Source organism: Vogesella oryzae, from assembly GCF_902829295.1.
GTDB classification, from domain to species: Bacteria; Pseudomonadota; Gammaproteobacteria; order Burkholderiales; family Chromobacteriaceae; genus Vogesella; species Vogesella oryzae.
In genome coordinates, this window is sequence record NZ_CADEPL010000019.1 from 1 (window position 1) to 57,409 (window position 57,409).

47 protein-coding genes, 9 tRNA genes and 1 riboswitch (1 of these 57 cut by a window edge) are annotated in these 57,409 nt (G+C 64.3%); of the genes, 27 read left to right on the forward strand and 29 right to left on the reverse strand.

Annotated elements, in window-relative coordinates; genetic code table 11:
* From HU218_RS17120 to HU218_RS07625, 4 genes are all read right to left on the reverse strand, one after another.
* Window positions 1-136: ATP-binding cassette domain-containing protein (locus tag HU218_RS17120; protein WP_174874351.1), on the reverse strand; the 136-nt coding region annotated here is incomplete at its 3' end.
* The gene (locus HU218_RS07615) at window positions 123-1,655 is read right to left on the reverse strand and encodes an ABC transporter permease (RefSeq protein WP_174874352.1); all 1,533 of its coding nucleotides are present in this window, start codon (window positions 1,653-1,655) and stop codon (window positions 123-125) included. The genes HU218_RS17120 and HU218_RS07615, both read right to left, overlap by 14 nt.
* A complete protein-coding gene (locus HU218_RS07620) occupies window positions 1,652-2,233 on the reverse strand; it encodes a GNAT family N-acetyltransferase (RefSeq protein WP_174874353.1) in 582 nt (193 codons plus the stop codon). The genes HU218_RS07615 and HU218_RS07620 overlap by 4 nt, the downstream gene beginning before the upstream one ends.
* 10 nt (window positions 2,234-2,243) lie before the next feature.
* A complete protein-coding gene (locus HU218_RS07625) occupies window positions 2,244-3,260 on the reverse strand; it encodes a thiamine ABC transporter substrate-binding protein (protein ID WP_174874354.1) in 1,017 nt (338 codons plus the stop codon).
* A 54-nt stretch (window positions 3,261-3,314) separates the two neighbouring features.
* A riboswitch (TPP riboswitch) is annotated at window positions 3,315-3,411 on the reverse strand.
* A 364-nt stretch (window positions 3,412-3,775) separates the two neighbouring features.
* Here HU218_RS07625 and katG point away from each other — a divergent pair.
* The 3 genes from katG (at window position 3,776) to HU218_RS07640 (ending at window position 7,898) form a co-directional block, all read left to right on the forward strand.
* Window positions 3,776-5,983, forward strand: a complete 2,208-nt coding sequence (gene katG / locus HU218_RS07630) for a catalase/peroxidase HPI (protein ID WP_174874355.1) — start codon at window positions 3,776-3,778, stop codon at window positions 5,981-5,983.
* A 202-nt stretch (window positions 5,984-6,185) separates the two neighbouring features.
* Window positions 6,186-7,478 carry a PAS domain-containing sensor histidine kinase gene (locus HU218_RS07635; protein WP_174874356.1) on the forward strand — a complete coding sequence of 431 codons (1,293 nt, stop codon included), beginning with the start codon at window positions 6,186-6,188 and terminating at the stop codon, window positions 7,476-7,478.
* A gap of 99 nt (window positions 7,479-7,577) precedes the next feature.
* A complete protein-coding gene (locus HU218_RS07640; RefSeq protein WP_174874357.1) occupies window positions 7,578-7,898 on the forward strand; it encodes a site-specific integrase in 321 nt (106 codons plus the stop codon).
* A gap of 260 nt (window positions 7,899-8,158) precedes the next feature.
* On the opposite strand, the gene HU218_RS07645 is transcribed toward HU218_RS07640, so the two are convergent.
* The 5 genes from HU218_RS07645 to HU218_RS07665 form a co-directional block, all read right to left on the reverse strand.
* A tRNA-Thr gene (locus HU218_RS07645) sits at window positions 8,159-8,234 on the reverse strand.
* Window positions 8,235-8,414: 180 nt separating this feature from the next.
* Window positions 8,415-9,425, reverse strand: a complete 1,011-nt coding sequence (locus HU218_RS07650) for a nucleoid-associated protein (RefSeq protein ID WP_174874358.1) — start codon at window positions 9,423-9,425, stop codon at window positions 8,415-8,417.
* An 8-nt stretch (window positions 9,426-9,433) separates the two neighbouring features.
* Window positions 9,434-11,254: an ABC transporter transmembrane domain-containing protein gene (locus tag HU218_RS07655; protein ID WP_246210820.1), complete on the reverse strand. Its 1,821-nt coding sequence runs from the start codon at window positions 11,252-11,254 to the stop codon at window positions 9,434-9,436.
* Window positions 11,255-11,323: 69 nt separating this feature from the next.
* Entirely contained in the window at window positions 11,324-12,412 is a 1,089-nt protein-coding gene (locus HU218_RS07660; RefSeq protein ID WP_174874359.1) for a M14 family metallopeptidase, read from the reverse strand.
* 104 nt (window positions 12,413-12,516) lie between these two features.
* On the reverse strand, window positions 12,517-13,281 hold the full coding sequence (locus tag HU218_RS07665) for a transporter substrate-binding domain-containing protein (protein WP_174874360.1): 765 nt from the start codon (window positions 13,279-13,281) through the stop codon (window positions 12,517-12,519).
* Between the two features lie 127 nt (window positions 13,282-13,408).
* Here HU218_RS07665 and HU218_RS07670 point away from each other — a divergent pair, with 127 nt between their 5' ends.
* Together HU218_RS07670 and corA are read left to right on the forward strand one after the other, a co-directional pair.
* Window positions 13,409-14,800 (forward strand): aminotransferase-like domain-containing protein, encoded by a 1,392-nt coding sequence (locus tag HU218_RS07670; protein ID WP_174874361.1) that lies wholly within the window; start codon window positions 13,409-13,411, stop codon window positions 14,798-14,800.
* Window positions 14,801-14,931: 131 nt separating this feature from the next.
* The gene (gene corA / locus HU218_RS07675) at window positions 14,932-15,903 is read left to right on the forward strand and encodes a magnesium/cobalt transporter CorA (protein WP_174874362.1); all 972 of its coding nucleotides are present in this window, start codon (window positions 14,932-14,934) and stop codon (window positions 15,901-15,903) included.
* 61 nt (window positions 15,904-15,964) lie between these two features.
* Here the strand turns inward: corA and HU218_RS07680 are convergent.
* The 6 genes from HU218_RS07680 to HU218_RS07705 form a co-directional block, all read right to left on the reverse strand.
* Window positions 15,965-16,049, reverse strand: a tRNA-Tyr gene (locus HU218_RS07680).
* 119 nt (window positions 16,050-16,168) lie between these two features.
* Window positions 16,169-17,569, reverse strand: a complete 1,401-nt coding sequence (locus tag HU218_RS07685; RefSeq protein ID WP_174874363.1) for a 4Fe-4S binding protein — start codon at window positions 17,567-17,569, stop codon at window positions 16,169-16,171.
* Window positions 17,566-18,393, reverse strand: coding sequence for an FTR1 family iron permease (locus HU218_RS07690; RefSeq protein ID WP_174874364.1), 828 nt, complete (start codon window positions 18,391-18,393; stop codon window positions 17,566-17,568). The genes HU218_RS07685 and HU218_RS07690 overlap by 4 nt, the downstream gene beginning before the upstream one ends.
* A gap of 10 nt (window positions 18,394-18,403) precedes the next feature.
* The gene (locus tag HU218_RS07695) at window positions 18,404-18,730 is read right to left on the reverse strand and encodes a cupredoxin domain-containing protein (RefSeq protein ID WP_174874365.1); all 327 of its coding nucleotides are present in this window, start codon (window positions 18,728-18,730) and stop codon (window positions 18,404-18,406) included.
* Window positions 18,731-18,815: 85 nt separating this feature from the next.
* Window positions 18,816-19,358: an iron transporter gene (locus HU218_RS07700; RefSeq protein WP_174874366.1), complete on the reverse strand. Its 543-nt coding sequence runs from the start codon at window positions 19,356-19,358 to the stop codon at window positions 18,816-18,818.
* A 221-nt stretch (window positions 19,359-19,579) separates the two neighbouring features.
* Window positions 19,580-20,476: a LysR family transcriptional regulator gene (locus HU218_RS07705; RefSeq protein WP_174874367.1), complete on the reverse strand. Its 897-nt coding sequence runs from the start codon at window positions 20,474-20,476 to the stop codon at window positions 19,580-19,582.
* A gap of 132 nt (window positions 20,477-20,608) precedes the next feature.
* On the opposite strand from HU218_RS07705, the gene HU218_RS07710 reads away from it, so the two are divergent.
* The 4 genes from HU218_RS07710 to HU218_RS07725 all read left to right on the forward strand — a co-directional run bounded on the left by HU218_RS07710 (window position 20,609) and on the right by HU218_RS07725 (window position 28,720).
* Window positions 20,609-22,774, forward strand: coding sequence for a malate synthase G (locus HU218_RS07710; RefSeq protein WP_174874368.1), 2,166 nt, complete (start codon window positions 20,609-20,611; stop codon window positions 22,772-22,774).
* A 206-nt stretch (window positions 22,775-22,980) separates the two neighbouring features.
* Complete coding sequence (locus HU218_RS07715; protein WP_174874369.1) at window positions 22,981-25,767, forward strand: hybrid sensor histidine kinase/response regulator; 2,787 nt, start codon at window positions 22,981-22,983, stop codon at window positions 25,765-25,767.
* Between the two features lie 71 nt (window positions 25,768-25,838).
* A complete protein-coding gene (locus HU218_RS07720; RefSeq protein ID WP_174874370.1) occupies window positions 25,839-26,921 on the forward strand; it encodes a hypothetical protein in 1,083 nt (360 codons plus the stop codon).
* A gap of 218 nt (window positions 26,922-27,139) precedes the next feature.
* Complete coding sequence (locus tag HU218_RS07725; RefSeq protein WP_174874371.1) at window positions 27,140-28,720, forward strand: sensor domain-containing diguanylate cyclase; 1,581 nt, start codon at window positions 27,140-27,142, stop codon at window positions 28,718-28,720.
* Window positions 28,721-28,724: 4 nt separating this feature from the next.
* On the opposite strand, the gene HU218_RS07730 is transcribed toward HU218_RS07725, so the two are convergent.
* Both HU218_RS07730 and HU218_RS07735 read right to left on the reverse strand, forming a co-directional pair.
* Complete coding sequence (locus HU218_RS07730; protein WP_174874372.1) at window positions 28,725-29,198, reverse strand: Lrp/AsnC family transcriptional regulator; 474 nt, start codon at window positions 29,196-29,198, stop codon at window positions 28,725-28,727.
* Window positions 29,199-29,549: 351 nt separating this feature from the next.
* On the reverse strand, window positions 29,550-31,469 hold the full coding sequence (locus HU218_RS07735) for a B12-binding domain-containing radical SAM protein (protein WP_174874373.1): 1,920 nt from the start codon (window positions 31,467-31,469) through the stop codon (window positions 29,550-29,552).
* A gap of 180 nt (window positions 31,470-31,649) precedes the next feature.
* Here HU218_RS07735 and HU218_RS07740 point away from each other — a divergent pair, with 180 nt between their 5' ends.
* Both HU218_RS07740 and HU218_RS07745 read left to right on the forward strand, forming a co-directional pair.
* On the forward strand, window positions 31,650-32,033 hold the full coding sequence (locus HU218_RS07740; protein ID WP_174874374.1) for a lysozyme inhibitor LprI family protein: 384 nt from the start codon (window positions 31,650-31,652) through the stop codon (window positions 32,031-32,033).
* A gap of 126 nt (window positions 32,034-32,159) precedes the next feature.
* A complete protein-coding gene (locus tag HU218_RS07745) occupies window positions 32,160-32,594 on the forward strand; it encodes a globin domain-containing protein (RefSeq protein ID WP_174874375.1) in 435 nt (144 codons plus the stop codon).
* Between the two features lie 10 nt (window positions 32,595-32,604).
* Here HU218_RS07745 and HU218_RS07750 read toward each other — a convergent pair whose 3' ends face one another.
* On the reverse strand, window positions 32,605-33,300 hold the full coding sequence (locus tag HU218_RS07750; RefSeq protein WP_174874376.1) for a pirin family protein: 696 nt from the start codon (window positions 33,298-33,300) through the stop codon (window positions 32,605-32,607).
* A gap of 269 nt (window positions 33,301-33,569) precedes the next feature.
* On the opposite strand from HU218_RS07750, the gene arsA reads away from it, so the two are divergent.
* From arsA to HU218_RS07770, 4 genes are all read left to right on the forward strand, one after another.
* Entirely contained in the window at window positions 33,570-35,333 is a 1,764-nt protein-coding gene (gene arsA / locus HU218_RS07755) for an arsenical pump-driving ATPase (protein ID WP_174874377.1), read from the forward strand.
* A gap of 210 nt (window positions 35,334-35,543) precedes the next feature.
* Window positions 35,544-36,179 (forward strand): arylformamidase, encoded by a 636-nt coding sequence (gene kynB, locus HU218_RS07760; protein ID WP_174874378.1) that lies wholly within the window; start codon window positions 35,544-35,546, stop codon window positions 36,177-36,179.
* A 54-nt stretch (window positions 36,180-36,233) separates the two neighbouring features.
* Window positions 36,234-37,100: a tryptophan 2,3-dioxygenase gene (gene kynA, locus HU218_RS07765; RefSeq protein WP_246210834.1), complete on the forward strand. Its 867-nt coding sequence runs from the start codon at window positions 36,234-36,236 to the stop codon at window positions 37,098-37,100.
* Between the two features lie 190 nt (window positions 37,101-37,290).
* Complete coding sequence (locus tag HU218_RS07770; RefSeq protein WP_174874379.1) at window positions 37,291-37,866, forward strand: NADPH-dependent F420 reductase; 576 nt, start codon at window positions 37,291-37,293, stop codon at window positions 37,864-37,866.
* 18 nt (window positions 37,867-37,884) lie between these two features.
* Here the strand turns inward: HU218_RS07770 and HU218_RS07775 are convergent, their stop codons facing one another.
* Window positions 37,885-38,490 carry a TetR/AcrR family transcriptional regulator gene (locus HU218_RS07775; RefSeq protein WP_174874380.1) on the reverse strand — a complete coding sequence of 202 codons (606 nt, stop codon included), beginning with the start codon at window positions 38,488-38,490 and terminating at the stop codon, window positions 37,885-37,887.
* 110 nt (window positions 38,491-38,600) lie between these two features.
* Here HU218_RS07775 and HU218_RS07780 point away from each other — a divergent pair, with 110 nt between their 5' ends.
* The 4 genes from HU218_RS07780 (at window position 38,601) to HU218_RS07795 (ending at window position 42,998) form a co-directional block, all read left to right on the forward strand.
* Entirely contained in the window at window positions 38,601-40,028 is a 1,428-nt protein-coding gene (locus HU218_RS07780) for an efflux transporter outer membrane subunit (protein ID WP_174874381.1), read from the forward strand.
* Between the two features lie 69 nt (window positions 40,029-40,097).
* Complete coding sequence (locus HU218_RS07785; RefSeq protein ID WP_174874382.1) at window positions 40,098-41,240, forward strand: HlyD family efflux transporter periplasmic adaptor subunit; 1,143 nt, start codon at window positions 40,098-40,100, stop codon at window positions 41,238-41,240.
* A gap of 10 nt (window positions 41,241-41,250) precedes the next feature.
* Complete coding sequence (locus tag HU218_RS07790; protein ID WP_174874383.1) at window positions 41,251-42,783, forward strand: DHA2 family efflux MFS transporter permease subunit; 1,533 nt, start codon at window positions 41,251-41,253, stop codon at window positions 42,781-42,783.
* 130 nt (window positions 42,784-42,913) lie between these two features.
* A tRNA-Leu gene (locus HU218_RS07795) sits at window positions 42,914-42,998 on the forward strand.
* Window positions 42,999-43,401: 403 nt separating this feature from the next.
* On the opposite strand, the gene HU218_RS07800 is transcribed toward HU218_RS07795, so the two are convergent.
* From HU218_RS07800 to HU218_RS07840, 9 genes are all read right to left on the reverse strand, one after another.
* Window positions 43,402-43,475 (reverse strand) — tRNA-Cys (locus tag HU218_RS07800).
* Between the two features lie 49 nt (window positions 43,476-43,524).
* Window positions 43,525-43,600: transfer RNA gene (locus HU218_RS07805), tRNA-Gly, on the reverse strand.
* 24 nt (window positions 43,601-43,624) lie between these two features.
* Window positions 43,625-43,700 (reverse strand) — tRNA-Gly (locus HU218_RS07810).
* Between the two features lie 25 nt (window positions 43,701-43,725).
* Window positions 43,726-43,801, reverse strand: a tRNA-Gly gene (locus HU218_RS07815).
* Between the two features lie 24 nt (window positions 43,802-43,825).
* Window positions 43,826-43,901 (reverse strand) — tRNA-Gly (locus HU218_RS07820).
* Between the two features lie 26 nt (window positions 43,902-43,927).
* Window positions 43,928-44,003, reverse strand: a tRNA-Gly gene (locus HU218_RS07825).
* Window positions 44,004-44,095: 92 nt separating this feature from the next.
* A complete protein-coding gene (pgsA, locus tag HU218_RS07830) occupies window positions 44,096-44,677 on the reverse strand; it encodes a CDP-diacylglycerol--glycerol-3-phosphate 3-phosphatidyltransferase (protein WP_174874384.1) in 582 nt (193 codons plus the stop codon).
* Window positions 44,678-44,693: 16 nt separating this feature from the next.
* Complete coding sequence (uvrC, locus tag HU218_RS07835; RefSeq protein ID WP_174874385.1) at window positions 44,694-46,493, reverse strand: excinuclease ABC subunit UvrC; 1,800 nt, start codon at window positions 46,491-46,493, stop codon at window positions 44,694-44,696.
* Complete coding sequence (locus HU218_RS07840; protein ID WP_174874386.1) at window positions 46,493-46,900, reverse strand: DUF4124 domain-containing protein; 408 nt, start codon at window positions 46,898-46,900, stop codon at window positions 46,493-46,495. The genes uvrC and HU218_RS07840 overlap by 1 nt, the downstream gene beginning before the upstream one ends.
* Window positions 46,901-47,034: 134 nt before the next feature.
* Between HU218_RS07840 and guaB the strand changes: the two genes are divergently transcribed.
* The 4 genes from guaB (at window position 47,035) to HU218_RS07860 (ending at window position 51,642) form a co-directional block, all read left to right on the forward strand.
* The gene (gene guaB / locus HU218_RS07845) at window positions 47,035-48,498 is read left to right on the forward strand and encodes an IMP dehydrogenase (protein ID WP_174874387.1); all 1,464 of its coding nucleotides are present in this window, start codon (window positions 47,035-47,037) and stop codon (window positions 48,496-48,498) included.
* A 159-nt stretch (window positions 48,499-48,657) separates the two neighbouring features.
* Window positions 48,658-49,554, forward strand: coding sequence for an alpha/beta fold hydrolase (locus HU218_RS07850; RefSeq protein WP_174874388.1), 897 nt, complete (start codon window positions 48,658-48,660; stop codon window positions 49,552-49,554).
* Window positions 49,555-49,634: 80 nt separating this feature from the next.
* Complete coding sequence (locus HU218_RS07855) at window positions 49,635-50,720, forward strand: aminotransferase class I/II-fold pyridoxal phosphate-dependent enzyme (protein WP_174874389.1); 1,086 nt, start codon at window positions 49,635-49,637, stop codon at window positions 50,718-50,720.
* 58 nt (window positions 50,721-50,778) lie between these two features.
* Window positions 50,779-51,642 (forward strand): HDOD domain-containing protein, encoded by an 864-nt coding sequence (locus HU218_RS07860; RefSeq protein ID WP_174874390.1) that lies wholly within the window; start codon window positions 50,779-50,781, stop codon window positions 51,640-51,642.
* A gap of 121 nt (window positions 51,643-51,763) precedes the next feature.
* On the opposite strand, the gene HU218_RS07865 is transcribed toward HU218_RS07860, so the two are convergent.
* A complete protein-coding gene (locus HU218_RS07865) occupies window positions 51,764-52,621 on the reverse strand; it encodes a MurR/RpiR family transcriptional regulator (protein WP_281357134.1) in 858 nt (285 codons plus the stop codon).
* A 176-nt stretch (window positions 52,622-52,797) separates the two neighbouring features.
* Between HU218_RS07865 and HU218_RS07870 the strand changes: the two genes are divergently transcribed.
* The 4 genes in view from HU218_RS07870 to HU218_RS07885 are tightly spaced (at most 56 nt apart) and all read left to right on the forward strand, a layout consistent with a single transcriptional unit that may run on beyond the window.
* The gene (locus tag HU218_RS07870) at window positions 52,798-54,165 is read left to right on the forward strand and encodes a glutamine synthetase family protein (RefSeq protein WP_174874392.1); all 1,368 of its coding nucleotides are present in this window, start codon (window positions 52,798-52,800) and stop codon (window positions 54,163-54,165) included.
* Window position 54,166: 1 nt separating this feature from the next.
* The gene (locus HU218_RS07875; protein WP_174874393.1) at window positions 54,167-55,552 is read left to right on the forward strand and encodes an aldehyde dehydrogenase family protein; all 1,386 of its coding nucleotides are present in this window, start codon (window positions 54,167-54,169) and stop codon (window positions 55,550-55,552) included.
* 56 nt (window positions 55,553-55,608) lie between these two features.
* Window positions 55,609-56,775 carry an iron-containing alcohol dehydrogenase gene (locus tag HU218_RS07880; RefSeq protein ID WP_174874394.1) on the forward strand — a complete coding sequence of 389 codons (1,167 nt, stop codon included), beginning with the start codon at window positions 55,609-55,611 and terminating at the stop codon, window positions 56,773-56,775.
* Window positions 56,768-57,409: the 5' portion of a gamma-glutamyl-gamma-aminobutyrate hydrolase family protein gene (locus tag HU218_RS07885; protein WP_174874395.1), read on the forward strand. Its footprint extends 63 nt past the window's final position; 642 of the gene's 705 nt are visible here — the first part of the coding sequence; the start codon lies at window positions 56,768-56,770; its stop codon lies off the right edge, out of view. Before HU218_RS07880 ends, HU218_RS07885 begins: the two co-directional genes overlap by 8 nt.

A 57,409-nucleotide genomic window follows, 5' to 3' on the forward strand; every position in this document is an offset into this window, starting at 1 on the left:
CCGCCAGCAGACTGGACTTGCCGGCCCCCGACGGCCCCAGCAGCGCCAGCGTCTCCCCTGCCGCTACCTGCAGCGACACATTCTCCAGCACCCGGCGCTGGCGAAAGGCCAGATTCAGCCCGTCAATCTGCAGCACGATTCTTCTCCGGCCATTCGATGATCAAAAATGCCAGCAGCGCAAATGCCAGCAACAGGCAGGTCAGCAACAGCGCCTGCTCCAGGTTGGCCGCACCCGGCCGGCCAAGACGCTGGTAGATCAGCGTGGTCAGCGTGGTCCACTCCGGGCGCGACAGAAACAGCGTCACCGCGAACTCGCCCACCGCGGTGGCGGCGGCAAACGCCAGCCCGCGGCGCAAGGCCGGGCGGATCAGCGGCAGGCTGACGCGATGGAATGCCCGCCAGCGGCTGGCACCCAGCGTGCGCGCGGCCGCCGGCAGGGTGGGCGGCAGACTGGCCAGCGCGCCGGCCACCGCCTTGGCGACAAACGGATAGGCCAGCAAGGCATAGGCCGACTCCAGCAACCACAGGCTGGCACCGTACTGCGGATACAGCAGCAACAGGCCGAAGGCCAGCATCACCGGCGACACCATGAACGGCAGGAAGCCCAGCGCGCGCAGCCACCACCAGCGCGCGGCGGCAATGCCATGCGCCAGTCCCAGCGCCAGCGCCAGCAGCACTGCGGCACCGGAAAAACGCACGGTATTGCCGATGGCGGCCAGCACCTCGCCATCCCATAGCGCCTGCCAGTTGGCCGCATCGGCCTGCAGCGCGCGCATGGCAATTGCCAGCAACGGCGCGGCGGCAAACAGCGCCAACAGCAGCAAGGCGCCCGCCAGCTGCAACCATTGCGGCCAACCTTGCGGCCGCCGGCACAGCGTCGGGCCGGCGCGGCTATCCTTGACCAGCCGGCGCTCGATCAGCGCGTAGCCGCCAGCCGCCAGCGCGCCCACCGCCAGTGCCAGCAAGGCCAGCGCGCCGGCATCGGCCAGGTTCAGCTCGTAGGCCACCAGCGAATAGATTTCCACTTCCACCGTGGCATAGCGCTGCCCGCCCAGCAGCAACGCCAGGCCGAAGCCGGCAAAGCAGTACAGAAAGATCAGACACAGCGCTGACGCCAGCCACGGCCGTACCACCGGCCACTCCACGCGCCAGAAAGTGCGCCACGGCGTGGCGCCCAAGGTGCGCGCCACCAGCAGCCGGCTGGCCGGCACCTGCGACAGGCCGTCCACGCCGGCGCGCACCAACAGCGGCAGGTTGTAGAACAGATTGCCGTACAGCAGCAGCCACGGCGTGTCTTGCAGATTGATGCCCAGCACGCCGTTCGGACCGAGCAATGCCAGCACGCCAAGGCCGGCCACCAGCGTCGGCATCACGAACGGCAATAACAGCAGCCGCAACAGCAGGCCGCGAGCGGGAAAGTCATAACGCGCCAGCACCCAGGCCAGCGGCAGCCCCAGCGCCAGACACAGCAGACAACTGATCAATGCCTGCGCCAGCGACCACAGCAGCCGCCATTGCAGATAGCCATCCTGCAACAGCGCCGGATTGAAGGCGCTGCCGCCCTCCCACAGCAGCCGGGTCAGCGGTGCCGCCACCATGGCGGCCAGAAACAGCAGCGGCAGCAAGGCCAGGCTGCCGCGTAGCGGCCAACTCATGCCCCGCACTCCAGCAGGTGTACCAGCTCGTCGCCTTCCTGCGGATCATGCCAGCGGCCAACCCGGGTAAAACCGAAGCGTTGCGCCAGCGCCAGCGAGGCCTCGTTGTGCGGGGCGATCGACAGCACGAAGCGTCGCTGGCCGTGGACGCGCTGCGCCCAGTGCAGCATGGCGGCCAGCGCCTCGGCGGCATAGCCCTGGCGGCGATGCTCGGCATACACGGTGTAGCCCAGCTCTACCGCCCCCGGCGCCAGCGCTTGCAGGTAATCCGGCGCCGGCAGGCTGTGAAAGCCGATATGGCCGAGCATGCGGCCGCTGTGGCGGCACAGCATGGCGCGCAGCGACCACGGCGCGTAGGCGCTATCGGCCAGCATGTCAGCCAGCCGCAGCGCCATCAGCGCCTGCTCGCCAAGCCAGTCTGGCGGCAAGGTGGCGCCCAGCCGCGCCCCCGCCTCGCCATGGCGGCCATTGCTGCCCAGCCGCAACACCTCGGCATCCAGATGGCGCAGGATCAGGCGCGGCGCCAGAATGTCGGGGCAGCGCTGCTGGCAATCCGCCACAAGGTTGGCCGCAGACATGGCAACAGGCTCAGTTACCGGACTTCAGCACAACACGCACCCAGCGGCTGACCCAGCCGGCCGTGTGCTGCTGCATGGCGTCCAGCGTCGGGGTCGTGGCGGACTTGGGCAGCTCGGCATGCTTATATACCGGGTCCAGGCCGATGCCGGCCACCGCCGGATACATCCACATTTCGGTCGGAATCGCCTGCTGCGCCGCATTGCCGCGCATGAAGTCGACAAACGCCTGTGCTGCCTGCGGCTCCTTGCCGCCCTTCACCCTGGCAACGCCTTCAATCTGCTGGAACACGCCGCCCTGCAGCAGCAGGTTGGCCGTCGGCGCCGCTGCCAGTTTTTCCTTGCTGTAGAACACTTCGGCCGCCGGGCTGGTGGCATAGCTCACCACGATCGGGCGCGCGCCGCCATTGCGGCTGAAGTCGGTGTAGTAGGCCTCGCTCCAGCCCTTGGCGACCTTGACGCCGTTATCGCGCAGCTTGGCCCACCACTGGAATGCCGCCGCCTCGCCCTTGCCGGCGATGGTCGCCAGCAGGAAGGCCAGACCCGGGCTGGACGTTGCCGGGTTTTCCACCACCAGCAGGTCCTTGTAGGCCGGGCGGGCCAGATCGTCGAGGCTAGCCGGCACAGCCAGCTTGTGCTTGGCGAACCAGTCCTTGTCGATGTTGAGGTTCACATAGCCATAGTCCACCGCCACCGCGCCCGGCAGGCTGATGCCGGCCACGTTGCGGCCAACCTTGCTGCTGGTCGGCTCCAGCACGCCGGCGGCATTGGCTTTGCCGATCAGGGTGTTGTCGATGCCGTACACCACATCGGCGATCGGGTTGGCGCGGGTCAGGATCAGCTTGTTGAGCATCTCGCCTGCATCACCGGCCTTGATGATGGACAGCTTCACGCCGGCCTGTTTTTCGAATTCGGCCAGCTGTTCTTTGGGCAGGCTGAAGGAGCTGTGCGTCAGCACGCGCAGCTCGCCAGCCAGCGTGGACAGGGAGGCGCCGGCCACTGCCAGCAACAATACGGTTTTCTTGAACATCGTAGACATCCTCTTTTGGTAATGGCGCGCACCAAAAAAAGAAGCGGGACGCGGCCGGGCCGCGCATCACGCTCCCTCCGCTGGTATGACCCAGATCAGGTTCTGGGGTATGTCTCAGCCCGCCGTCTGGCAGGCACCCCCGGTGATCGAGCCGCGAGTATAGCGCCTGCACCGTAATGCTCAAAGTTGGCCGCAACGGCCATTACCCGCCACTGCTTTTGCCTTTGGCCGTGGCATGAACTATCACACAAGCACCCATAGCCACAGACAAACAATCAATTAACAACAATCAATTTAACAAATCAATAAGCCATCGCCATACTGCAGTCATCAGCACGGAGCACATGCCATGAAACGTTTCTTGTCTAGCCGCAGCCAGCTCGACGAAATCTGGGCCAACCTGGTCTGGATGCAATAAGCCGCGCCGCACACCATCAGCCGTACAGACAGCCACACCACCATTTATCGCCTGCCGCCACGCGGCAGCCAGGTAGCGACAACAACAGGAGATTCCCATGTCCACAGCAGCCAAATGCCCCTTCGCCGGTAGCACCGCCCCGCACACACTGGCCGGCGGCCAATCCAATGCCGACTGGTGGCCCAACCAGCTCAAGCTCGGCATCCTGCACCAGCACGGCGCCGAATCCGACCCGATGGGCGCCGGCTTCGACTACGCCGCCGAATTCAAGACCCTGGACCTGGATGCCGTGGTGCAGGACCTGCATGCGCTGATGACCGACTCGCAGGACTGGTGGCCGGCCGACTGGGGCCATTACGGCGGGCTGATGATCCGCATGGCCTGGCACGCGGCCGGCACCTACCGCATCGCGGATGGTCGCGGTGGCGCCGGCACCGGTAACCAGCGCTTTGCCCCGCTGAACAGCTGGCCGGATAACGGCAACCTCGACAAGGCCCGTCGCCTGCTGTGGCCGATCAAGCAGAAATACGGCCGCAAGCTGTCGTGGGCCGACCTGTTCATTCTGGCCGGCAACGTGGCACTGGAATCGATGGGCTTCAAGACCTTCGGTTTTGCCGGCGGCCGTCCGGACATCTGGGCGCCGGAAGAAGACATCTACTGGGGCATGGAGAAATCCTGGCTGGCCACCAGCGACAAACCAGGCAGCCGCTACTCCGGCGATCGCCAGCTGGAAAACCCGTTGGCCGCAGTACAGATGGGCCTGATCTACGTGAATCCGGAAGGCCCGGACGGCAACCCGGACCCGGTCGCCTCCGGCCGTGACGTGCGCGAAACCTTCGCCCGCATGGCGATGAACGACGAAGAGACCGTGGCGCTGGTGGCCGGCGGCCATACCTTCGGCAAGGCGCACGGTGCCGGCGATCCGGCGCTGGTCGGCCCGGAGCCGGAAGCGGCACCGATCGAGGCAATGGGCCTCGGCTGGATCAACCGATTCGGCAGCGGCAAGGGCGTGCATACCACCACCAGCGGCATCGAGGGCGCGTGGAAACCGAACCCGACCACCTGGGACAACGGCTATTTCGACATGCTGTTCGGCTACGAATGGCAACTGACCAAGAGCCCGGCCGGTGCGCAGCAGTGGGTGGCCAAGGACGTGAAGCCGGAACACATGATTCCGGATGCGCATGACCCGAGCAAGAAGCATCCGCCGATGATGACCACCGCCGACCTGTCGCTGCGCTTCGACCCGGCCTACGAAAAAATCGCCCGCCGCTTCCACCAGGACCCGGCCGCGTTTGCCGACGCCTTCGCCCGCGCCTGGTTCAAGCTCACCCACCGCGACATGGGCCCGCGCGCCCGCTACCTGGGCAAGCTGGTGCCGCAGGAAGAACTGATCTGGCAAGATCCGATCCCGGCCGTCGATCATCCGCTGGTCGATGCACAAGACATCGCGGCGCTGAAAGCCAAGGTACTGGCCTGTGGCCTCTCCATTGCGCAGCTGGTGAACACTGCCTGGGCCTCCGCCGCCACCTTCCGTGGCAGCGACAAGCGCGGCGGCGCCAACGGTGCCCGCATCCGCCTCGCGCCGCAGAAAGACTGGGCCGTCAACCAGCCGGCGCAACTGGCCAAAGTGCTGCAGACGTTGGCCGCCATCCAGCAGGACTTCAACGCCGGCGCCGCCGGCGGCAAGAAGATCTCGCTGGCTGATCTGATCGTACTGGCCGGTGGCGCCGCCATCGAAGCCGCTGCCGCCAAGGCCGGCCAGCACATCAACGTACCGTTTGCACCGGGCCGCATGGACGCCAGCGCCGAGCAGACCGATGTGGAATCGTTCCAGGTGCTGGAACCCAAGGCCGACGGCTTCCGCAACTACGCGACACCAGGGCTGGAAGGCGTCATGGGCGAACTGCTGCTCGACAAGGCGCAACTGCTGACGCTGAGCGCACCGGAGATGACGGTATTGATTGGCGGCCTGCGCGCACTGAACGCCAACAGCGGCCAGACCCCGCATGGCGTGCTGACCAAGCGGCCGGAAACGCTGAGCAACGACTTCTTCGTCAACCTGCTCGACATGGGTACCAAGTGGCAGCCGAGCAGCACCGCCGGTGTACTGGAAGGACGCGACCGCCACAGCGGCGAGCTGAAGTGGACGGCGACGGTGGTGGACCTGCTGTTCGGCTCGAACTCGCAACTGCGCGCACTGGCCGAGGTGTATGCCTGCAGCGATGCCGAGCAGAAATTTGTCAGCGACTTTGTCGCCGCCTGGAACAAGGTCATGAACCTGGATCGCTTCGATCTGACATAAACCACGTGGCTTGCGGCCAACCCGAAGGCAAACCGTAACGGTTTGCCTTTTTTGGTTTTTAACTGCCCAAAAAGGACGACATAACGCGCTTTCAGCAACATTAAGTTATTCAGGTTGCCCGGCAAAGCAAAGCGGACGAAACTTGAATGTCAACTTGTCACTTGCGCTCAACTGCGGATGGCCTGCCGCCGCACAGGAAACCATGACTCAACGCCAATCGATCAAAACGACTGAACGCAATCTTAGAAACGCCCTGATGTTCCTGCCGATGCCGATAGGCATTACCAGTACAGAAGGCGAAATTCTGATGCTAAACGAGGCATTTGCTATGGCCTTCGGTTACACCTGCGACGAGTTGTCCGATGTTGATGCCTGGATGGAACGAGCCTACCCGGATCCGAGTTATAGAGCCTGGGTGATAGATACCTGGAAGGCCGACATTACCCAATCGGTAAAGACTGGCCGCCCGACACCCCGCCGCGAGTACTTCGTGACCACCCGGCATGGCGAGGTGCGGCGGGTAATGATCATGATGCGCAAAGTCGAAAACCTGTTTTTCACGACGTTTGAAGACATCACCCAAAGCAAACAGAACGAAGAAGAACTGGACCGCTATCGTAGCCACCTTGAGATTCTGGTCGCCGAAAGAACCCGGGAGCTCGCCAGCAAAAACAAAGAACTGGAAGACACCCTGCAGCAGTTGCGCCAGGCGCAAGACCAGCTTGTTCAGGAGTCCAAGTTATCAAGTCTGGGCGCGCTGGTTGCCGGCATTGCCCATGAACTGAATACGCCAATCGGCAATGCGCGCATGGTTTCCACCACCCTGGTGGAAACCAGCCAGAACTTCGGCCAACGTCTGGATGACGCCGCGGGTATTCGCAAATCAGAGCTGAAAGAGTTTCTCAGCCATGTTTCCGACGGCGCGCAACTGCTCGAACGCAATATCGTGCGCGCCTCCGACCTGATTCAATCGTTCAAACAGGTCGCCGTCGACCGTGCCAGCTCGCAACGCCGACGCTTCAACTTGCAGCAAGTAGCCGATGAAGTTGTCATGACGCTGCACCCCATCCTGAATAAAACACCCTACCAGGTTAAAACAGCCATTGATCCGGCCATCGAAATCGACGGCTATCCTGGTCCTCTTGGCCAGATTCTGGTCAATCTGATTGAAAACGCACTCAAGCACGGCCTCGAAGGGCGCAAGCACGGCAGCATCGTGATTTCCGGTCAGCAGCATAAAAACGTAGCCGAGCTGACCGTGGTTGATGATGGCTGCGGCATTCCCAAGGAACACCTCCCCCGCATTTTCGACCCGTTCTTTACCTCGCGCCTTGGGCAAGGAAGCAGCGGACTGGGTCTGCACATTGTTTTCAACATCGTCAGTGGCTTACTTGGCGGCGCGATTAGCGTAGACAGCACGCAGGGCGAAGGGACACGCTTCAAGATGATCTTGCCGCTACAGGCCCCCATTACACCGCAAGACCAGGACGGCTGATTCCCACCACCTTTCCTTCCGCAAAGTGAATCCGGCATACCGGCCTGGCAAGATCGCGCCCATTCGTTCTACGGCGCACGGTGAAGCTTTCTTCAGTCAGTGAGACAACTGCCGCGACAGCGCTGGATCCGCCAACGCAAAACCGGGACCGCGTTACGCATCGAGATTACCGGCCAACTGTTCAATGTCCTGAACCGCATCACCACCGAGCAATCGCTGGCCAACCATGGAAAGGTACGCTCGCTGCAGCTGGTGCAGAACGGGCAGGGCCAGCCGCTGGGCAAATCCGCCCTGCACTACCGCTTCAACCGCGCCTGCAAAGCTGGCGGCATTGAGGACTTCGGTTTCGTGACCGGCGAGGCAAGGCGGCGACGGATAGCGAAGAAGTGCCGGGCCTCGGCCACCCACGGCGTCGGTTAGGTCATGCGAGTGAAAAGATGACCGAGCACCATGTAAAGGCCGCGGAGGCTACCGCACCACTCCTAACTCCGCACGGACTGACTGACAAAGAAAAAGAGATACTGACAGACGGGTGTAAAGGCGCCCGCCAGATTTTTTGTAGAAGCATCTGATTTTTTGTAGAAACCCAACTTCCTGATCGCAGGCTCACTCGGCCTCGCAAGACAATCAAAAATTCAAATGAAAACAGCCCCTTGCATTGCTGCAAGGGGCTGTAAATCTGGTGCCGGCGGCAGGAATCGAACTCGCGACCCCCTGATTACAAGTCAGGTGCTCTACCAACTGAGCTACACCGGCGTTAGGCGACGAATAATATGCAATACCTTTGGCTTTGGCAAGCTTTTTTTAATCTTTTATCGTAATTTGCTGTTTTTACAAATCAGCGGATCGTGGCGATGGCCAGAGTCTGCCTGCCAGCAACGACAAGGCCGCTGTCTCGCGGCAGCGGCCTTGGCTCCTGGCAATCAAGTAACGGGCTTATTCTTCGCGCTGCAACAGGTGCAAGGTCAGCGTCAGCTCGCCGTTGTCACCTTTCACGCTCTGCACGTTCTGCAGGCTCAGGTCGGACGGCAGCAGCAGACTGACGCCATGCCCTACCCCTACCTTGCTCCAGAACTTCTCCAGCCGCTTGGCCACGCCCTGTGCCGGCAGCGGCGCCTCGCTCTGCAGCGAGAAGCCGTAGCTTTCCGCCGCACTGTCGAACAACCGGTTTACCTCGTTGGCCGGCACATAGCGCTCGGCCATGTCGGCCATATCGCGTGGCGATACTTCCGGCTCGGCCTTGCAATGGGTCAGCACTTCTTCGCGGAAGCGCAGCTGCTCGGCCGGGTCGGCAATCTCCTCCGCCACCTGCTCGATCACCTCGGCCACCAGCTTGCTGGTAGAGCTGCTGTCCGGCACGCGCAGCGCGCGCAGGAAATCGTCCAGCCAGAACTTGGCCTCGTGGCCGAGACGGTCCACCGCGTACAGCGTGGGGCCGCTTTCCAGCACCAGTGCGCCCTTGTCGATCAGGCGCGGGTTGATGCCGGAGGCGTGACTGATGTCGAACACCTCGCCGCTTTCGATGATGGTGAGGAAGTCTTCCTGGATCTCGGCCTTGAAAATGCCCAGCGCGCGCTGCGGCGCGTCGGCTTCGCCCAGGCCGGAGAACAGGATGATCAGCAGGTCGCCGGCGGCGATATTGGGATGCTGGGAGCGGGCGTACAGGTGCTTGGCGATCTGCCCCGACACCTCCAGCAGGTCCACCTCGCCACGGAAGAAGCGGCGGCTGTAGTGATACAGCTCGTTGAGGTTGAGATCGGTCTCGTGCACGAACTGGAACTTCTTCTTGTCCGAGACGATGCCCTTCAGGTAACCGTCGAGAATCAGCGCCGACACCGCCTCGTCCACGCCGATGGCCTTGCCGGACAGCTGCAGGGGTTCGCCACGGCTGGGGTTGCCCACGCGGTGGATCACCAGTCGTTCTACTCGGGCTTCGCTGATCTGCATGCTGTGTGTTACTCCGTTTCAGTTGAGGCGCGATTATCGCCGCCCGCCGCCGCCGCAACAAGGTTGGCCGCATGCCCGCCCGCCACGCCAAACTGCAATGCGGCCAACCTGGCATACAGCGGCGAGCGTTGCAGCAGCTCGTCGTGACGGCCCTCGGCGACGATACGGCCACCGTCCAGCACCACGATGCGGTCCGCCTGCTTCACCGTGGCCAGACGGTGGGCGATCACCAGCGTGGTGCGGTTGGCCGCAGCGCGTTCCAGCGCCGCCTGCACCAGTTGCTCGGATTCGGCATCCAGTGCGCTGGTGGCCTCGTCCAGCAGCAGGATCGGCGGGTTCTTCAGAATGGCGCGCGCGATGGCGATGCGCTGGCGCTGACCACCGGACAGCCGCACGCCGCGCTCGCCAAGAAAGCTGTGGTAGCCCTCCGGCAGTTTGACGATGAAATCGTGCGCCGCCGCTGCCCGTGCCGCCGCCATCACTTCCTCGTCGCTCGCTTCCGGCCGGCCGTAACGGATGTTCTCCAGCGCGCTGGCGGCAAAGATCACCGTATCCTGCAGCACGATGCCGATATGGCGGCGCAGCACCGCCGGGTCCAGCGTGGCGATGTCGGCGCCATTCAGGGTGATGCGGCCAACTTGCGGATCGTAAAAGCGCAGCAGCAGCTGGAACAGCGTGGTCTTGCCGGCACCGGACGGCCCGACCAGCGCCACCTGCTCGCCCGGTTTCACCCACAAATCGATGCCATCCAGCGACGGCTGCGCCGGGCGTGACGGGTAGGCAAAGCGCACGCCCTGCAGGCGGATGCCCTCGCCCGTGGCCGGCAGCGGCTGCGGCCGGGCCGGCGGCGTCACCGGCGAGCGCTGCGACAGCAAGGCCAGCAGCCGCTCGGTGGCGCCGGCGGCGCGCTGCAGGTCGCCCCACACCTCGGCCACCGCGCCGATCGCCCCGGCAGTGACCACCGCATACAGAATGAACTGCGCCAGCTGGCCGCTGCTCATCTGGCCGGCCAGTACCGCATGCGCCCCCAGCCACAGCACGAACACGATGGCACCGAACACCAGCAGGATGACGATGGCGGTGAGCTGGCTGCGGGCACGGATACGCGCCAGTGCGGTGGCAAAGCTGGTTTCTACCGAATCCGAGAAGCGCGACACTTCGCGCGCCTCTTGCGCAAAGGCCTGCACCGTCTGCACCGCGTTCAGCGTTTCGCCGGCCATGGCACTGGAGTCGGCAATCCGGTCCTGGCTGGCACGCGACAACGCCCGCACCCGCCGGCCGTAGATCAGGATCGGCAGCACCACCACCGCCAGTGTGATCAGGATATAGCCGGTCAGGCTGGGGCTGGTCACCGCCAGCATCACCAGCCCGCCGAGCATCAGCAGCATATTGCGCAGCCCCAGCGACAGGCTGGTACCCACCACGGTCTGCACCAGCGTAGTGTCGGTAGTGAGCCGCGACAGCACCTCGCCGGTCTGCAGCGTCTCGAAGTATTCCGGGCTCATGGCGATGACGTGGCGGTACACCGCGCTGCGCAGGTCGGCGGTGACCCGTTCGCCCAGCCACGACACCAGATAGAAGCGCAAGGCGGTAAACACCGCCAGTACCGCCGCCACCGCGAACAGGGCCAGAAAATAGCCGTCCACCGCCTCGCGGCGGGCAAAGGCATGATCGATCAGATAGCGGAATGCCACCGGCAGCAGCAGCGTGGCGCCGGCGGCCACCAGCAGTGCGCAGCCCGCCAGCACGAAGCGGCCACGATACGGCCGCATGAATGGCAGCAGGCCGGACAGCGGCGTCAGCCGCTGCAACAGGGGAATGGGTCGCACCTTGCCTCCACGGCAGCATAAAACCAGTACATGGTAGCAGCCATGGCACAACACAAGCGCCCGCCCCGCTCAGGCCGATAACAGCATGCCGCTGCGCAGCGCTGCCTCGCCCGCCAGATAGGCCACCTCGGTGCCGGCATTCACCAGCCGGCCGGCGACGCGGGCAAAGTAGTAACCGGCGTGCCGATTGAGCAGCGGTGTGTGGGCACCGCTGTGCGGGTCAAGTACATACCCCAGCTGGCTGCCGGCCGGCAGCCATTGCCCGTAGTCGGCCTGGTACACCAGCACGCCGCCCTGCGGCGCGGTCACGCACTCCACGGCGGCCAGCGGCGTCGCCGCCCGCGGCGGTGCCGGTGCGTTACCGGCCGCACCGCTGATGACGCCGATGCCGGTCAACCAGCCCAGCAGCCCGGCTTCATCGCCTGCGGCCAACGTGTCGCTGACATCGGCCACGCCACGCAACTCCACGGTGGCGGCAAACGGGATCGCCAGCGACAGGCCAAGGCCGGCTTCCAGCCGGCGCCAGTTCTGCACGATGGCATCGTCGAACGACATGCCACCGGCCTCGTCACACAACAGGCTGGCCTCGGCCTGCAGCCAGCCGGCCAGCCCGGCCACGGCGTCGGCATGGCGGTGATTGGCGTACAGGTGCAGCACAGCCTCGCTGTCGCAGTGCACATCCAGCACATAGTCGGCCGGCAAGGCCAGGGTAAACAGGCTGTGACGCAGCCGCTGTAGCAGGGTGTCGCCCGGCAGCGCCGCCAGCGCCGTCAACAGTGCCTGTTTTACTGTCATCTCCTCCCGCTGCAGCAGTTGGGCGGCATGCGCGCTCAGGTCCGGGTAATGGCGGTTGAAGTTCTCGCCGCTGCCTGCCGCAAAGCGGCCATGGTGCTGCCCCTGCCAGTGCTGTGCCATGCCGACCGGATTGGCCATCGGCACCAGGGTGACGCGGCCGCGCACCCGGCCAGCCTCTTCCAGCGCGGCCAGGCGCTGGCGCAGGCGGTGCAACAGCAACACGCCGGGCAATTCGTCGGCATGCAGCCCGGCTTGCAGATAGACATGCGGCCCGCCGGCATCCGGCGCACCAAAGTGATAGCTGTAAAACTGGTAGTGATGACCGGGCATGTCGCCCGGCAACTGGTGTTCGATTCGGATCATGCTGACTTCCAGAACCCGGCTACGGCGAGCTGTCGCCGCCGTGCCGGGGCGGTTCGATGGCAAGCCCGGCGCGCCGGACAGCGGCACACCGGGTCTGTGGGCGATCAGTCGTACTGGTTGTAGTCGAAGTACTTGTCGTTGATCTGCTTGTAGGTGCCGTTGGCCAGAATGGTCTTCAGCGCGGTATTGATCTTGCCCAGCAAGACTTTGTCATCCTTGCGCACCGCGATACCGGAGCCGGTGCCGAAGTAGCGCGGATCGTTCATCTTCGGGCCGAAGGTTTCCACCAGCTTGCCCTTGGGCGTTTTTTTCAGCTCGTAGGCACTGCCGATTTCCACCATCAGCGCATCCACCCGGCCACTGGTCACATCCAGCAGCGCGTTTTCCACCGTGCTGTACATGCGCAGCGTGGCGCCGGCCGGCGCGTATACCGCGCGGGCATAGTTGGCCTGGATGGTGCCGGTCTGCACGGCGATGCTCTTGCCCTTCATGCTGGCCGGCGAACCATCCAGCTTCTGGCCGGTGCGGCCAACAAACGTCGAATAGCCGCCCTGGTATTTGTCGCTGAACGCCACCGCCTTTTGCCGCTCCGGAGTAATCGCCATCGATGCCACCGCCACGTCGAACTTCCTGGCAATCAGCCCCGGAATCATGCCGTCGAATTCATTGGCCACGATCTGGCACTTGACCTTCATTTCGGCACATAGCGCATTGGCAATATCGACGTCGAAACCGGTCAGGCTGCCGTCGGATCTGGTCATGCTGTAGGGCGGGAAGGTGCCCTCGGTAACCACACGCAACGGCTCCTGGGCACAGGCCAGGTTGGCCGCAGCGGCCAGCACAACAGCAGCGAGCAAACGTTTACGCATCGGGATCTCCTTGTTCGATGTCTGGGGAAATCCCACTCTACTCAGCCGCCACGCGCGCTAACATATACGGCCATGCCCCGCCGACGCCTGACTGTACAGGCCGTCGAACCTGTACAGAGGAGACCCCATGCAATTGCCGCTGGCGCAGTACACCGGCACCCTGACCGAGCGCATCGTCAGCGCCATCCGCGCAGCGGTGCAGGCCCGCCAGCTGGCGGCCGGCAGCAAATTGCCATCGATCCGCCAGTTCGCCAGCCTGCATGGCGTCAGCACCTTTACCGTGGTGGAAGCCTACGACCGGCTGGTGGCCGAGGGCATTCTGCTGGCCCGCCGTGGCGATGGCTTTTTCATCAGCCCGCGGCAGGGGCAGCGCCAGCCGGTGGCACCGCGCCAGCCGCAGAAATCCATCGACGCCTTCTGGCTGATCGACAACCGCTTCAACCCGGCAGATGGTGACAGCCAGCCCGGCTGCGGCTGGCTACCGGCCGACTGGTACGATGCCGACGGGTTGCAACGCAGCCTGCGCAGTCTGGCGCGCAGCGGCGCCCCGACCGGCTATGGCGACTCCATGGGCTGGCTGCCGCTGCGGCAATGGCTGGCGCAGTGGCTGCAGGAATGCGGCCAACCAGCGCGCCCGGACAACACCCTGCTGACCGAAGGGGCCAGCCAGGCCTTGCAGCTCATCATCCGGGTGCTGGTGCGGCCGGGCGACACCGTGCTGGTGGATGACCCGGGTTACTGCAATCTGATTACCCTGCTGGACATGGCCGGCGCCCGCGTGATCGGCGTGCCGTGGACGGCGCAGGGCCCGGATTGCCAGCAGCTTGCGCGGCTGATGGCGACCCACCGCCCCGGCGCCTTCTTCACCAATCCGCGCCTGCACAACCCCAGCGGCGCCAGTTACGACCACGCCACCACCCACCGCGTGCTGCAACTGGCAGAGCAGCACGCCTGCTGGATCGTGGAGGACGATGTCTCGGCGGCACTGGCCAGCGGCGGCCCCGGCCCGCTGCAGGCGCTGGGCGGCACCGAGCGGGTGATTCACGTCGGCAGCCTGTCCAAGACGCTGGCGCCGACGCTGCGCGTCGGTTATGTCGTTGCCGCCGACACCGTGATCGACGCCCTGCTCAATCACAAGATGGTCAGCGGGCTGAGTTCGTCGCAATTGAGCGAGCAACTGGCGCTGGGCATGCTGACCGACAGCGGCTACCGCCGGCGGCTGCAGAAACTGCAACAGCGCCTGCTAGCGGCCAACCTTGCCACCCGCGAACGGCTGGAGCACCTGGGCTGGCAGCTGTTTGCCGCCCCCGCCCCCAGCCTGTTCCTGTGGGCCAGGCCACCACGCGAGCTTGACCCGCTGGCCCTTACCGAACAGGCACTGGCGCAGGACATCCTGCTGGCGCCCGGCATCCTGTTCCGGCCGCAACGCGAAAGCACGCCCTGGTTACGGCTGAATGTCGCCTACCTCAGCGAGGCGGTGTTCGACTTTCTGGCAACGGCCAGCCAGCCATTGCCCTGACCGGCCGGCACGCGACTTGCCACGCCATGCCCTTGCCGGCAGCATAACGGGCAAACGGCAATCGCCAAGCATGGCGGTCATCCGCCAAAAAACACCGTCCGCCCGCGCGGCACAGCAACGGGGAGACAAGCATGCTGATCAACTGCGCTGCCTACCAGAACGGCAGGAAACTGGCCGACCTGGCGCAGGAAGAAATCCATGACTACCTGCAGCATCTGGACTGCTTTGTATGGGTAGCGCTGCGCGACCCCAGCCCCGAGGACCTGGATGCGATGGCCCGCCAGTTTGACCTGCATGAACTGGCGGTGGAGGACGCCCGCAACGGCCACCAGCGCCCGAAGCTGGAAGAGTACGACGATGTGCTGTTTTGCGTGGTACGAACCCTGGAGCACGACGAACAGGGCGCGCTGATCGTGGGCGAGCTGGACCTGTTTGTCGGCCCCAATTTCGTGCTGTCGATCCGCAATGGCACCCGCAAGGGCTTCCAGAGTGTGCGCGAGCGCTGCGAGCACGAGCCGGAACTGCTGCAGCACGGCGCCGGCTTCGTGTTCTACGCGCTGATCGATGCGGCGGTGGACCGCTACTTTGCCATCATGCACCGCCTGGAAGACGAGCTGGACGAACTGGAGGAGCGCTTGTTCGGCAGCAAAAGCTCGGCGCGGCAAAATATCGAAGACCTGTACGCCCTCAAGCGCAAGCTGGTCACCGTCAGCCATGCGGTAGTGCCGTTGCACGAGGCGGTCGGCCGGCTGCATGGCGGTCGCGTCCCGCGCGTCTGCTTTGAACTGCAAAACTACTACCGCGATGTGGACGACCACCTGGCACGCATCATCCGCAGCCTGGAAACCCAGCGCGACATGCTGTCCACCGCCATCCAGGTCAATCTGGCGATGATCTCGCTGGACGACTCCAGCGTCAGCAAACAGCTGGCCGCCTGGGCCGCCCTGTTCGCCATTCCCACCATGATTGCCGGCCTGTATGGCATGAACTTCAACAATATGCCGGGCCTGAGCGCCCGCGACGGCTTCCAGGTCACCCTGCTGGTGATGCTGCTGCTGGACGTGCTGATGTGGTGGCGCTTCCGCAAGGCAGGATGGCTGTAACCCGCGAGCGGCAGCACAATGCAAAAACCCCGTGTCGCAAGACACGGGGTTTTCTTTATTCTGGTGGCGGGAGAAGGATTCGAACCTTCGAAGGCAGAGCCGTCAGATTTACAGTCTGATCCCTTTGACCGCTCGGGAATCCCGCCAGAAGAGGAGGCGAATAATAGCTACCGCCCCCCTGCCCGTCAACCATTTATTGCCATTTTTCTGCAATTCTTTTTTTAAATAAAGAAAATCGCCGAAAAATCATAACCATGCCAAATGGTTACCACCACCAGAACAGCCAGCCCCAGGCGCTATCCACCCACGCCAGCCCGGCAGCAAAGGCCAGCAGCGGCAGCAGCAGGCGCCAGCCGGTGCACCATTGCCGCACGATGCCCTGCGCCAGCCACAGCGACCACAGATTGGCCGCCAGCAGCAGTGCTAGACGCAGGTCGTTGATCCAGAACCAGTACACGCCCTCGCCGCGCAACAGCGCCAGCGTCACCGCGGTCAAGCCGAGGAACACGCCGCAACCGGCCAGCGGAATCAGCGCCTGCGCCAGATGATGCAGCCGCTGCCATTGCCAGCGCCCAGCGCTGCGTACCGCCAGCGCCAGCGACAGCATGCCACCCAGCCCCAGCACCAGCGCGGTAGCGGCGATGTAGGCCAGCAGCAGCCCGCCATCCAGCCAGCTGAATACGTCGTTCTTTTCCGGATAGTGGGTAAACAGCCACCACGGCGCATTGCTGTCCAGCGGCCAGAACCATTCATGGTCGATCAGCCACTCCGCCAGCGCCTGCTTGATGGCGACGAACCACGGACTGGCGCTCCAGTGGAAGGCACCGATCGCCACCCCCTGCAAGCCGAACACGATCAGCAGCGTCTGCCAGCCATCCGCCTCGCTGGCGCCCAGCCGCACCACCTCGTCCGACGGCGAGCGCCACGACAGCGCCACCGCATCACGGTGACTGCTGCAGCGCCCGCACATATGACAGCCGCTGCCGCCCTGCATCTGGCGGATCGGCTGCAGTGGCGCACAGTCCACCGCCTTGATCGGGATGCTGCGCTTGTTGGCCACCGAGGCCTGCCATGCAGCCTCGTTGACGCGGAAATGCACCGGCGCCAGCTTGGACAGCAGCGAGAACACGCCGTTGACCGGACACAGGTAACGACACCAGGCGCGCTTGCCGCGGGTATACCAGTAGCCCACCGCCATGGCGGCTACCGTGGAGCCGCCCAGCACCAGCAAGGCGGCTTTCGGATACTGGTAGACACTGACCATCTGGCCATACACCGTGGTACAGACGAAAGCGACAAACGGCCAGCCGCCCCAGCGCATCCAGCGCGGAATCGGCCGCCCCTTGCCGTGGCGCGCCGCCCACTCTGCCAGCGCACCCTCCGGGCACAGCACACCGCACCACAGCCGGCCGAACAGCAGCATCGACAGCAGCACGAACGGCCACCAGATGCCCCAGAACGCAAACTCGGCCAGCAGCGTGATGTGGTTCCACACGTGCGCGGTTTCATCCGGCAACGGCAGCACCGCCGGCACGATCAGCAATACCGCATACACCAGCACCACCAGCCATTGCAGCAGGCGGATCAAACCGGCGTGCTCGCGCAGCCAGTCGCCGACCTTGGCCAGACGCCCTGCCGGACGCGGGCCGGATACGCTGCAACTCATGCGGCCAACCTTTGCGGCCGCGGATTACGCCAGCGCAGCAACAACAGGATGCCCGCCCAGTAGCCGGCATAGGCCAGCAGGCTGGTCAGCGACGGTTGTGCGCGATAGCCGGTCAGCGCCGCCAGCACGCCGCCGGCCGGACTCATGTCATCCACCAGCGCCGAGCTGTCCCACAGCCGGTCAACCAGCGTCGGCAGCAGCTCCATCGACTGCAGCTTGTCCACTCCGCTGATGAACAGCGCGGCGGCCAGCAGCAGCAGCATGATTTCGGTCACGCGGAAGAACAGCCGCCACGACAGATAACGCCCGCCCAGTTGCAGCAGCCAGAAGGTAAGCAGTGCCAGCACGAAGCCGATCACGCCGCCGCCGGCCATCCAGCCCAGCTCCGCCCCCTCGGCGCTGGCCAGCATGCCATACAGGAACACCACCGCCTCGCTGCCTTCGCGCGCGACGGCAATTGCCACCAGCACCAGCACGCCCCACCAGTTATTGCGGGCGGCGCGCGCCGCCATGCCGGACTCCAGGTCTTTCTTCAGCGTGCGGCCGTGCTCGCGCATCCACAGCACCATGTGAACGATCAGCGCCGCCGCCACGAATACCATGCCGGCCTGGAACGCATCCTGATGCGGCCCCAGCAGTTCGGCGGCGGCAAACAGACCGAAAGCCAGCAGTGCGGCCAACGCCAGACCGAGCGCCACCCCGCCCCACAGCCAGCGCTTGCCGCCGCTATCGGCGGCGTTGTGCGACAACCAGGCGTGCAGGATGCCGATCACCAGCATCGCTTCCACGCTCTCGCGCCAGACAATAAACAGTACCTGACCCATGACCGGCTCCTTACTTGACGACGATCACGCCCTGCGTGGTCGCCATATGGAATTCGTCATAAAACTTGTATTCGCCCGGCGACAGCGGCCCCAGCGTCACGAAGCTCTCCGCCCCCGGTGCCAGCACTTTTTCCTTGCGCAGCGACAGGCTTTCGAACTCGGCCGCAGTCTTGCCCTTGTTGATGAACTCGATCTTGAAACGCTTGCCGGCCGGCGCGTTGATCTGGCGGGTGTTGAGCTTGCCGTCGTTAAGCTCCAGTTTGAAAGTCGGCAGATCGTCGGCATGGGCCGCAAACGGCAACAGCAAGGCGGCAATCAGCAACAGGCGGGTAGGCATGACATTCCTTAGGCAAATACAACGCAGAACAGCGCCACGGCATAGCCGGCGGCGCTGACACAGACATTAGCGGGGCAAGGCCGGCTTAGTAGCCGCCCTTCTTGCCGATGCCGGCGTAGGTGAATTCGTAGTTGAGATCAAACGGCTTGAACCACGGACCCACGCCGGTTTCCTTGTCCACATGGCGACCAAAGTGGGCGTGCTGGTTCATGCTCGGCGGCATGATGGTGAACTTCAGCTTGTACTTGCCCGGGCCCATCAGCTTGACGTTGTCGCCGTAGTGCGGGCCATCGGATGCCACCATCGGCATGAAGTCGCCCTTGATCACTTCGCTGCTGCCCACTTTCTGCAACTCGTACTTGATCATCAGGTACGGCACCCAGTCGCCTTCGCCAAAGCCGTTCGGATTGCCCTTGGCGGCGTGGATGTCGGCTTCCAGATGCACGTCGGAGGCTTCCGCCTTGGTCATCATGCCGTCCGGCTCCATTTTCACCGGCTGCAGATAGACGGCGGCCACTTCCAGACCGGCCTTGATCTGCGGTTTGCCGATCGGGTATTCGGCGGCTTGCGCCAGCACGGGCAGGGTAAACAGACTGGCGGCCAACAGGGCACTGTAACGAAGACGCATGCTTGGGTTCCCTTTGCAATAAACGATGCGGCCAGACGCAATGACTACTGGCCAGAAATCAAATCAGAACCACATTAAGAACCATTATCATTAATATGTCCACAATTATCGTTGTATCCGGCATGTGTTTTCTGCCCGGAAATTACATGAAAATAATTAAACGGCTGTTTTTAAAATAAAAATGCCGGGCACCGGCAGCGCATCAGAAACCACACCGTCCGTCAGTCCCAGTAACCGGGCGCGGCATACACCTCGCGCAGATGTTCGATGAACAGCCGTACCCTGCCCGGCAGATAGCGGCGCTGCGCCACCACTGCGTACACCGGGTAGTCCGGCGAGGAGAACTTGTCGAGTACCGTCACCAGCCTGCCCTCGCCGATGTCATCCTTCACTTCCCACATCGAGCGCCAGGTCAGACCCAGCCCCTGCAACGCCCAGTCGTGCAGCACCGCGCCGTCGTTGCACTCCAGCGCACCGCGCACCTTGAGGTTCACCAGCTCGCCGCCCACCTTGAAGGTCCAGCCGCGGCTCTGGCTTTCGCCCAGCGACAGGCAGTCGTGGCGCTCCAGATCGTCCAGGGTCTTGGGCATGCCGCGCTGCGCCAGATAAGCCGGCGACGCCACCACCACGCGGCGGTTTTCCGCCAGCCGCACCGCGATCAGGCTGGAATCGGCCAGATCGGAAATGCGGATCGCGCAATCGATACGGTCGCGCGCCAGATCTACCAGCCGGTCCGACAGATCCAGCGCGATGCGCAGGTCCGGATGCTTGCGCAGGAAGCTGGCGACATGCGGCGCCACGTGCTGGCGGCCGAAACCGGCCGGCGCCGATACCCGCAACAGCCCGCGCGCGCGGCCACTGCCGCTGGCAACCGCCGACTCGGCCTCATCCAGCTCGGCCAGGATGCGCAGACAGTCCTCGTAGAAGGCGCTGCCCTCCTGCGTCAGCGCGATGCTGCGGGTGGTGCGCACCAGCAGCTTGACGCCCAGCCGGTGCTCCAGCGCATCCAGCCGGCGACCAATGATGGCCGGCACTACCTGTTCCTGCCGCGCGGCGGCAGAAAGACTGCCCAGATTCACCACCGAAACAAAGGTTTCAAGCTGCTTGAATACGTCCATTAGCACACCAAAAGTAAAAGATGTTGTGGCATTTTAGCGCTTTGCGCAGCGCAGCAACATGGCTACACTGGCCGTCATAACGTCGAAAAACCCCGCGCTCCGGCGCCATATATATCTACAGAGAGAGCATCCATGACTGCACGCATCCAGAAACAGCGCCTGGCCGTTGCGGCCAACCTTTACGACTTCATCGAGCAGGAAGCCCTGCCGGGCACCGGCATCGATAGCGCCGCCTTCTGGCAAGGTTTCGATGCCATTGTGCATGAACTCGGCCCGAAGAACCGCGCCCTGCTGGCCGAACGTGACCGCCTGCAAAGCGAGATCGACCAGTGGCACCGCACCCATCCGGGCCCGATTGCCGACATGGCCGCTTACAAGGCATTCCTTACCGGCCTGGGCTATCTGCAGCCGGTTCCGGCCGACAGCCGCATCGACACCAGCAACATCGACACCGAACTGGCCGAACAGGCCGGTCCGCAGCTGGTGGTACCGGTGATGAACGCCCGCTATGCGCTGAATGCGGCCAACGCCCGCTGGGGCAGCTTGTACGACGCGCTGTATGGCACCGATGCCATCAGCGAAGCCGACGGCGCCGGCAAGGCCGGTGGCTACAACCCGGTGCGTGGCGGCAAGGTTATCGCCTTCGGCCGCGAGTTTCTGGATCAGGCGGCGCCGCTGGAAGGCGGCTCGCACCAGGACGCCGCCGCCTACCGCGTGGCAGGCGGCCAGTTGCAGGTAGCGCTACAGAACGGCAGCGTTACCGGCCTGAAGCAGCCGGCACAGTTCATCGGCTTCAATGGCGATGCCGCCGCGCCTACCAGCGTGCTGCTGAAAAACAACGGCCTGCACTTCGAGATCCAGATCGACAAATCCAGCGCCATTGGCGCGCAGGACGGCGCTGGCGTGAAGGATATCGTGATGGAGGCTGCCATCAGCACCATCATGGACTGCGAAGACTCGGTAGCCGCAGTGGATGCGGACGACAAGGTAGTGGTGTACCGCAACTGGCTGGGCCTGATGCTGGGCACGCTGGTGGAGGAAGTGGAAAAAGGCGGCAAGACCTTTACCCGCCGCCTGAACGCCGACCGCCGCTACAGTGCGGCCAACGGTGGCGAGCTGACCCTGCACGGCCGCAGCCTGCTGTTCATCCGCAACGTCGGTCACCTGATGAGCAACCCGGCGATCCTGGACGGTGAAGGCCGCGAAATCCAGGAAGGCATCCTGGATGCGGTGGTGACCACCCTGATCGCGCTGCACGACCAGCAGCGCAAGGGCAACTCGCGCACCGGCTCCATCTACATCGTGAAACCGAAGATGCACGGCCCGGCCGAAGTAGCCTTCGCCGACGAGCTGTTCGGCCGCGTGGAGCAACTGCTGGGCCTGCCGCAGTACAGCGTGAAGCTGGGCATCATGGATGAAGAGCGCCGCACCAGCGTGAACCTGGCCGCCTGCATTGCGGCAGCGCGACGCCGCGTGGCATTCATCAACACCGGTTTCCTCGATCGCACCGGCGACGAGATGCACACCGCAATGGAAGCCGGCCCGATGATCCGCAAGGGCGACATGAAGACCTCAAGCTGGATCACCGCCTACGAGCGCAACAACGTGCAAGTGGGCCTGGCCAGCGGCCTGCGTGGCCGCGCGCAAATCGGCAAGGGCATGTGGGCGATGCCGGACCTGATGGCCGAGATGCTGAAGCAGAAGATCGGCCACCCGAAAGCCGGTGCCAACACCGCCTGGGTACCCTCGCCCACCGCCGCCGTGCTGCACGCGCTGCACTACCACCAGGTAAACGTGCAACAGGTACAGCAGCAGCTGGAAGCCCAGCCGGCCGTCGATCTGCTGGACGATCTGCTGACCATCCCGGTTGCGGCCAACCCGCAGTGGAGCACGGAAGAGATTCAGCAGGAGCTGGACAACAACGCACAGGGCATCCTCGGCTACGTGGTGCGCTGGGTGGACCAGGGCGTGGGCTGCTCCAAGGTACCGGACATCCACAACATCGGCCTGATGGAAGACCGTGCCACGCTGCGCATCTCCAGCCAGCACATTGCCAACTGGCTGCGCCACGGCATCGTCACCGAGGCGCAGGTGATGGAGACGCTGCAGCGCATGGCCGCGGTGGTGGACCAGCAGAATGCCGGCGACCCGCTGTATCGCAATATGGCCGGCAACTTCAACCACTCGGTTGCCTTCAAGGCCGCTTGCGATCTGGTGTTCAAGGGCTGCGCCCAGCCGTCCGGTTATACCGAACCGCTGCTGCACGCCTGGCGCCAGGTCGCCAAGGCCGAGGCCTGATCGTCGCGACTTAGAGCACAAGCGCCCTGCGGGGCGCTTTTTTCATGCTGGCAGGCAACGCCAGCACCCAAAGTTGGCCGCAAACCACCGGTTTTTAACCTCGACCAACATCGGGACGGGCGGTTTATGCCAGAATTCTGTATTAGCGAGCCGGCATTGTTGTCCGTACTGCAGCCGCCTTCAGTCATCGATCCGTGGAGCTTCCAATGGAAACCTTGCTAGCCAACACTGCTGAACCTGCCTGCTACCGCCCGCTGTCGCCACGGCGCCTGCAGCAGGCGCCAGTGCCGGCGCGCAGCCTGTTGCTGGGCAGCTGGCTGCTATCACTGTTTGCTTCCATCGGACTGGGGCTGGGCGCAGTCATCTGGCAGTGGTCCGGCATCGGCATGCAGTTTGGCGGCGTGTCGTTTTATGTGTCGGTGTATCCGCCGCTGACGCTGTGCCTGCTGTGGTGCCTGCTGTTCGGGCTGGGCTGGGGTGCCATTCCGGCCTACCTGGCCACGTTCTGCCTGTCGCTGTATGCCGGGCTGCCGCTACCGTGGGCGGCACTGTTCGCACTGTCCAATCCGCTTGGGCTGGCGGTGTTCACCATCGCCTACCGCGCGCTGCCGGTGCCATTGAGCCTGCGCAGCGCGGATTCGCTGTTCTTTTTCGCGCTGATCGCCTTTTTCAGCAGCGTGTTCAGCGCCAGCGGCGCCTTTATCTGGATCTACACCAACCGCATCGGCTCCAGCGATGCCTTCGGCTTGTGGCAGGGCTGGTGGCTGGGCAACTTCCTGCAGCTGCTGCTGATCTGTGGTCCGCTGCTGTACCTGCTGGCACCGGCCCTGACCCGCTGGCGCGACCGCGAACTGTTCGATACCCCGCGGCAAGCGCACACCAGCCTGCGCTGGGTGCTGCCGGCCGCCGGAATGGTGGTCAGCGGGGTGTACCTGTATATCGCGCTGTCGTTCTGGCTGAGCCGCAATGCGGTACAGGCCAGCGAGCAGCTGGCCACCCCGGCCGGCTGGCAACGGGCGGTGGCGCTGATTTCCGCCTCCTCGTCCGCGGTCTACATGGTGGTGGCCATCATGTTCCTGGCGATGGGTTTTCTCGGCTACCGTTTTGTCCGCAGCTGGACGCGCCAACTGCAGCAAGCCGTTACCGATGCCGAGGAAGCCAACCGCGCCAAATCGGGCTTCCTGGCGCGCATGAGCCATGAAATCCGCACCCCGATGAATGCCATCACCGGCCTGACCAGCCTGGCACTGCAACAACCGCTGGCCCCGCGCGAGCGCGACTACCTGCTGAAAATACGCAGCGCCGCCGACTCGCTGCTGGTCATCATCAACGACGTGCTGGATTTCTCGCGCGCCGAAATCGGCACCCTGAAGCTGGAGCAGCGTCCGTTCCAGCTGGAACAGTTACTGCAGACCCAGGTGGATCAACTGCGTCAGCAACTGGACGCCAAGCAGCTGCAGCTGCTGGTGCACATCGCGGCCGATGTGCCGCTGACGCTGCACGGCGATACCGTGCGGCTGGGGCAGGTACTGCTGAACCTGCTCAGCAACGCGATCAAGTTCACCGAGGCCGGCGAGATCCGCCTGGAGGTGGATTGCCTGCAGCGCGACGCCGCCGCTGTCACGCTGCAATTCAGTGTCCGCGATAGTGGCATCGGTATCGATGCGGCCACCCTTGGCCGGCTGTTCCAGCCGTTTGCCCAGGCCGACGAATCCATCACCCGCCGCTTTGGCGGCACCGGTCTGGGACTGGCAATCTGTCGTCAGCTGCTGGCGGCGATGGGCGGCGAAATCCATGCCGACAGCCAGCCGGGCCAGGGCAGCTGCTTCCGCTTCCGGCTGGCCCTGCCCTATGTTGCGGCCAGCGAACTGGCGCCACTGCCGGCCGCGCTGACGGTGTTGCTGATCGAGCGCAACGACAGCAGCCGCGAGCACAACCGCCAGCTGCTGCAACAACTGGGCGCCAACGTCAGCGCTTGCAGCAGCATCGGCGCGGCCCGCGTCATGCTGCAGGACGGCATGCGCACACCGCAACGGGTCATTGCCGACCTGCCGGAGCAGGGCGACTGCCACCTGTACCTGGCGCAGCTGCAGCAACTGCTTGCCGATGGCTGCCCCATCCTGTTGCTGGCACCGGCCTACAACTCGCGGCTGGATGCCAGTTGCCAGCCGGTCCGCATCCTCGATCGCCCGTTACTGCCCGCCACGCTGCGTGCCGCCCTGCTCTCCCCGCTGCCAGCGGCAATCCCGCAGCAGCCGCAGGCGACGCCCATGGACCCGCGCTTGCAGGGTCGCCGCATCCTGCTGGCCGAGGACAACCCGATCAACCAGCAGATTGCCAGCGAATTGCTGGAAGCTGCCGGCGCCAGGGTCAGCTGTGCCGAAAACGGCCAGCAGGCGGTAGACATGGCCTTGCAGCACGGCTTCGACGCCATCCTGATGGATGTCCACATGCCGCAACTGGATGGTCTGGCGGCTGCCCGCCTCATCCGCGAGCACGGTCTGCAACTACCGATCATCGCCGTCACCGCCCACGCTTTCGACGAGGCCCGCGAGCAGGCGCTGGCGGCCGGCATGGACGACCATCTGGCCAAGCCGTTTACCCAGGAACAGCTGTACCACGCGGTCGCCCGCCAGCTGGAAAACGTCCCCCCTGCCACCCCGCCTGCCGGCTGCGTGCTGCAACCGGCCAGTGGGCAGAGCGAGGCACAGCACCAGTCGCTACTGCATAAATTCCGCAAGCACCACAGCGGCGATGGCGACATCCTGCGCCGGGCGTTGCAGGAGCAGCGGCTGGAGGACATCCAGCGCATCGCCCACAACCTGAAAACCGTGGCGTTCTACATCAATGCCCGGCAGCTGCAGCAGCTGGCACAGGCCCTGGACGACAGCGCCAAGGACGGCACCATCGTGGCGGAACAGGTCATGGCGCTAGCCGCAGAGCTGGACCATATCCAGCTGGCACTGGCGCAACAGTTGCCGGCGCCGGACTAGCGCCGGCGGCTGGCAGGATTCAGCAACCAGACCGGTCGGCCTTGTCCGGTCGGCCATCACAGGAAGCACTTATGCAGAAAACACTGTTGGCCGCAGTACTGGGCTGTCTGTCGCTTACCGCCTTCGCCAGCGATGTCGAGGTCGATCTGGGACACCGCGCCGACGTGGCCGCGCTGTTCTCCTACCCCAACTGCCAGCAACACTGCCCGGCACCCGCCCCCTCGCTGGAAATGACCGTCAGCCACTGGCTGATGCAGAACGTGCTGCGCGATGCCAGCGGCAGCAAATTGCAGCCGGCGGTCAGCGTGCGCAACGAGGATGACCTCATCAAGGCCCGCATCAGCGATGCGCCGTCCGATGATTACGGCCAACTGCTGCAAGCCTACCTGGCCATCGGCCAGCAGGGTTACCTTGGCGCACAGGCCATCAAGCAAGCCGGCGGCTGGCAAGACGACTGGCGCTTTTTCCTGACCCTGGGCATGGCCATGCGCAACCACCGCACGGTGCAACTGCTGCACTTCCCGCCGGATACGGTACTGAACGACAGCCAGGACTACCTGACTGCGGCCACTACCCTGCGCTGGGCACAGGTGCTGGGTTTTAACGGCATGAATACCCGTGACAACGCGCTGTACCAGACCATTGCCGATATCGCCCCGATCGCCGCACCGGCCAGTGCCGGCGCGGAGCTGACCCAGGTTTACAGCTATTTCACCCCGTACAGTACCGCGCTGCTGCAAAGCTGGACCGCGCCGCAGCCCGGCAGCAGCAGCGTGCGCCCGATGGTGGCGCTGGGCGGGCCGGCACGCGACTGGTTTGCCCAGCAATACCTGCCGGCCGGCAGCAAATTTGATGTACTGCAGCTGGCCAAGGTCAATATCGGCAATAACCAGCAGGTGCCGGTGCTGGGTGGCAACCACCCAAGCTACATCTGGTACGCCAAAACCGATGCTGAAGGCATCAACATCATGCAGCAGGACCTCACTGTCGCATGCTGGCAGAACGCCATGGGCCAGAAGCCGGATAGCGATGCGCAAACCGTACTCGATAGCTGTAGCAGTAGCTGGCAGCAGGACAGCAATATGGTTTGCCGGTTGTATTACACCTCGGTCAAGAATCTGGATGCCGCCAGCGCCAAGGCCAAGTGCCAGTAAGCTGATCATGCCGTGGCGCATGCCGCCACGGCTTCCCTTCCCCACTGTCTATCGGTTGGTAAAGCGTGTTCCGCTTGCCTAGTATGCAGTACGACGCCCTGCCACCCAGCTTGCCGGCGTGCCCGCCGCGTGGCACAGCCAGCGGGCGGTGACTGTCGCTGCCAGGCCCAATGTCACTGGTGCGCCGTGCCCCGTCTCCATCACCGACTGCCACCGACATGCCGCGTCAACTCCGCCTACGGTCCATCTCCCCGCTGATGCGCCAGCTGATTCCGCTGGCCGGCTTTACCGCCATCGTGGTCGCGCTGCTGCTGGCGTGGAGTGCCTACGAGGATGCGGCCAAGCGTGGCCGGCAGGAGTTGCTGGCGGCGGGTGAGCGGCTGGCCTCCAACGTCGATCACGAACTGACGATCCGCCTCAACACCCTGAACAGCATGCAGGTACTGGCGGAGCAGTATCTGGCCGAACGCAGTCCGCTGGACTGGAGTGTGCATCCGTTCCTGGTGCCGGAGCCGCAGCATCACGGCTATTCGCTACGCTTGCCTGCCGGCTTTAGCAACCAGAGCCTGGGCAATATCACCGGCCTTGGGCCGATACCGGCGGAAGACTCGCCGGCGGTGCGCGAGATGCAGATGGCGCTGGCGCTTACCCCGATGTTCCGTGCCCTGATCGGACGCGACCCGGACACACCGTGGGTGTACTACACCTCGGCCAGGCAGTTCATGTACCTGTACCCGCGGGTGGGGGTGGCCGATTACTTTGTCACCCCGCAGACCTTCGGCATGGATTTCTACATGCGCGCGCATCCGGCCAAGAATCCGGCCGGCGAACTGGTGTGGACGCCTGCCTACCAGGACGATGCCGGCCGCGGCTGGATGGTGAGCATGTCCGCCCCGGTGCATAACCGCGGTGTGTTCTGCGGCGTCATCAGTGTCGACATCACCACCAGCCGTCTGGCCTGGCTGCTGGAACGCATTCCGATCGCCAACGCCAGCCGCCACCTGCTGCAGGCCGACGGCAAGAAACTGGCCAGCGCCGGCGGCCCGGCTCCGCAACTGCAGCCGGCCAACTGGCCGCAACACACCCTGCAACCGCGCGGCCAACGTTTGCTGGCGGTGTTCCCGCTGGAGGCAAACGACTGGTATCTGGTGCTGGATGGCGATGCCAAGGCGCTGCAATGGGAGGCCATCCGCCAGTCGCTGCCGTTCTGGCTGCTGGTACTGTTTCTCAGTGGCAGCCTGGGACTGCTGCTGGTTCTGCTGCGCAGCTGGGCGCGGGTGGAGCACCTGTCCAGCCATGACTGGCTCACCGGGCTGTGGAACCGACGCGCCTTCGACGAGCAGCTGCAGGATGCCCTTGGCCACCTCAAGCGCGGCGGCAGCTCGCTGGCGCTGATCCTGTTCGATGTCGATGACTTCAAGCACTACAACGACACCCTGGGCCACCCGGCCGGCGACAAGGCCTTGCAGGACATCGCGCGGGTGGTGCAGCAGGTGGCACAGCGCCAGGACGACCGCGTCTACCGCCTCGGTGGCGAGGAGTTCGCCATTGTCACCAGCCTGCCGGACCAGACGCGGCTGCAAGCCTTCATGGACCGCGTCGCCGCCGCGGTGTACGAGTACAACATCCAGCACCCGGGCAGCAGCTACGGCGTACTGACCATCTCGCTGGGCGGCGTGCTGATGCTGCAAGGGGCGCAGCCGGATGCCGCCGAAGTCTACCGCCAGGCCGACCAGGCGCTGTACCGCGCCAAGGCCCGCGGCAAGAACTGCAGCCACCGTCACGACGGCAGCGACTGAGCCGCTATACCTGTACCGACGGCACCGACTTCATGCAGCGCAGGGTGAAATGCGAACGGGTGTGGCGGATGCCCTGGATCTTGTACAGCTTCTCACGCAGAAAGCGCTCGTAGCCGGCGGTGCCATCCACCGCCACCTTGATCATGTAGTCGTACTCACCGCTCAAGAGGTGCGCTTCCAGCACCTCCGGCAGTGCCGCCAGTTCCTCGCCGAAACGCGCCAAGGTGTCTTCCTCGTGCGCGTTCAGCGTCACCTCGATCATCACCGTGTCGCGCAGCCCCATCTTCTTCTGGTCGATCAGCGCCACATAGCCCTGGATATAACCGGCCTGCTCCAGCTGGCGGGTGTGCTTCCAGCACGCCGACGGCGACATGCCCACCCGTTCCGCCAGCTCGGCGTTGGACAGCCGCGCATTGCGCTGCAGCTCGCGCAGGATGTTTCTGTCCTGTGCGCTTAATGTGAAATCGGTTTCCTGCATGGCATCACCAGGAAATTTTTAGCGTTGTTTTTGGCAAAACAGGAAACATTCTAGACCAATCAACGCCATGACGCAGTCAGTTCGAAAGCCTTTTCGCGGCGGCGGGTCGTAAACTTTTCCCACGTTCTCCTGGCAGACAGGCCGCTACCCGCCGCCTGCCCACCGGCGGCCACCATGCCGCCGGACTGCCGCTGACGGTTGCCGCGCCCACCAGGCTGGCAGGCCACAGCAGACGGATAAAGAAGCAGGTCGGCAACGGCCGGGACAAAGTACCAAGACGCCCGCAGGGCGCACAAAAGCATGCGGCCAACCTGGCACCAGGTTGGCCGCATCGTTTTTGCACTCGCCGGATCAGTTCTGCTGCTGCAGCGCGCGGGCGATGAAGTGGCGCGGCACGCGCGGCTTGGGTACCCGCACGTCGAACCACTGCTGCACGTTCATGTCGAGGCCGATGCCGTGCATGAAGTTGTACAGCGCCTTGTTCAGCGCACGCCCCATTGCCTCGTGGTCGGTGCCGGTCGGATCGATGAAGCCGACATCGTTACGGGCAAAGGTGATCTCCGGCTGCGGGATCAGCTTGACGCCGTATTCGTCCGGGTTCTGCCCCACCGGCGAATGTACGGTACAGGCAAAGCGGTGGAAGAAGCCGCTTTGGATGCAGCCGTTGTCGAACAGCTGGCGCACATACTCCAGCGCGTCCACGGTGTCCTGCACCGTCTGGGTGGGGAAGCCGTACATCAGGTAGGCGTGCACCAGGATGCCGGCCTCGGTAAAGCCCTGCGTCACCCGCGCCACCTGCTCCACCGACACGCCCTTCTTCATCAGCTTCAGCAGCCTATCCGACGCCACCTCCAGCCCGCCGGAAATGGCGATGCAGCCGGAATCGGCCAGCAGCTGGCACAGCTCGGGAGTGAAGGATTTTTCGAAGCGGATATTGCCCCACCACGAGATGCTGACATTGCGGCGCAACAGCTCCTCGGCCAGCGCGCGCAGCATCTTGGGCGGCGCAGCCTCGTCGACAAAGTGGAAGCCAGTCTGCCCGGTCTCGGCGACGATGGCTTCGATGCGGTCCACCAGCACCTCGGCCGAGGCGGTTTCGTAGCGCGAGATGTAGTCCAGCGTCACGTCGCAGAAGCTGCACTTCTTCCAGTAGCAGCCATGCGCCACCGTCAGCTTGTTCCAGCGCCCGTCGCTCCATAGCCGGTGCATCGGGTTGAGCATGTCCAAGAGCGACAGGTAGCGGTCGATCGGCAGGCCGTCCCAGGTTGGAGTGCCGACTTCGCTGAACGGGATGTCGGCTTCCATCATGTTCACGTAACGTACCGCGCCGTCTTCCCGCAGATAGGTGCGCACCAGCCGCGAGACGCCGCGCTGGCCGGCAAAGTGCTCCAGCAGCGCCAGGATCGGCTTCTCGCCATCGTCCAGGGTGATGAAGTCGAAGTAGTCGAACACCCGCGGCTCTTTCAGCTCGCGCAGTTCGGTGTTGACGAAGCCGCCGCCCAGCACGGTGCGGATCTGCGGCCAACGTTGCTTGATGGTTTGCGCGATGCGGAACGCGGCGTACACCGAGCCGGGAAACGGCACCGACAGCAGCACCACGTCCGGCTGGTGGCGTTCGATGGCGGCCGCGGTCAGCTCGGCCAAGGTGTCGTCCACCAGGTTTGGCGCCGCCGCCAGCGCCTTGGCCAGCGGCTCGAAGGTGGGCTGCGCCATCGCCAGCGATTCGGCGTAGCGCACGAACTCGAAGCGCGGGTCCACCGCCTCGCGCAGCACGTCGGCCACGTCGTTGAGGTACAGCGTCGCCAGATGGCGGGCGCGGTCGTAGCTGCCCAGCGCGCCGAAGGCCCACGCCAGCGGATCGCCGCCTTTCGGATCGTCCGGGTCCATGTAGTTTTCCAGCGAGGCGAAGCGCGCGCCCTCCGGCAGATAGCCGCGGCTGGCGATGCGGTAGGCCAGCGTGGCATCGCGCCCCTGCAGGAACGCGATTACCCGGTCGATGGTGGCCAGGTACTGCGCCTGATGCTCGATGAAATGCCACAGCTGCTGGCTGCGCTTCTTCACCGGCACCGCCTCCACCGCCGGCAGGATCGCCTGCAGCCCGGCACGCGAGAACAGCCGCAACACCAGCGCCAGCGCCAGATCCTCCTGCACGGCGCTGACGCCGCGCGAGCGCAGGAAGCCGGTGATGTAGGCGGTGGAAGGATACGGCGTGTTCAGCTGCGTCATCGGCGGGATGAGCGACAGCACGCGGGGCGAGGCAATCTGGGACATGGCGGGTTCCGGCTGAAAACAAGGCGGGCAGCCATGGCTGCCCGTGATGTGCGGATTTTCTCATGAAAAGCCCGCTTTGACATGGTTGGCCGCAGGCTTGCCAAGCGCAAACCGGCACACGCCAAAAAATGACAATGCGGTAATATGCCGCCTTCCCACTCACCTGATAACGAGGACACCATGCGTCACCTGATCACCATCCTGAGCCTGGGTCTGGGGCTTGCCCTGGCCGCCAGCGCCCACGCCAACTCCAGTTGCGACAAGCCCCACAACGATTTCGACGACCTCTACTGCCTGAACAAGGTCTACAGCCAGGCGGACAAGGACCTCAACGACAACTACGGCCAGCTGGCCAAGCTGCTGGATGGCGACGGCCGCCGCATGCTGAAGAGCGGCCAGCTGCAATGGATGCGCCAGCGCAACGACAACTGCAGCTATCGCGACCAGCGCGGCTTCTTCGTCAACCTGGATTGCGCCACGCAGACCACGCTGGAGCGGGTGCGCTTCCTGCAGGACCGCGTGCGCGAGTGCAAGAGCGCCGGCTGCATGAACAGCAAGCTGTAAGCATGACGGGGCGGCCGCCCGGCTGCCCCTGCCCCACCCGGCGCGGGAAGACGCTATGCAAGCCGGTTTTTTCCGCGCCGCCGGCTGCCTATAGTGACAACAGCCACCACTCACACCCCACACACCATGAACGACACCCAGATCGACCTGGTACAAAACGCCTGGGAGCAACTGTCCTATAACCGCGAGCAATTCACGCTGGACATCTACCACGCGCTGTTCCGGCTCGACCCGACCCTGCGCTCGATGTTCAACCTGCCGCCGGAGCGGCTGTCGCAGAACCTTGGCCGCACGCTCAATACCGTGCTGACCAGCCTGCACGATCTGGACAGCATCCGTTTCATCATTGTCAACCTCGGCGCCCAGCACTACCGCTACGGCGTCAAGCCGGAGCACTTCGCGGTGCTGAAAACCGCGCTGACCGAGGTACTGCAACAGCACCTTGGCAAGCAACTGACCCCCGCACTGGCCGAGGCGTGGTCACAGGCGTACGACCTGATCGCCACGCTGATGCTGCAAGGGCTGGCGCAGGCGGCACAGCGGCAGCAGGCCGCCAGCTGAGCCGCACGACTCAGGCCAGATCGAACAGCAGTGCCTGCAGCGGTTCGCTGCCAACGTTGCGCAGGGTGTAGGCCGGCTGTGCACTGACCTTGGCGGCATCGCCCGGGCCGATCTCGACATCGCCCAGCTGCAGCTGCCCGCTCACCACATGCACATAGCTGCAGCGACCCGGTTGCTGGCTGAATTCCTGCGCCGCGCCTGGCGCCAGGATCAGCTGGTACAGCCGCGCATCCTGGCGCATCTGCAGGCTGCCGTCGGCACCATCCGGCGACGCTACCAGCGTCAGCCCCGGCGCCATGCCAAAGTCTTTCTGCTGATAGCCCGGTTCGCCGCCGCGCTGGTTCGGCTCGATCCAGATTTGCAGAAAGCGCAGCTCCTCGCTGTCACTGGCATTGAACTCGCTGTGCAGGATGCCGCGACCGGCGCTCATCAGCTGGAACTCGCCGGCGCGCAGTACTTCCTCGTTACCGGTGGAGTCGCGGTGGCGGATGGCGCCCGCCAGCACATAGCTGATGATTTCCATGTCGCGATGGCCGTGGGTATCGAAGCCGGCGCGCGGCAGCACGCGGTCATCGTTGATGACCCGCAGGTCGGAAAAACCCATGTGCGCCGGATCGTAATAGCTGGCAAACGAGAAACTGTGCCGGCTCTGCAGCCAGCCAAAGTCGGCCTTGCCACGGGATTCGGCATGACGAATGTCGATCATGGTGAGTTCTCCTGAATAAGTTTCCGGTAGCAGCACTAGTTACCAAACCTGCTGTAGCCGTCATGCCTGCTACTTTACCGCTGCCGGCGGCAAAGCAAAATCGCAGAAATTCGCGTAGCTATTTCAGTAAAACAGAACAAGTCCGCGCGCGGCACGAGCGCGGCAGGCCGCCGCGCTTGATGCAGCACAAACCGCGTCGCCACACTGCCCCGCCGTGGCGGGCGATGTAATATCTTTTTATCAACTATCCACCGCGCCGGAGCCATCTCATGCATTTTCTGCACGCATTGCCCGCCTATGTGTTCTTCACCGGCAAGGGCGGGGTCGGTAAAACCTCGCTGGCCTGTGCCACCGCCGTGAAGTTGGCCGATAGCGGCCAGCGCGTGCTGCTGGTCAGCACCGATCCGGCTTCCAATATCGGCCAGGTATTCGGCCAGACCATCGGCAACCATATTGTCGCCATCGACACGGTGCCCGGCCTGGCAGCCCTGGAGATCGACCCGCAGGCGGCGGCGCAGGACTACCGCGACCGCATCGTCGGGCCGGCGCGCGGCGTGCTGCCGGAAGCCGAGGTGCGCAGCATGGAGGAGCAACTGTCCGGCGCCTGCACCACCGAGATCGCCGCCTTCGACGAGTTCACCGCACTGCTGACCGACGCCTCGCTGCTGCACGACTACGACCACATCGTGTTCGACACCGCCCCCACCGGCCACACCATCCGCCTGCTGCAGTTGCCGGGCGCGTGGAGTGGCTTTCTGGACAGCGGCCAGGGCGATGCCTCCTGCCTGGGGCCGCTGGCCGGCCTCGACAAGCAGCGCAGCCGCTACCATGCCGCGGTGGCGGCGCTGACCGACCCGGCGCGCACCCGGCTGGTGCTGGTGGCCCGCGCACAGCAGGCCACGCTGCGCGAAGTGGCGCGTACCCGCCAGGAGTTGGCCGCACTGGGCATGCGCCAACCACAGCTGGTGATCAATGGCGTGCTGCCGCAAGCCGCCTGTGATGGCGATCCGCTGGCCGAGGCGGTGTGGCGCCGCGAACAGGCGGCACTGGCGGCGATGCCGGCCGAGCTGGCCAGCCTGCCGCAGGACAGCGTGCCGCTACTGCCGGTCAATCTGGTGGGGGTCGATGCGCTGCGCCAGCTGTTGGCCGCATCGCCAGCCGGTGGCACCGCCGCCGCGGCCAACCTCGAGCTGCCGCCGCTGCCGCAACTGGGCGGGCTGGTGGACGAGCTGGCGGCCAACGGCCACGGCCTGATCATGCTGATGGGCAAGGGCGGCGTGGGCAAAACCACCATGGCCGCCGCCATCGCGGTGCAGTTGGCCGCACGCGGCCATGCGGTGCACCTGACCACCTCCGACCCGGCCGGCCAGCTGGATGCCAGCCTGCAGGGCAGCCTGCCCACGCTGGCCATCAGCCGCATCGACCCGCAGGCCGCCACCGAGCAGTACCGCGCCCAGGTGATGGCCAGCAAGGGCAAGCAGCTGGATGAGCAGGGCCGCGCCATGCTGGCGGAAGACCTGCGCTCGCCCTGTACCGAGGAGATCGCGGTATTCCAGGCCTTCTCGCGGGTGATCCGCGAATCCGGCCGCAAGTTCGTGGTGCTGGACACGGCCCCTACCGGCCACACCCTGTTGCTGCTGGATGCCACCGGCGCCTACCACCGCGAAGTGGTACGGCAGATGGGCGAGCGGCTGCACTTCACCACCCCGATGATGCAGTTGCAGGATCCGGCGCAGACACGGGCGCTGATTGTCACGCTGGCGGAAACCACGCCGGTACTGGAGGCGGCCGGGCTGCAGGACGACCTGCGCCGCGCCGGCATCGAGCCGTGGGGCTGGATCATCAACAACTGCCTGGCGCAGGCTCGCCCCACCGCACCGCTGCTGCGCCAGCGCGCCGCCAGCGAGCTGCCGCTGATTGCCCGGGTACAACAGCAGTACAGCCAGCATCTGGCGGTGGTACCGCTACAGCAGCAGGAGCCCACCGGCGTGGCGGCACTACTGGCACTGGGGCAACCCGCCACCGCGCCATAGCCCCGCGCCGCGCGGCAATGGCAGGCAGCGACGGCCCCGCGCGCTGCCTTCCGCTGCTTGCGGTGGCCGGCTTGCAAGATCAGGTCGTCAAACGGCCATCAAACAGAATTTTCTGCAAATTCTGTCGCCATCCGCCACGCAATACGCAATCGGAAAATTTCCCGCCGGTGCTAGCATAGCTTTATGCCACTAACACCCACGGGAGCCAGGATGACGCTGTTCGACATTACTCCGCCGCTATCGGCCGCCACCCCGGTGTGGCCGGGCGACACGCCGATTGACGAGCAGCGTACTTGGCAGCTGGATGCCAATTGCCCGGTCAATGTCTCGCGCCTGACGCTGTCCACCCACAGCGGCGCGCATGCCGATGCGCCGCTGCACTACCTGGCGGAAGGGCTGCCGATCGGCCAGGTCGACCTCACCCCCTATCTGGGGCCGTGCCGCGTGGTGCATTGCCTGGGCGCCGGCGAACTGGTGACACTGCCGCAGCTGCAGCAACGGCTGCAAGCCCTTGCCGGCCCGCTGCCGTCGCGGGTACTGATCCGCAGCTACCAGCAATTCCCGCAACAGTGGGACAACGACTTTCCCGGCATCAGCCCGCAAGCCATCGACTGGCTGGGCAGCCAGGGCGTGTGCCTGATCGGCGTGGATACCGCATCGCTGGACCCGATGCACAGCAAGACGCTGGACGCGCACCACGCGGTAGCCCGCAACCGCATGGCGATTCTGGAGAACCTGTGCCTGGACGCGGTGCCGGAAGGCGACTACGAACTGATCGCCCTGCCCCTGAAACTGATCAACCTCGACGCCAGCCCGGTACGCGCCGTACTGCGCCCGCTGGCCTGATTGCCGTACCGTGGCGCCACGCGCGCCATTCGCCACAACACCGGAGTAACCATCATGCAATGTCCAATGTCCGGCCACGCCGCCGCAGCAGATAACAGCAACGAGCGCTGGCACGATGCGCAAATGGATTTTTCCTCGTCCATGAGTTACGGCGACTACCTGGGGCTGGACCAGATCCTGAGCGCCCAGCACCCGCTGTCGCCTGACCACAACGAGATGCTGTTCATCGTGCAGCACCAGACCTCCGAGCTGTGGATGAAGCTGATGCTGCACGAGCTGCATGCCGCCCGCGAGCAGGTGAAGCTCGACCAGCTGGCGCCGGCCTTCAAGATGCTGGCACGCGTGTCGCGCATCATGGAACAGCTGGTGCAGGCGTGGAACGTGCTGTCGACCATGACACCACCGGAATACACCGCCATGCGTCCCTACCTGGGGATGTCGTCCGGCTTCCAGTCGTTCCAGTACCGCGAGATCGAGTTCATTCTCGGCAACAAGAATGCCGCCATGCTGCAGCCGCACGCCCACCGTCCGGAGTATCTGGCGCAGGTGACCGCGGCACTGGAGGCGCCGTCGCTGTACGACGAAGCCATCCGCCTGATGGCGCGCCGCGGACTGGCGATCGACCCGGCCTGCCTGCAGCGCGACTGGACCAAACCGGCCGGCCACAATGCCTCGGTGGAGGCAGCCTGGCTGCAGGTGTACCGCCAGCCCGACCTGCACTGGGAGCTGTACCAGCTGGGCGAGAAGTTTGTCGATCTGGAAGACGCCTTCCGCCAGTGGCGCTTCCGCCATGTCACCACCGTGGAGCGCGTGATCGGCTTCAAGCGCGGCACCGGCGGCACCGATGGCGTAAGCTACCTTCGCAAGATGCTGGACGTGGTGCTGTTCCCGGAGCTGTGGCACCTGCGCACCGAGCTGTAACCGGCAGCCCGGCAACAGCGCGGGGATGCGGCGCAAGGACAAGGGTTGGCCGCATGCGGCCAACCCTTGTCGATTACAGCCCGCCACTGGTATCCGGCGGGTAAATGGTCTTCACTGAAGCGGGAGCGCATCGCCTGTCGGCATGCGCGGCAGACGCGCTTGCGCCGCAGCAAGCGGCAAGGAGACCACCATGCATATCGCCATCATCGGCAAGGGCAATGTCGGCAGTGCCCTGCAGGCCGGGCTATCCCGGCTGGGACACCAGGTACAGGCCGTTGGCCGCGACCCGCAACAGATTCACCAGGCAGCACTGGCCAGCGAGCTGCTCATCCTGGCGATGCCGTTTTCCGCCATGGATGACGTCATTACCGCGCTGGGCGTGGCCGCCGACAGCAAGATCGTCATCGATGCCACCAACCTGCTCACCGAAAGCCTGCACCTGGCCGACGGTTTCGACACCAGCGGCGCCGAACAGCTGCAGGCCAGGCTGCCGGCGGCTCGGGTCATCAAGGCGTTCAATACCTGTTTTGCCAGCACCATGAGCAGCGGCCATGTGAAAGGCGAACAGCTGGTGGGCCTGGTCGCCGGCGATCACGCCCCCGCGAAGCACATCGTGCTGGAGATAGTCGATGCACTGGGCTTTGACGCGGTCGATGCCGGCCCGCTGCTGATGGCGCGCTACCTCGAGCCGATGGCGCTGCTGAATATCCGCCTGGGCTATGTACAGGGACTGGGGCCGGACATCGGCTTCCGGCTGGTGCGCTAGCAAAACCTGGCTGCCGGCTCAGGCGGTCGGAGCGTAACCGGCCAGAAACACCTTCACGGCATCAGCCACGGTGTCGCGAATCTGCTCGATGGCCGGCAGCTCGGTGATGCCGACAATCATCTGCTCCTGGTATTCCGCCTCCAGCAACCCGATCAGGTGCATCGTCGCCGCCCAAGGCCGAGCTTGGCGCAAGCGTCCGGCCGCCATTTCACCGGCCAGAAAGTCAGCCACCACCTGCCAGCAGCGCCCAGGGCCGTTGTCAAAGAACAGCCGCCCGACTCCGGAACGGCGCCCCTCGCTCAGCACGATGCCGCGCAGCGCAGACAGCTCCGGACTCAGCACGTTAAGCAGGAAATTCTCGCCAAACGCCTGCAAGGAGCCGACCAGATCGTCTCCAGGCACCAGCCGCGCATACGCTTGTTGCATGCGCTCTTCGGCCAGGAACTGCATCACTACCAGGAACAGCTCTTCCTTGGACGGGAAATAACTGTACAGCGTGGCCTTGGAACCACCGGCACGCGCGGCGATTTCCGCCATCGAGGCGGCTTCATAGCCCCGCTCGATGAATACCACGGCTGCTGCCTCCACGATGGCCTGTCGCTTGGCCTCGGTCTTGACCCTCATGCCCTCTCCATATCTGAACCCGTGAGTTCAATTTTCTGTTGACAAGGATTATACCTCAATATTATAACCATACCGTACAGTTTAGTTATGACCCGAACGAGGTCGCCACGATGCACACACAACCACACCCCTTACGCCTCACCCTGCTGCTGGCAACAGTGGCCGCACTGAGCGGCTGCGCCGCCATTCCGGACTTGGGCAGCAAACCGGAACTGCAATCGCTGTCGCAACTGGACAGCAAACAAACCCTGCATGGCACTGCCGACGGCTGGGTGCAGCAGGACTGGTGGCAGGCTTACGGCGATGCCCAGCTAAACCAGCTGATGGTAGAAGCGCTGGCCAATGCACCGGATCTGGCACTTGCCCGCGCCCGTATCGCCAGCGCCGAGGGCTATGCCCAGCAAGCCGGTGCCAGCCGCCTGCCCAGTGTTGATCTCGACGCCAGCGTCACCCGCGAGAAGCAGAGCTACAACAACGGTTATCCGAAGAGTTTCGTGCCGCAGGGATTCAACAATGCCAACCGCGTGACACTGGACTTCAGCTACGAGCTGGACTTCTGGGGCAAGAACCGCGCCGCGATTGCCGCGGCTACATCCGAGTTGGCCGCCAGCCGTGCCGAGGCCGCGCAAAGCCGTCTGTTGCTGACCACCTCGCTGGCGGCCAACTATGCCGAGCTGGCACGCTTGTTTGCCGAGCAGGAAGCCGCGCAGCAAGCGGTAAACGTACGCCAGCAGACCGAACTGCTGCTGCGCGAGCGCCAGCAACAGGGGCTGGAGACCGACGGCAGCGTGCGCCAGGCTACCTCGCGCCTGGCCGGCGCACGTGCCGACCTGCTGGCGGCGGAGCAGACCATCATCCTGCAGCGCCATGCGCTGGCCGCGCTAGTCGGCGCCGGCCCTGACCGCGGCATCACCATTAGCCGTCCGGCCGCCAGCATTGGCCAGCCGCAAGGACTGCCCGCCAGCCTGCAAGCCAGCCTGCTGGGGCATCGCCCCGATCTGCAGGCCGCGCGCCTGCGTGCAGAAGCGGCTGCCCGCCGCATCGACGTGGCCACCGCCGGCTTCTATCCGGATGTAAACCTCAGCGCCTACATCGGTGCGCAGTCACTGGGACTGGGCCTGCTGACCAAGGCCGGCTCCGGCATCGCCGGCATCGGCCCCAGCATCAGCCTGCCGATTTTCCGCACCGATCAGCTGCAGGGCAGCTATCGCGTGGCCCGTGCCGACTACGACACCGCCGTAGCCAGCTACAACCAGACCCTCAGCCAGGCGCTGCGTGAAGTGGCCGACGCCGTCACCCGGCAACGCCTGCTGCTGCCGCAGCTGGAACAGCGACAACTGGCGCTGCAGGCGGCGGAAGACGCCATGCGCGTCGCCAACGACCGCTATCGCGGCGGCCTGGCCAGCTATCTGGACGTGCTGAATGCCGAAGACAGCGTGATTGCCGCCCGTCGCACCCTGGCCAATCTGCAAAGCCAGCGCTTCAGCGACGACATCAGCCTGATCAAGGCCCTCGGCGGCGCCGAACTGCCGGCCTGAACCATCACCAACCGAACATAGCCCCGGCAGTGACGCCAAGCGCCTGCCGCACTAGCGAGAGAACCGATCATGAGCGAACTCACCCAAACCCTGCCCTCCTCCTCCCAACCGGCCAGCGACATGATGGCGCGCCGTAAACAGCTGTTCCGCCTGCTGGGCAGCTTGGTCGCACTGGCCGCCATCGGCTACGGCAGCTACTGGTATCTGGTGTCGTCGCACCATGTCAGCACCGATAACGCCTATGTGGCGGCGGAAATCGCCCAGCTGACCCCGGAAGTGGCCGGCACCGTCAGCCAGGTCAAGGTGGTGGATACCCAGACCGTCAAACGCGGCGATGTGCTGGTGGTGCTGAACGACAGCGATGCCAGACTGGCGCTGGCGCAGGCCGAAGCCGAGCTGTCGCGCGCCCAGCGGCGGGTAAGAGGCTATCTGGCCAGTGATGAAGGGTTGGCCGCACAGGCGCAGGCCCGCGCCGCCGAAGAAAGCCGCAGCGCCGCGCAACTGGCCTCGGCCAAATCGGAACTGGAACGCGCCAAGCTGGACTTCGATCGCCGCCAGGCACTGGCCAAGAACGGCTCGGTCTCCGGCGAGGAACTGAGCAATGCCCGCAACGCACTGGCGGTCGCCAATGCCGGTTACACCGCAGCCGAGGCCGCGGCGCGCCAGAGTGCGGCCAACTACCGCGCCGCCATCGGCTCGCTGAAGGCCAACCAGGTGCTGACCGAGAACAGCTCGCTGGACAGCAATCCGGAAGTGGCCCTGGCGCGCGCCAAGCGCGATCAGGCACGCCTGGATCTGGCGCGCACCGTGATTCGCGCCCCGGTCGATGGCGTGATTGCCAAGCGCCAGGTGCAGCAAGGCCAGCGGGTACAGGCCGGCAGCACGCTGCTGTCGGTGGTGCCGTTGCAGCAGGTGCATGTGGATGCCAACTTCAAGGAAGTACAACTGCGCGATGTGCGCATCGGCCAGCCGGTGGCGCTGGAATCCGATCTGTACGGCAGCAAGGTGGTGTACCACGGCAAGGTAGCCGGCCTGTCCGGCGGCTCCGGCGCGGCGTTTGCCACCATCCCGGCACAGAACGCCACCGGCAACTGGATCAAGGTGGTGCAGCGCCTGCCGGTACGCATCGCACTGGACCCGGCCGAGCTGAAAGCCCACCCGCTGCAGGTCGGCCTGTCGATGACCGCAACGGTCGATACCGCCGCACAGTAAGGACGCCGCCATGTCATCCGTCAGCGCTCCCGCCCCCGTCAATCCGCTTACCGGCAACAAGCTGTGGCTGGCCGCCATGTTGCTGGCGGCGGCCAACTTTGTGGCGGTGCTGGACACCACCATCGCCAACGTGTCGGTACCCAATATCGCCGGCAGCCTGGGGGTGTCCTCCAGCCAGGGCACCTACGTCATCACTTCCTACGCGGTGGCCGAGGCCATCACCGTACCGCTGACCGGCTGGTTGGCCGCACGCCTTGGCACGGTGCGGCTGTTTGCCGGCGCGATGATTTTGTTCGGTATCTTCTCGCTGCTGTGCGGCATGGCCACCTCGCTGGAGATGCTGATCCTGTTCCGCGTGCTGCAAGGCCTGGCCGGCGGCCCGTTGATGCCGATGTCGCAGACCCTGCTGCTGCAGATTTTCCCCAAGGAAAAAGCCGGCGCCGCCATCGGCTTATGGAGCATGACCACGCTGGTGGCGCCGATCATGGGGCCAATCCTCGGCGGCAAGCTGTGTGACGACGCCAGCTGGCCCTGGATCTTCTACATCAACGTGCCGATTGCCATTGCCTGCGGCTACTTTGGCTGGGGGCTACTCAAGCGTTACCAGAGCCAGCTGGTGAAAATGCGCTTTGATGCCGTGGGGCTGGCCTTGCTGGTGCTGTGGGTCGGCGCGTTCCAGATCATGATCGACGAAGGCAAGAATCTGGACTGGTTCAACTCGCCGGAGATCGTCAGTCTGGCCGTGGTCAGCGCCATCGGTTTTGCCGCCTTCATGATCTGGGAGCTGACCGAGCGCAATCCGGTGGTGAACTTGCGCGTGTTCCGCCACCGCGGTTACTGGGTCAGCGTGCTGACCATCTCGCTGGCGTTCGGCTCGTTCTTCGGTGCCACGGTGCTGACGCCGCAATGGCTGCAAAGCTATATGGGTTACACCGCCACCGCGGCTGGCCACGCCACCGCCATGAGCGGCATTCTGGCCGTGCTGGTGGCACCGTTGGCCGCACAGCTGTCGCAACGTATGGACCCGCGGCCGCTGGTCTTCGCCGGGGTGATGTGGCTGGGGGCGGTAACGCTGTTCCGCAGCTTCTCCACCACCGACATGGGCTTCTGGCAGGTAGCGCTGCCCCTGCTGTTCCAGGGGCTGGGCATGCCGTTCTTCTTCGTGCCGCTGACCGGCCTCGCCATGGCCAGTGTCAATCCGGAGGAAATGGCCTCCGCCGCCGGGCTGATGAGCTTCATGCGCACGCTGTCCGGTGCCTTTGCCACCTCGCTCGTCACCACCGCGTGGGATGACAAGGCCAGCTACTACCATGCCGAACTGACCGCCGTGGTCGACAGCAGCCAGCAAGCACTGCAGCAACTGGGCGGCGGCAGCATCGAAGCCGGCAAGTCGCAGCTGGCGCAACTGGTCCAGGCACAGAGCATCATGCTGTCCACCAACGAGCTGTTCTGGCTGTCCAGCCTGTCCTTCGTGGCCGCGGCCTGCGTGATCTGGCTGGCGCCCAAACCCAGCCGCGTGGCCGATACCAGCCAGGCGCACTAGCTGGCGGTTGGCCGCAAGCCTCTGCCGCTTGGTGGCGACTTGCGGCCAACCTCGCCACCTGCCGCAGCGCCTCGCCGGGGCGCGGATTGTCCGCAGGCCGGCTTTCGGCTAGAATGCCCCCCCTGTCCATGCCCCGGTGGTGAAATTGGTAGACACAAGGGACTTAAAATCCCTCGGCTTCGGCTGTGCCGGTTCGACCCCGGCCCGGGGCACCACAGCGACCTCGCAACAGGTCCGGACAGCAAAATAACCCGCTCGGCGTAAAGCCCGGCGGGTTTTTTGTTTTTCGCGGAAATAGCCTAGCCAAAAGTACGCAGCCATTGGCACAGCCAGCGCTGGCGGAAAATGCTTGGGATAAGGCCCTGACTTCGGTCTACAGCCCACACCACGCCCGGCCCGCTCCACGAAAGCGCACCAAGCTTGTCAGCACAAACCAGCCAGCAAACAGACTGGCCGTGTACAGCCAACCCGGCTTAACGGGCAAAACAATCCGATGGACAGTAGCATTGCTACCAATTTGAGGTCGCAGCACACCGATTTGAAGGGAATTTTAGGCTAGAAAAGCAAAACGCCCAGCATCTGCTGGGCGTCTGGCACCTTGATTTACAAGGGTTTTGTTGGAGGCGCGGGCCGGAGTCGAACCGACCTACACGGATTTGCAATCCGGTGCATAACCGCTTTGCTACCGCGCCGTAAACTTTTTGCCCGAATTGCAATCATTCAGACAATTTGAACAAATTGTGGAGCGGGAAACGAGGCTCGAACTCGCGACCTCAACCTTGGCAAGGTTGCGCTCTACCAACTGAGCTATTCCCGCGTCGCTGTACTGCTATCAATTTTTTGGAGCGGGAAACGAGGCTCGAACTCGCGACCTCAACCTTGGCAAGGTTGCGCTCTACCAACTGAGCTATTCCCGCATCGCTAAAACTGCTACTTATTTTGTGGAGCGGGAAACGAGGCTCGAACTCGCGACCTCAACCTTGGCAAGGTTGCGCTCTACCAACTGAGCTATTCCCGCGTCGCTATACTGCTATCAATTTTTTGGAGCGGGAAACGAGGCTCGAACTCGCGACCTCAACCTTGGCAAGGTTGCGCTCTACCAACTGAGCTATTCCCGCGTCGCTAAAAACTGCTACTAATTCTGTGGAGCGGGAAACGAGGCTCGAACTCGCGACCTCAACCTTGGCAAGGTTGCGCTCTACCAACTGAGCTATTCCCGCAGACCGTTTTCTCTGCCACTTCGCTGCCGTTGCTGCTGGCTGCGTCGTGAAGAGAAGGCGAATTATAATGATGGATTGGCGATTGTCAACGCTCAAACATCAATTTTTTTGCCCGAAAATTCCCGCGCGGCCATCTGCAGATAATAAGCCATTGACCACAAAGTCAAAATTACCGCGATTACCATAAACAGTTTTCCGGCGATCATGGTATCGATGCCTGGGATGATCGGGCCGGCATACAACAACAGCAGAATGGCCACCATCTGGGCCGCAGTTTTCAGCTTGCCGATATAGGCTACCGCCACACTGTTGCGGCGCCCCATTTCTGCCATCCACTCGCGCAATGCCGAGATGGCGATCTCGCGACCGATGATGATCATCGCCATCCAGCCTTCCAGCCGCCCCAGTTCCACCAACAGGATCAGTGCCGCCGCCACGATAAGCTTGTCGGCCACCGGATCGAGAAAGGCGCCGAAGGCCGAGGTCTGCCCCAAGCGGCGAGCCAGATAGCCATCCAGCCAGTCGGTGACGGCAGCCAGGCCAAAGATCAGTGCTCCCAGGCTATTGCGATGGTGCTGTACCAGCACGCTATCGGGCAGGAAAAACACGGCAACGCAGACGGGTATCAGAGCTACGCGCAGCCAGGTAAGCAAAATCGGCAAATTGAAGGGCATGTTCAGGTCTAGTTATTCAATGCAGGGCATTATGGATTTTTTCGGCCAGCGCATGGCTGATACCGTCAACTTGAGCCAGATCGTCGATACTGGCGGCAATCACGCCACGCAAGCCACCAAAACGGGTAAGCAGCCGCTGCCGCCGCGTGGGACCCACGCCCGGAATCTCTTCCAGCGTGGACTGTGTCCTGGCCTTGGCACGGCGCGCACGGTGACCGGTAATGGCGAAGCGGTGGGCCTCGTCGCGCACAGTCTGAATCAGGTGCAGTGCGGCGTGATCGCGCGGCAATTGTAGCGTTTTTTGCAAGTGGGGCACGATCAGTGTTTCCAGCCCGGGCTTTCGCTCCTCCCCCTTGGCCACACCGACGATGGGCACATCCACGCCGACTTCGGCCAGAACCTCCAGCGCTACCCGCACCTGGCCCTTACCGCCATCGATCAGCAAGACATCGGGCAACTTGCCCTCGCCGGCGGCCAACTTGCTATAGCGCCGCGTCAACGCTTCGCGCATGGCGGCATAATCATCGCCCGCGGTGGCGGTCTCGATATTGAAGCGCCGGTACTCCGACGGCTGCATGCCGCCACGGTCGTATACCACACAGGAGGCCACCGTCGCCTCGCCCATGGTATGGCTGATGTCGAAACACTCCAGCCGCGCCACCTCGTCCACTTCCATCAGCTCGGCCAAGGCGGCCAACCGGGCATTCTGACTGGCGGCACTCAACAGGCGCTGACCGATGGCGATGCGCGCATTCTTCTCGGCCATTTCCAGCCACACGCGACGCTCGCCGATCGGGTTACCGACAAATGCCAGCCGCTTTTGCGCCTGCTCGATCAGCAGTTGCTGCAATTCAGCCGCCACTGTTTCATTGTGGATGATGACCGCCGGCAACATCGCCCCCAGGTAATGCTGGGCCAGAAAGGCCTCGAGGTTGGCCGCAAGGGTATCGTCGGCATTACTGGGAAAGAAGCTTTTGTCGCCCAGATGGCGGCCCCCACGAATCATCACCAGGTTGACGCACACCAGGCCGCCCTCGGCAGCAATCGCCACCACATCGGCATCCAGCTGGCTGGCGTTACTGGAGACAAACTGCTTTTCCTGTACCCGCGACAACGCCTGAATCTGGTCGCGCAATTCCGCCGCCTGTTCGAATTCCAGGTTTTGCGATGCGGCCAACATGCGATCGCTCAGCTCGTCGATCAGCTCGCTTTGTTTGCCCTGCAGGAAGGTTGTTGCCCGCCGTACATCCTCGCGGTAATGCGCCGGACTGATCTCGCCAGTACAGGGGGCGGAGCAGCGCTTGATCTGGAACAGCAGGCACGGACGGGAGCGATTGGCAAACACGCTGTCCTCGCAGGTACGCAGCCGGAATACCTTTTGCAGGATCTGGATACTCTCGCGCACCGCATAACCGTTGGGATAAGGACCGAAATACTGGTTAGGCTTTTTCGGCTCGCCACGGAAATACGCCAGCTGCGGATACTCATGCCCGGACAGCATCAGATAGGGATAGGACTTGTCATCGCGAAACAGGATGTTGTACTTCGGCGCCAGCGCCTTGATCAGGTTGTTTTCCAGAATCAAGGCTTCCGCTTCGCTGCGCACCACCGTGGTTTCGATGCCGGCGATCTGTGCCACCATCAACTGGATGCGTGGGCTGAGGTCACTCTTCTGGAAATACGAACTGACCCGCTTTTTGAGGTCGATGGCCTTGCCGACATACAGCACATTACCTGCAGCATCCAGCATGCGATAAACACCGGGCAGGCCCGGCAGGCTGGCCAGCACCGGCTTGGGGTCAAACTTTTGCGTCATTACTGCTGGCACCAGGTCTTGACGTCTTCCTGTGCCCGGCGAATCGCCTCTGACTTGCCCGCTTCCACCGGGCGGCCCGGTACCGGCGGTTTGGTCAGCAGCGCCAGATTATCCTTGGCGGTCTTGCAGTTGGCCGCCATCATGCGGCGATTCTGCTCCTGCGCCTTGGCGGCCAATGCCTTGCTGTCCAGCGGCGGCTTGGCATCACCCGCCGGCGCCGAAGCATCCTGTCCAGGCACGATACCGCCCGGCTGCAGCACCAGTTTGCTGGAACGACGCCCCGGCGGCGGCGTATCGAAAAAGACAGTACGACCGTTGGCATCCACCCAGCGATAGACATCGGTTGCCTGCGCCCCACCGGCGGCCAGCAACCCCGCCAGCAGCAACCATCCGTATCCCTTTGCCATCTTTGATCCCCAGTAGCGTTTGCACGATTGACCGGATTGTATATGTCCGGTGCCATCAAACGAAGCCTAGCAGGGTTTTGCAGAGCTCGGCGGGTATCGGTATAATGCGTTTTTGCCGCTTAAGGAACGCCAAGATGCGCATCATCGAGAAAGCCTATACTTTCGACGACGTTCTCCTCGTCCCGGCCCATTCCGCTGTACTGCCGCGCGACGTTGCCCTCACCACCCGCCTGACCCGCAATACCAGCCTGACCCTGCCGCTGATCTCCGCTGCCATGGATACCGTGACCGAAGCCCGCCTCGCCATTGCCATGGCACAGGAAGGTGGCATCGGCATCATCCACAAGAATATGTCTGCCGAGAAGCAGGCGCTGGAGGTCTCCAAGGTCAAGCGCCATGAAAGCGGCGTGGTGAAGGATCCGATCACCATCGCACCGGACATGCTGGTGCGCGATCTGGTCTTGCTGACTCGTCAACACAAGATTTCCGGCCTGCCGGTCGTACAGAACGGCAAAGTCGTGGGCATCGTCACCAACCGTGACCTGCGCTTCGAAACCCGCCTGGACCAGCCGGTTGCCAGCATCATGACCCCGCGCGAGCGTCTGGTGACTGTCAAGGAAGGCGCCAGCATCGAAGAAGCCCGCGGCCTGATGCACACTCACCGCCTGGAGCGTGTACTGGTCATCAATGATGACTTCGAGCTGAAGGGTCTGATTACCGTCAAGGACATCATCAAGACCAGCGAACACCCGAATGCCAACAAGGACAGCCAGGGCCGTCTGCGCGTTGGCGCGGCAGTTGGCACCGGTGGCGACACCGACGAGCGCGTCGCCGCCCTGGTGGCCGCCGGCGTGGACGTGATCGTGGTGGATACCGCCCACGGCCACAGCCAGGGTGTACTGGACCGTGTGAAGTGGGTGAAAACCAACTTCCCGCAAGTTGACGTGATTGGCGGCAACATTGCCACCGCCGACGCTGCCCGCGCACTCGTTGCCGCCGGCGCCGATGGCGTGAAAGTGGGCATCGGCCCCGGCTCCATCTGCACCACCCGTATCGTGGCCGGTGTCGGTGTACCGCAGCTGACCGCCATCCATAACGTATCCGAAGCGCTGAAAGGCACTGGCGTGCCGATGATCGCCGACGGCGGCATCCGCTTCTCCGGCGATATTTCCAAGGCACTGGCAGCCGGCGGTAACGCCGTAATGCTGGGCGGCATGTTTGCCGGCACCGAGGAAGCCCCGGGTGAAGTCGAACTGTACCAGGGCCGTTCCTACAAGTCCTACCGTGGCATGGGCAGCCTGGGCGCGATGAGCCAGGGCTCCGCCGACCGCTACTTCCAGGACACCACCAGCAACGCCGACAAATTCGTGCCGGAAGGCATCGAAGGCCGCGTACCGTACAAAGGCCCGATCGCCCAGGTCATCCACCAGCTGGTGGGCGGCCTGCGCTCCTCGATGGGCTACCTCGGCTGCAAAACCATCGACGAAATGCACGAAAAAGCCGGCTTTGTGGAGATCACCTCCGCCGGCATGCGCGAATCCCACGTGCACGACGTGCAGATCACCAAGGAAGCACCGAACTACCACGTGGATCGCTAAACACCACCAGGTTGGCCGCAAAAACCCCGCTCCGGTGAGCGGGGTTTTTTCATTGCCGCTAACGCCAGCATCGAATGCAGTGTTCTGCCACTGCACCTCGCCGTTGCTAACGGCCTTGCGTACACTGCCTAATCCCCAGCCAACACCGGCCACCAAGCGATGATCCACAGCTACCAACCCCGCCGCCAGCCATGCAGCGAGCGTCTCACGCTCAACCATCATGACTACCACATCCTGCGCTGGGGCGACCCGTCGGCGCCGCTACTGTTCATGCTGCACGGCTGGATGGATTGCGCCGCCACCTTCCAGTTCACCGTGGATGCGCTGGATGATGGCTGGCAGATCATCGCCCCGGACTGGCGCGGTTTTGGCGACAGCGCCTGGAACAGCGACAGCTACTATTCGCCGGACTATCTGGCCGATCTGGATGCCCTGCTGCAGCATTACAGCCCGCATGCTGCGGCCAACCTTGTCGGCCACAGCATGGGGTCGATGGTTGCCGGTCTGTATGCCGGCATCCGCCCGGAACGGGTGGCGAAGCTGGCGCTGGTGGAGGGCTTCGGTCTGCCGCCGTCACGCCCGTCCGAAGCACCGGGGCGCTATGGCAACTGGTTGAAGGAAAAGCGCCAGCCGCCGGCCTTTGCCCCTCTGGGCGGGATCGAGGAGCTGGCCAGCAAGCTGGTTGGCCGCAATGCCTACCTGCCGCTACCGCAGGCGCGTTTCATGGCCACCGCCCTCACCCGCTGGCAAGCGGATGCCCTGCGCTACCGGGCCGACCCGCGCCACAAAATGGTGAATCCGGTGCTGTACCGGCTGGAGGAAGCCATGGCCTGCTGGCGCCGCATCACCGCGCCGGTACTGTGGGTGGTGGCGGAAGAGGCACTGGGAACACCAATGGCGCGTGGCATCGCGCCCACACTGGACGAGCGCCGCACCTGCTTTGCCACTTTGCAGGAAGTCAGCATCGCCCGCGCCGGGCATATGGTGCAGTGGGAGCAGCCGGAGGCGCTGGCCGGGCATCTGGCGCGCTTCTTTGCATATGAACAATTGTCATAACCGCAGGCGCGATCCTCCCGTAAAGTTTTCGCCTCTGCTTACAACCCAGCGGCCCGCCGCACCAGCCTACGGACCACGTCATGACCCGCTATGCCCGCCACCTGCAGGATGTCACCATCAACAACCCGTTCCCCGGCCTGCCCCGGCTCGAGGCACTGATCGGCCGCAAGATTGTCAGCCGCATCGGCTCCAACGAAAGCATGGCCATCGAGCAGCACACCGTCAGCCGGCTGTGGGGTGATGCACTGTACGAGCTGGCCCGCCTGTACCCGGACCCGTATGCCACGGCAGTGCGTGAACGTGCGGCCACGCTCAACGGCGTGACGGCGGCCAACGTGGTGGTGGATGCCGGCGCCGACAGCCTGATCGCGCTGTTCCTGCGCACCCGCGTCAGTCCGGGTGACGTGGTGGTATGCACCGCCGGCAGCTACCCGACTTTCCGCTACTTTGCCGAAGGCGTCGGCGCCCGCATCGTCGAGGTGCCGTATGCCGAAACCGAGGGCGTGCTGCACAACGACCTGCCGGCCCTGGCGCGCGCGGCACGCGAACACGATGCCGCACTGCTGTATCTGGCCAACCCGGACAATCCTACCGGCACTTTTCACCGCGCCGATGCTATCGACACGCTGCAGAGCCAGTTGCCTGCCGACTGCCTGCTGCTGCTGGACGAAGCCTATATCGACTTCTGCGCCGAGGGCGAACGCCAGGGCGTGCTGCCGAATACCGCCCGCCTGCGCACCCTGTCCAAGGCACACGGTCTAGCTGGCCTGCGCGTCGGCTATGCCATTGCACCGGAAGAGTGGATTGCCAAGGCTGACCAGATCCGCACCCAGTTTGCGGTATCCAGCGTCGCGCAGGCCGCCGCTACCGCCGCGCTGAACGATCCGGACTGCAGCGCACGACTGATCGCCGACACCCTGCAATTGCGCGACCAGCTGGCCAGCGCACTGTTGCAGCGCGGGCTACAAATCCTGCCGTCACATACCAATTTTGTCGCCATCGTTTACCCGGATGCCGCCACGGCACTGGCAAAACAAAAAACCCTGCTGTCACAAGGGGTTGCCGTTCACCGCCCGCCGCACCCATCCATGCAGCATGTGCTGCGCGTCACTGCCCACCCGGATGCACTGCAAGCAACGGTGCTGGCTGCGCTGTGCCAGGCATGAAAAGCACAAGTGGCGCTGCTAGAATGGGCGAAACATTCCATCGAAAGCCGCGCCGGTAATGAGAGTCCCGCAATTCGACGCCAACACCACGTCCGAACTGGTGCGTAATCTGGTCATCCCGCCCCGCCCGGCCATCATGGATCAGCTGATGGCCTTGCGCAGCAATCCGGACATGAACCTGATGGACGTGGCCGACGTCATCTCCACCGACATTGGCCTGTCATCGGCGGTACTCAAGGCCGCCAACAGCCCGTTTTTCGGTGCCTCGCGCTCGCTGACCTCCATCCACCAGGCTGTCAGTCTGCTTGGCGTTCGCAATCTGCTGTTCCTGGTGCAAGGCCTGCTGCTGCGCCTGACGCTCACCAGCCAGAAGCCACCAGCCATTGAGACCTTCTGGGAGCGCACCATGCACGAGGCGGCCACGGCAGCGGCGCTATGCCACCGTCTGGGCCGCCCCAGCGAGGAATGCCAGTCCTTTGCCCTGTTCCGCAGCTGCGGCATTGCGGTGATGCTGATGCGCTACCCCAACTACGAACGCACCCTGCGCCTGATTACCCAGGCCCAGGACCAGCAGAGCAGCAAGATCGAACAGGAATTTCACGGCACCAGCCATGATGTGGTGGGTTACCTGGTTGGCCGCGCATGGCTGATGCCGGAAGACTTCAACCAGGCCATCCTGCTGCAGCACAGCCCGGAGCTGTTCCGTGGCGACAGCAGCAATCAGCTGCTGGATCACGAGCACAAAATGATGGTGGCAGTGGCGCGTGCCGCACAGCATGTATGGCGCACCAGTACCGATAGCCACGGCGACCCGGGCTGGAAAGAGCGTGCCGAAGAGCTGGTTTCCTACTTGGGCATGAGCGAAGTGGAGTTCGAGGACTGGGTGGATGCCATGCATGACCAGATCCACCAGCACCGCTGATTGCCGCGACATCACATTAACGGTCTGAAACCTGCTGCCGTTCACTTGCCCAAGTGAACGGCATTTTAGTTGCCAGTTCGCCGAAATATGACTACAGCAGGCAACCCGTTATTGCCTGCGCTTAACCGCCCTCGCCCAGTGCTGCGCGCATTTGCTCCAGTTCCTGCAACCGGTCGTGAATATCACCCCAGTGCCGCGTATTCACCGCGGCAATCAGCGCGTCGATCAGCATCAGCAGCGGGGTGTTGGCATCCCAGCCGGCCGGACCGGCGGTGTGCGCCGCCAGCGTGTATTTGGCGCAGCGTGACACCGGCGACAGCCACTGGTCGGTGAACAACACTACCTGCACCTTGCGTTGCGCCGCCATCTCCGCCATGCGCTGCGCGTCCTGCCAGTAGCGGCGGATATCGAACACCACCAGTACGTCGTGCTTGTCCATGTCCACCAGGTGATCCGCCCAGCTGGCCGGCAGCGCGCGCAACTGGGTCACCTGCGAACGCACCACCTTCAGGTGATGCGCCAGATAGGCAGCCAGCGGCTCAGTCAGGCGCCCGCCCAGCAGCCAGATGCGGCGCTTGGGGTCGGCCAGCAGTGCCACCGCACCATCAAACTCTGCCGCGCTGACGTTGGCCGCGGTCTGGTGCATCAGCTCGCTCTGACGGCGCACAAAGCCGGCCAGAAAATCGGTATTCGCCAGTTCCGGCGCAGCCTCGCGCCGCACCAGCGGCGACTGCAGCCGCGCCTCCAGCTCGCCGCGCAGCGCGGCCTGGAACGCGGAGTAGCTGTCAAAACCCAGTTTCCCCACCAGCCGCAACACTGTCGGCCCGCTGACTTCCACCCGCGCCGCCAGCTGGGCAATGGTCTCCAGCCCCGCCACCGGGTAATTGGCCAGTAGCACGCGCGCGATCTTGCGCTCGGTCGGCGTGAGCTTATCCATTTCGGTGCGCAGCAATTCTGCAACAGAGCGGTTTTGCCCCATATGACATCCTCGTTTCCAGCATTGGCGGTACTTGTCGACAGTTTGGCGGATGCACTGCGGGAGAGCAACGTAATTTTTATTACATTTAACCGCTTGCAATTAATTTTTCTAACGCCTACTACTATGCACAGAGGGCAAGAAAACCGCCCCGGGTGACTGCAAAGAGAGAGGAAACCATGGAACCGCATAACGTAAAGACCGCAGACGATCTGCGCACGCTGATTCAACAGCGTGACCTGAAGCAGATCAAGGTCGGCTTGTACGATCTGGACGGCGTGATGGCCGGCAAGTATATGTCGCGTGAGAAGTTTCTGTCCGCACTGGACGGCGGCTTCGGTTTTTGCGATGTGGTATTCGGCTGGGACGTGAGCGACAAGCTGTACGACAACACCAAGCTGACCGGCTGGCAGCGCGGCTATGCCGACGCCCAGGTGCGGATTATTCCGGAAAGCTGTCGCGAACTGCCGCTGGAAGGCAACATGATCCTGCTGCAGGGCGAGGTGGTCGGCCGGCTGGAGGCGCTGTGCCCGCGCGGCCTGCTGCGCCGGGTGCTGCAGCGTGCGGCCAACCTGGGTTTCGAGCCGATGGCCGGTATCGAGTACGAATTCCTGGTGGCCGACGAAAACAACACCGAGCTGCTTTCCCGCCACTACCGCGACATCAAGCCGCTGGGCAACGGTGCCTTCGGTTACTCGGTGCTGCGCAACTCGGTGAACACCGAGTTCTACCAGGGCTTGATGCAGCTGTGCGACAGCATGGCCATGCCGCTGGAAGGCTTTCATGAAGAGACCGGCCCCGGCCAGCTGGAAGCGGCACTGGGCGTAGACAAGGCACTGCGCGCCGCCGACAACGCCGCGCTGTTCAAGACCTTTGCCAAGGTACTGGCTCAGAAGCAGGGTCGCACCTGCAGCTTCATGGCCAAGTGGCACCAGGAATACTCCGGCCAGGGCGGCCATATCCATATCTCGCTGAAGAACGGCAATGGCGACAATGCCTTCTTCGACCCGAGCCAGCCAGGCAACGTCAGCCGCACCATGCGTCACTTCATCGGCGGGCTGCAGGCGCTGATGCCGCAGATCACCAGCCTGGCCGCCCCCACCATCAACAGCTTCCGCCGCCTGGTGCCCGGTTACTGGGCGCCCACCTCCGCGCTGTGGGGCATCGACAACCGCACCGTGTCGCTGCGCGCCATTCCCGGCAGCAACAAGTCGCAGCGGGTGGAATACCGCTTGCCCGGCGCCGACTGCAACCCTTACCTGGCACTGGCCAGCGCGCTGGCCGCCGGCCTGCACGGCATCGAACACGAGATCGAACCGGACGACGCGATTACCGGCAACGGCTACCTGCTGGATGCGCCACCGGAGCGCCGCCTGCCGCGCTCACTGTGGGAAGCCGCCCAGACGCTGAAGCATTCCGTGGTGATGCGTAACTGGCTGGGCGACGACTTTGTCGACCACTTCGCCGCCACCCGCGAGTGGGAGGAACGCGAGTTCCAGCGCCACGTTACCGATTGGGAATTGAACCGTTACTTCGAGATCATCTGACATGAGCCAGCATTTTTCCGTTATCTCCCCTGTCGACGGCAGCGAGCTGCTGCAACGCAATTATCACGACGCCGCCAGCGTGCGCGCCACGCTGGATGCGGCCAACCTTGCCCGCCGCAGCTGGCGCCAGGTCAGCCTCACCGAACGCAAGCTGATGGTTGGCCGCGCGGTGGACGAACTGGTAGCGCGCAAGGAGCGCATCGCCGAGGCGATTACCCGCCAGATCGGCCGCCCGATCAGCCAGTCGCCGGGCGAAGTGCGCGGCCTGGAAGAGCGCGCCCGCACCATGATCGAGCTGGCCGAGCAAGGCCTGGCCGACGTGCGTCCGACACCCAAGGCCGGCTTCGAGCGCTTCCTGCGCCGCGAACCGCTGGGTACCGTGCTGGTGCTGGCGCCGTGGAACTACCCGTTCCTCACCGCCATCAACACCATCGTCCCGGCACTGGTAGCCGGCAATACCGTGATCCTGAAACACTCCAGCCAGACCCCGCTGGTGGCCGAGCTGTTCGACGAGGCCTTCAAGGCTGCGGGGCTGCCGGCTGGCGTGTTCCAGATCCTGCATCTGGACCACGCCGCCACCCTGCAGCTGGTGGCCAGCGAAGGCATCGACTTCGTGGCCTTCACCGGCTCGGTAGAGGCTGGCCGCACCGTGCAGCGTGCCGCCGCCGAGCGCTTCATCGGCCTGGGGCTGGAACTGGGTGGCAAGGACCCGGCCTATGTGCGCGAAGACGCCAACCTGCCCTCTGCCATCGAAAACCTGGTGGACGGCGCCTTCTTCAACTCCGGGCAGTCCTGCTGCGGCATCGAGCGTATCTACGTACACCAGCGCCACTACGATGACTTTGTCGCCGGCTTCGTGGAGCTCACCAAGGGCTACCGCTTCGGCAACCCGCTGGATGCCCATACCAACCTCGGCCCGATGGTACGCGCCAGCGCCGCCGCCTTCGTGCGCCAGCAGACGGCGGAAGCCATTGCCCAGGGCGCACAGGCGCTGATTCCGGCCGGCCACTTCGCCGCCGATGCGCCGGGCACGGCCTATCTGGCGCCGCAGGTGCTGGTGAACGTGAACCACGGCATGCGGCTGATGAGCGAAGAAAGCTTCGGCCCGGTGATCGGCATCATGCCGGTAAGCGGCGACGAGGAAGCGCTGCAATTGATGAACGACAGCCGTTACGGCCTTACCGCCTCGATCTGGACCGCCGACCGCGACGCCGCGTTGCACCTGGGCGAGCGGCTGGAAACCGGCACCGTGTTCATGAACCGTTGCGATTACCTGGACCCGACCCTGGCCTGGACCGGGGTGAAGGATACCGGTCGTGGCGTGTCGCTGTCGGTGCTGGGCTACAGCCAGCTCACCCGCGTCAAATCCTTCCACCTCAAAGACTGATCACCACTTCCGCTGCGGCCAACGTTGGCCGCAGCCAGCGCACAAGGACACGCACCATGCAACTGAAAGGCAACTGGAACTACCCCACCGCCATCCGTTTCGGCGCCGGCCGCGCCAGCGAACTGCCGGTCATGTGTGCCGAGCTGGGCATCAAGCGCCCGCTGCTGGTCACCGACCCGGGCCTGGCCAAACTGCCGCTGATTCCGCGCCTGCTGGACTTCCTGCACAGCGCCGGTCTGGCAGCCAGCGTATTCAGCGACCTGCGCCCCAACCCGGTGGGCCGCGACGTGGATGCCGGCGTGGCCGCCTATCATGGTGGCAGCCATGACGGCGTGATCGCCGTCGGCGGCGGCAGCGCGCTGGACGTGGGCAAGGCCATCGCACTGATGGTGGGCCAGGACCGCCCGCTGTGGGACTTCGAAGACGTGGGCGACAACTGGACCCGGGTCAACGTGGCCGGCGTGGCTCCCACCATCGCGGTACCCACTACCGCCGGCACCGGCTCCGAGGTTGGCCGCGCCTCGCTGATCATCGACGAGAACGGCCACCGCAAGGTCATCATCTTCCACCCGGCCATGCTGCCCAAGCTGGTACTGGCCGATCCGGAGCTGACCTGCGGCCTGCCGCGCCACCTCACTGCCGCCACCGGCATCGACGCCTTCGTGCACAACCTGGAAGCATTCTGCTCGCCCTACTACCACCCGATCGCCCAGGGCGTGGCGCTGGAAGGCATGCGCCTGGTGCACGACTGGCTGGAGGCGGCCTGCAACAACGGCAACAACGTGGAAGCGCGCTCCCACATGTTGGCCGCATCCATCATGGGTGCCACCGCGTTCCAGAAGGGCCTGGGCGGGGTGCATGCGCTGGCGCACCCGATCGGCGCGCACTTCGACACCCACCACGGCCTGGCCAACGCCATCCTGCTGCCGTATGTGCTGGTGAAGAACCGCCCGGCCATCGAGGAGCGCATCGTGGCCGCCGCCCGCTACATCGGCCTGACCGATGCCAGCTTCGACGGCTTCCTCAGCTGGACTCTGCAACTGCGCGCCAAACTGGGCATCGCCCACAGCCTGGCCGAGATCGGCATCAGCCGTGAACATGCGGCAATGATCGGCCATGACGCCAAGCAGGACCCGAGTGACGGCGGCAACCCGCTGCCGCTGTCCGCCGACGACTATGCGGCCATCTTCCTGGCCGCCTGCGAGGGCAACGTCCATGGCTAAACCGGTAATCGGCCTGACCACCTACCCGCCGGGCCCCGGCCACGGGCCACATACCCCGGAGCTGTACGTGCAGGCGGTGGTGCGTGCCGGCGGCGCGCCGGTGCTGCTGCCGCATGTCGGCGCCGACATGGTGGATGCCTGGCTGGCGCGGCTGGACGGCGTAGTGCTGATCGGCGGAGGCGATATCGAGCCGGCCCGCTACGACGGCGGCGAGCACCCCACCATCTACAACCTCAACCCGGCGCGCGATGAAACCGAGCTGGCACTGACCCGCGCACTGCTGGCAAGCCGGCTGCCGACGCTGGCGATCTGCCGCGGCCTGCAGCTGGTGAACACCGTACTGGGCGGCAGCCTGCACCTGCACCTGCCGGACGTGGTGGGCGAGGACACCCTGCACCGCGCCCCGCCGCGCGAGCCGGTGCCCCACGCCATCCGCGTGGCCGCCGGCAGCTGTCTGGCCGGCCTGCTCGGCGAGCACAGCGAGTCGGCCTCCTGGCATCACCAAGCCATAGCCCAGCTGGGTGAAGGCCTGGTGCCGGTGGCGTGGGCGCCGGACGGGGTGATCGAAGCGGTGGAACTGCAGGGCAACCCGCAGCTGACCGCAGTGCAGTGGCACCCGGAAATCACCGCCGCA

Bases quoted from the DNA above. Each gene is read 5' to 3' on its own strand.
- HU218_RS07615 (WP_174874352.1), bottom strand. From the start codon at position 1,655: ATGAGTTGGCCGCTACGCGGCAGCCTGGCCTTGCTGCCGCTGCTGTTT.
- HU218_RS07620 (WP_174874353.1), bottom strand. From the start codon at position 2,233: ATGTCTGCGGCCAACCTTGTGGCGGATTGCCAGCAGCGCTGCCCCGAC.
- HU218_RS07625 (WP_174874354.1), bottom strand. From the start codon at position 3,260: ATGTTCAAGAAAACCGTATTGTTGCTGGCAGTGGCCGGCGCCTCCCTG.
- katG (WP_174874355.1), top strand. From the start codon at position 3,776: ATGTCCACAGCAGCCAAATGCCCCTTCGCCGGTAGCACCGCCCCGCAC.
- HU218_RS07635 (WP_174874356.1), top strand. From the start codon at position 6,186: ATGACTCAACGCCAATCGATCAAAACGACTGAACGCAATCTTAGAAAC.
- HU218_RS07650 (WP_174874358.1), bottom strand. From the start codon at position 9,425: ATGCAGATCAGCGAAGCCCGAGTAGAACGACTGGTGATCCACCGCGTG.
- HU218_RS07660 (WP_174874359.1), bottom strand. From the start codon at position 12,412: ATGATCCGAATCGAACACCAGTTGCCGGGCGACATGCCCGGTCATCAC.
- HU218_RS07665 (WP_174874360.1), bottom strand. From the start codon at position 13,281: ATGCGTAAACGTTTGCTCGCTGCTGTTGTGCTGGCCGCTGCGGCCAAC.
- HU218_RS07670 (WP_174874361.1), top strand. From the start codon at position 13,409: ATGCAATTGCCGCTGGCGCAGTACACCGGCACCCTGACCGAGCGCATC.
- corA (WP_174874362.1), top strand. From the start codon at position 14,932: ATGCTGATCAACTGCGCTGCCTACCAGAACGGCAGGAAACTGGCCGAC.
- HU218_RS07685 (WP_174874363.1), bottom strand. From the start codon at position 17,569: ATGAGTTGCAGCGTATCCGGCCCGCGTCCGGCAGGGCGTCTGGCCAAG.
- HU218_RS07690 (WP_174874364.1), bottom strand. From the start codon at position 18,393: ATGGGTCAGGTACTGTTTATTGTCTGGCGCGAGAGCGTGGAAGCGATG.
- HU218_RS07695 (WP_174874365.1), bottom strand. From the start codon at position 18,730: ATGCCTACCCGCCTGTTGCTGATTGCCGCCTTGCTGTTGCCGTTTGCG.
- HU218_RS07700 (WP_174874366.1), bottom strand. From the start codon at position 19,358: ATGCGTCTTCGTTACAGTGCCCTGTTGGCCGCCAGTCTGTTTACCCTG.
- HU218_RS07705 (WP_174874367.1), bottom strand. From the start codon at position 20,476: ATGGACGTATTCAAGCAGCTTGAAACCTTTGTTTCGGTGGTGAATCTG.
- HU218_RS07710 (WP_174874368.1), top strand. From the start codon at position 20,609: ATGACTGCACGCATCCAGAAACAGCGCCTGGCCGTTGCGGCCAACCTT.
- HU218_RS07715 (WP_174874369.1), top strand. From the start codon at position 22,981: ATGGAAACCTTGCTAGCCAACACTGCTGAACCTGCCTGCTACCGCCCG.
- HU218_RS07720 (WP_174874370.1), top strand. From the start codon at position 25,839: ATGCAGAAAACACTGTTGGCCGCAGTACTGGGCTGTCTGTCGCTTACC.
- HU218_RS07725 (WP_174874371.1), top strand. From the start codon at position 27,140: ATGCCGCGTCAACTCCGCCTACGGTCCATCTCCCCGCTGATGCGCCAG.
- HU218_RS07730 (WP_174874372.1), bottom strand. From the start codon at position 29,198: ATGCAGGAAACCGATTTCACATTAAGCGCACAGGACAGAAACATCCTG.
- HU218_RS07735 (WP_174874373.1), bottom strand. From the start codon at position 31,469: ATGTCCCAGATTGCCTCGCCCCGCGTGCTGTCGCTCATCCCGCCGATG.
- HU218_RS07740 (WP_174874374.1), top strand. From the start codon at position 31,650: ATGCGTCACCTGATCACCATCCTGAGCCTGGGTCTGGGGCTTGCCCTG.
- HU218_RS07745 (WP_174874375.1), top strand. From the start codon at position 32,160: ATGAACGACACCCAGATCGACCTGGTACAAAACGCCTGGGAGCAACTG.
- HU218_RS07750 (WP_174874376.1), bottom strand. From the start codon at position 33,300: ATGATCGACATTCGTCATGCCGAATCCCGTGGCAAGGCCGACTTTGGC.
- arsA (WP_174874377.1), top strand. From the start codon at position 33,570: ATGCATTTTCTGCACGCATTGCCCGCCTATGTGTTCTTCACCGGCAAG.
- kynB (WP_174874378.1), top strand. From the start codon at position 35,544: ATGACGCTGTTCGACATTACTCCGCCGCTATCGGCCGCCACCCCGGTG.
- kynA (WP_246210834.1), top strand. From the start codon at position 36,234: ATGCAATGTCCAATGTCCGGCCACGCCGCCGCAGCAGATAACAGCAAC.
- HU218_RS07770 (WP_174874379.1), top strand. From the start codon at position 37,291: ATGCATATCGCCATCATCGGCAAGGGCAATGTCGGCAGTGCCCTGCAG.
- HU218_RS07775 (WP_174874380.1), bottom strand. From the start codon at position 38,490: ATGAGGGTCAAGACCGAGGCCAAGCGACAGGCCATCGTGGAGGCAGCA.
- HU218_RS07780 (WP_174874381.1), top strand. From the start codon at position 38,601: ATGCACACACAACCACACCCCTTACGCCTCACCCTGCTGCTGGCAACA.
- HU218_RS07785 (WP_174874382.1), top strand. From the start codon at position 40,098: ATGAGCGAACTCACCCAAACCCTGCCCTCCTCCTCCCAACCGGCCAGC.
- HU218_RS07790 (WP_174874383.1), top strand. From the start codon at position 41,251: ATGTCATCCGTCAGCGCTCCCGCCCCCGTCAATCCGCTTACCGGCAAC.
- pgsA (WP_174874384.1), bottom strand. From the start codon at position 44,677: ATGCCCTTCAATTTGCCGATTTTGCTTACCTGGCTGCGCGTAGCTCTG.
- uvrC (WP_174874385.1), bottom strand. From the start codon at position 46,493: ATGACGCAAAAGTTTGACCCCAAGCCGGTGCTGGCCAGCCTGCCGGGC.
- HU218_RS07840 (WP_174874386.1), bottom strand. From the start codon at position 46,900: ATGGCAAAGGGATACGGATGGTTGCTGCTGGCGGGGTTGCTGGCCGCC.
- guaB (WP_174874387.1), top strand. From the start codon at position 47,035: ATGCGCATCATCGAGAAAGCCTATACTTTCGACGACGTTCTCCTCGTC.
- HU218_RS07850 (WP_174874388.1), top strand. From the start codon at position 48,658: ATGATCCACAGCTACCAACCCCGCCGCCAGCCATGCAGCGAGCGTCTC.
- HU218_RS07855 (WP_174874389.1), top strand. From the start codon at position 49,635: ATGACCCGCTATGCCCGCCACCTGCAGGATGTCACCATCAACAACCCG.
- HU218_RS07860 (WP_174874390.1), top strand. From the start codon at position 50,779: ATGAGAGTCCCGCAATTCGACGCCAACACCACGTCCGAACTGGTGCGT.
- HU218_RS07865 (WP_281357134.1), bottom strand. From the start codon at position 52,621: ATGGGGCAAAACCGCTCTGTTGCAGAATTGCTGCGCACCGAAATGGAT.
- HU218_RS07870 (WP_174874392.1), top strand. From the start codon at position 52,798: ATGGAACCGCATAACGTAAAGACCGCAGACGATCTGCGCACGCTGATT.
- HU218_RS07875 (WP_174874393.1), top strand. From the start codon at position 54,167: ATGAGCCAGCATTTTTCCGTTATCTCCCCTGTCGACGGCAGCGAGCTG.
- HU218_RS07880 (WP_174874394.1), top strand. From the start codon at position 55,609: ATGCAACTGAAAGGCAACTGGAACTACCCCACCGCCATCCGTTTCGGC.